Origin of the sequence: Aeromonas sp. R6-1 (assembly GCF_040908165.1) — a bacterium.
GTDB lineage: Bacteria > Pseudomonadota > Gammaproteobacteria > Enterobacterales > Aeromonadaceae > Aeromonas > Aeromonas caviae.
Window position 1 is genome coordinate 55,876 of record NZ_JBFODF010000026.1, and the last position, 54,276, is coordinate 110,151.

The window sequence follows — 54,276 nt, forward strand, 5'->3', positions numbered from 1 at the left end:
CCTGCCAGCCACATGGCGAAGGCAAAACCGAACAGGTACATGAGACCATACCAGCGTACCGATAATGGTCCCAAACTGAATGCTACGGGATCAATCTGCGAGAAAACCCAATATCCGTCGTGCTGCATAGGCGGCCCCAATCATAAGAAAAGCCGCATTCTCCGATCATTCTTACGCAGTAACAAGGTGGAATATCAATCGGGCAGCCTGACCTTGTGCCCAGCCCGCAGCAATCCGCCCAGACCGTGCTCTTCCAGATATCGGGCAAACAGGCCGCGCAGCACGTGAGGATTGTCATGCTTGAGACCATCCGCCATCAGCGCCTTCAACTCGCCAAGGTCGGATTGCCGCAGCACGTATTTGATACGGGAGATGTTGTGGGTATTCATGCTGAAACGACGATAGCCCATGGCCAGCAGCAGCAGCACTCCGACCGGATCGCCAGCCAGCTCGCCACAAACAGAGACCGGCTTGTGATAGCGCCGGGAGGCATCGACCAACAGTTGCAAAGCGCGGATCACCGCGGGATGGAAGGCATCGTAGATGCTGGCGACACGGGCATTGTTGCGATCCACCGCCAGCAGGTACTGGGTCAGGTCGTTGCTGCCCACCGACCAGAAGTCGATGAGCGGCGCCATCTCCGGCAGGATGTACAGCGCGGAGGGGACTTCGATCATCACCCCGAGACTGGGGTAGCGGATCACCGCATCGCGGCTGGCCGCTTCTTCCGACACCTCGCGCCACGCCTGATCCAGCAGACGACGGGAGGCCTTGATTTCACTGACACTGCTGATCATCGGCAGCATGATGGCCAGATTGTCCAGCCCTTCGCTGGCCCGCAACATGGCCTTGAGCTGCACCAAGAAGAGTTCGGGGTGATCCAGGGTGAGCCGGATCCCCCGCCAACCAAGGAAGGGATTTTCCTCCACGATGGGGAAATAGGGCAGTTGCTTGTCCCCCCCCACGTCCAGAGTCCGCATGCAAACCGGGCGATCCCGATAGGTTTCCAGGATCCCGCGATAGCGGGCAGTCTGCTCCCACTCCGAAGGGAAGCTGTCCTGCAGCATGAAGGGGATCTCGGTGCGATAGAGCCCGACCCCGTCCGCCAGATGATTGAGGGAGATCTCGGTATCCGCACTCAGCCCTGCGTTGAGCAGCAGAGAGACCTTGGTGCCGTCGGCGGTCTCGGAGGGCTGGTTGTCGACGCTGCGCACCAGGGTGTCGAGTGCCCGCTCCTCACTCAGCAGTTGCCGGTACTCGGTCAGGATCACCTGGTTGGGTTCGATGAAGAGATCGCCGCTGTAGCCATCGATGACCAGAGTGCGACCGCCGATGTCACCGAGGGGCAGATCCACCCCCATGATGGCCGCCACCCCCATGGCACGGGCCAGGATGGCGGCATGGGAGTTGGTCCCGCCCTTGAGCGACACCACACCGCTCAGAAATTCCCTCGGGATCTCCGCAAGGATGGTGGCCGTCACTTCATCGGCGACCAGCACCACGGGTTCGCCGATGGTGAGCTGCTCGGGTTCGTCCTGCACCAGCCGGCTGATGAGCCGCTGGGCGATGTCTTTCACATCGGTGGAGCGTTCCCGCAGATAGGGATCCTTCATCCCCTTGAACTGCTCTATCAGCCGATCGCTGATGAGTTTGACCGCCGAGATCGCCGTCCAGTGTTCCTTGCTGACCTTGTTGCGGATGGGCTTGATGTAGCCGGGATCGTTCAACAGGTGCAGATAGATGTCGAAGATGGCGACCGAGTCCTGGCTGTAGCTCTCGCGAAAGCGCAGTGCCAAGCTCTCCAGATCATGGCGCACTTCCTCCACCGCCAGCTCGAGACGGGCAAGCTGCTTGGCATGATCCTCGTCCTTGCGCGGCGTGATGGTATTGAGCGCCTTGCGCGGACGCCACACCCAGGCCTTGGCGATGGCGATGCCACTCGCCCCGGCAATACCGCGCAGCGGCTTGCTCCAGTCGGTCTTCTGCAGCCACCCCTTGGCCTGGGCCTGGGCGATGCGGGCAGCCAGCTGAGCCGCCAGGGTGACCATGAAGGACTCCTCCCCCTCATCGAAGAGGCGGCTCTCCTTCTGCTGCACGACCAGAATCCCCACCACCTGACGCTGATGCATGATGGGAGCGCCGAGGAAGGAGCGAAACGCCTCTTCCGCCACATCGGGCAGAAACTTGAAACTGGGGTGAGAGGGGGCATCGGCCAGGTTGATCAGCTCTTCACGCTGACCCACCAGGCCGACGATACCCTGCTCGAACGGCAGGGTGGCCTTGCCCACGGCCGATTCGGCCAGACCATCGGTCGCAGCCAGTCGATAGCGGCGCATGTCCGGCTCGGCCACATAGACGGAGCAGCAGTCCACCGTCATGGCGAGCCGGGTCTGGCTCACCAATGCTTGCAAGGCCTGTTCGAGGGTGTTGGCCTCGGCCATGCTTTCCACGATGCGTCTGAGTTCCGTCAGCAACTAGTTGTGCTCCTTAACGCGAGCGGTTGCGCCGCCCATCTTTTCGGTTAGCCTGCACCACGGGGACTGGCATGGCCAGCGGGGCAAACTCCTTCATCACCCGGCGGTAAACCTCCCGCTTGAAGGAGACGACCTGACGAACCGGGTACCAGAAGCTGACCCAACGCCAATCATCAAATTCCGGGTGACCATGACAGCCAAACTGGATCCTGGACTCTTTGCCAGGATCGAGCTGCAACAAAAACCATTTCTGCTTCTGGCCAATACAGACCGGTGAACTGTCCCAGCGGACGAGTCGTTTGGGTAAGCGATACTTCAGCCAGTTGCGACTGGTCGCCAGTATGGTCACATCGTCCTGCTTGAGGCCTATCTCCTCATACAGCTCACGATACATGGCCTGTTCCGGCGATTCACCATCATCAACCCCCCCCTGCGGAAACTGCCAGGAGTGCTGCCCATAGCGCTTAGCCCACAATACTTGTCCGTCACGGTTACAGATCACGATGCCGACATTGGGACGAAATCCGTCACCATCTATCACGTGATCACCTTATAAAGGCTGAATCTATAACGAGATTGTTCCACATTCACCCCGTGGCGGCAAACAGGGACTGTCATCTTCCATTCATGAATAACTTGGCATTTCAAGCAAAGTTATAAACAAATTGAAGGTTCATGCTAGGCAAGTTGCCCACCCAGACTGTGCATAAACCTGTGATCAAGCAGGTATATACAGTAGTTTTATACTGTGGCATTGCACGGAAGCATATCATACCCGATTCACTTAAAAACAAAATATACATTTAAATACATAAGGTTATAGTTTGATTGCTGGATCAAGATCCATGTCTTTTGCCTAAGAGGATCCAGCCTGTCAATTGTGAACAAGTTCGACTGCTCAAAGATCCACCAAGACGGATTTATCCACAGATATGGCGCATTATCTGCACCGAAATGGCGCTGAAAATCGGCGTACTCTCACATTTATTTCTGGTGCCACGCTTCCTTTCACCACTTTACGCCAGTTATCCAAGATTTCTGTGGATAACTGTGTGCAACAGCTCGCACAAACCCTTGGACAACTCGTTTATGCGGGGATCCGGCGTGCCGATATACTGGATAAAGAAAGTAAATCCCTTTAAAATCATTTGGATATATTGAATTTGGCCATCCATGTCTCCCTGTGTATAGTCGGGCGAGGATCGGTTATAAAATCAGCGATACCATGCAAGGATCCGTATTGCGATGTCTATTATCTCCAGAGGAGCCCTCATGCCCGCCAATCCCCAGTCAGAACAAGAGCTGCTCAGTCGAGCCTACGCCATGGCGGGCTTCACTCTGGCCCAGCTTGCCGCAACGGCGGGCATCCCCGTACCGCGGGATCTCAGACGTGACAAGGGCTGGACAGGGCAGTTGATCGAGTGGCAGCTGGGTGCCAGTGCAGGTAGCCGTCCCGAGCAGGATTTTCCGGATCTCGGTATCGAGCTCAAGACGATCCCCGTCGATCCTCAAGGGCGCCCGCTGGAAACCACCTTTGTCTGCGTGGCCCCCCTCATCGGGGTCAGCGGCCAGCGCTGGGAGGAGTCGAACGTGCGCAACAAGCTGTCGCGGGTGCTCTGGATCCCGGTGGAGGGCAGCCGCGACATCCCTGTCGGCGACCGTCGCGTCGGCATGCCGCTGCTGTGGAGCCCGAATGAAAAGGAAGAAGGGCTGCTGCGCCAGGACTGGGAAGAGCTGATGGACATGATAGTGCTGGGGGAAGTGGAGCAGATCAGTGCCCGCCACGGCCAGGTATTGCAGCTGCGCCCCAAGGCGGCCAACAGCAAGGCGCTGACCCGCGCCATCGGCCGCAATGGCCAACCCATCATGACGCTACCACGAGGCTTCTACCTCAAGATCGAGTTCACCCATCAGCTCCTGCAGCGCCATTTTGCCCTCCCCCTTTGATCCTGTTTATCAACATCCTTGTCATAAAGTGATATAAAAATAACCAGCACTACTTTCTTCGCAGCCAGTGACAAGGAGTCCATATGCCGATCAACAAGCAATTCCTCAAATCCCGTCCCGAGGTCAAGGTGACCTTTGCCGTCGAAAAGGAGGCCGCCGGTGATGCCGAGCAGGTCTTGCTGCTGGGTGAATTCAGCCAGTGGCAGCCCATTGAACTGAAGAGGATGAAAAACGGGGAGTTCAAGGCGACACTCAACCTGCCGACCGATGGCCCCAGCCATTTCGAGTATTGCTATCAGCTAGTGCAACCCGATGGTGAAACCCTTTATGACAACGACTGGGAGGCGGACGACTATGTGCCTGGCCCCTTCGGGCGTGACAACTCTGTGGTGCGGGTCAGCCAGCCCGGTTGAGCCAATACCCAGCACACGGATACAAAAAAGGCTCGCCATTGGCGAGCCTTTTCACTACCTGTCGAGCTTTTCGCCGACATACCGACACCAATTCGAATCGAATTAGTTGAGCTTCTCTTTGATACGAGCAGCTTTGCCGGACAGGTTGCGCAGGTAGTACAGTTTGGCGCGGCGAACATCACCACGACGCTTCAGTTCTACACTGTGGATCAGCGGAGAGTGAGTCTGGAATACACGCTCAACACCTTCGCCGTTGGAGATCTTGCGAACGGTGAAAGCAGAGTGCAGACCGCGGTTACGCTTGGCAATCACGATGCCTTCGAAAGCCTGCAGACGCTCTTTACCACCTTCTTTAACACGAACTTGAACACGTACGGTGTCGCCCTGGGCAAAAGCCGGGATGTCGGTACGCAGTTGCTCTTGTTCAAGCTGCTGAATAATCTTGCTCATTGTCTTTCCTTACCTAGGATAAACTGAAAACTCTACTTAACGCTGTCACGCACTTCGCGGACATACTCGGCAAGAAGTGATTCTTGCTCGTCAGTCAGAGCTAGGTTGTTAATAAGTTCCGGCCTTCTCTGCCAGGTTCGTCCGAGCGATTGCTTGAGTCGCCAGCGCCGAATCACTTCGTGATTGCCGCTTGTCAGCGCCTCGGGCACCGTCAGCCCATCCAACACCTCCGGCCGAGTATAGTGGGGATGATCCAGCAGCCCATCCGTGAAGGAGTCCTGCTCGGCACTGGCCTGATCACCCAAGACCCCCGGGACCAGACGCGAAACCGCATCGATCAGGGTCATGGCAGGCAACTCGCCACCACTTAACACGTAATCCCCGATAGACCACTCTTCGTCGACTTCGGTTTGTATCACGCGCTCATCGATACCTTCGTATCGACCGGCGACCAGAATCAGTTTCTGATTCGTCGCCAACTCGGTCACGCCCGCTTGAGTCAGCTTGCGTCCCTGAGGAGAGAGATAGATGACTTTCGCCCCGTCTCCCGCCGCTTGCTTGGCTGCATGAATGGCATCACGCAGCGGCTGAACCATCATCAACATCCCGGGCCCACCACCATAAGGACGATCATCGACCGTACGGTGTTTGTCGTGGGTGAAGTCCCGAGGGTTCCAGCACTCAATCTGCAGCAGGCCACTCTTGACGGCCCGACCCGTTACCCCGTGCTCGGTAATGGCTCGGAACATTTCCGGGAAGAGGCTAATCACCCCAATCCACATAAGAAACCTCCGGCACCCGTGTTAGCGCGGGAAACTAGAAACCAGGATCCCAATCAACTTCGATTGTTCGAGCAGTCAGATCAATATTCTTGATCACCTGCTCTTCCAGGAACGGTATCAACCGCTCCTTTGCACCAAAGGCATCTTTTACATTGGCCTCAACCACCAACACATCGTTGGAGCCGGTTTCCATCAATTCGGTCACCTTGCCCAGGTCGTATCCCTTAGTGGTTACCACGGTGCAACCAATGAGGTCACGCCAGTAGAACTCCCCTTCGGGCAACGCAGGCAACAGATCGGCGGGGACGCCAATCTCGACGTTGGTCAATGCCAGGGCATCCTCACGCACATCGATACCATCGAGTTTGCAGATCAGACCCTTGTTGTGACGCTTCCAGGATGACACCCGGATTTCACGCCACGCCCCGTTCTGATTGATCAGCCAGGGGTTGTAATCGAAAATCGCTTCGGCAACATCGGTGAAGGAGTTCACTTTAAGCCAGCCCTTGATCCCGTAAACGGTCCCCAGGGTGCCCAGAACTACAGGTTTTTCCACCTTAACTCCCTACCGTTTGGCTGATTAAGCAGCTTTGGCAGCGTCTTTGATCAGCTTGGCAACGCGGTCAGAAACAGCGGCACCAGTAGCAACCCAATGCTCGATACGAGCCAGGTCCAGGTTCAGCTTTTCAGCGTTACCAGCAGCAACCGGGTTGAAGAAACCGACGCGCTCGATGAAACGACCGTCACGGGCGTTACGGCTGTCAGCAACTACTACCTGGTAGAACGGACGCTTTTTCGCGCCACCACGTTGTAAACGAATGGTTACCATATCGTCCTCATAAACATCTAATGAACAAGGCCTGCAAATACGCAGACCCTAGCTTAAAATAAGCCGCGTAATTCTACTTGGATTCGTAATAATTGCAACCAAGCCAGCTATTTTTTGCGCAGGGATTGGCATGAAAAAGGCTCACCAGGGTGAGCCTTTCTGCCTGACCAGCAGGAAAATCAGAACGGACCGCGACCGCCACCACCGAATCCGGGGGGCAGCATGTTCTTCATCTGGCCCATCATCTTGCGCATGCCGCCCTTGCCGGACATCTTCTTCATCATGCGCTGCATCTCGGTGAACTGCTTGAGCAGCTTGTTCACATCCTGGACCTGCATGCCGGAGCCCGCCGCGATACGGCGCTTGCGGGAGCCCTTGATGAGATCGGGATGGGCACGCTCTTTCGGCGTCATGGAGCTGATGATGGCCTCCATCCGCACGGTGAGCTTGTCATCCATCTGATCCTTGATGTTGTCCGGCAGGCCGGACATGCCGGGCAGCTTGTCGAGCATCCCCATCATGCCACCCATGTTGCGCATCTGGGCCAGCTGCTCACGGAAGTCTTCCAGGTCGAAGCCCTTGCCGCTCTTCACCTTGCTGGCCAGCTTGGCCGCCTTCTCTTTATCGACGTTGCGCTCCACCTCTTCGATGAGAGAGAGCACATCCCCCATGCCGAGGATGCGGGAGGCGAGACGATCCGGATGGAACGGCTCCAGCGCGTCAGTCTTCTCACCCATACCGATGAACTTGACCGGCTTGCCGGTGATATGGCGAACCGACAGTGCGGCACCACCGCGGGCATCACCGTCTGCCTTGGTAAGGATCACACCGGTGAGCGGCAGCGCTTCGTTGAAGGCCTTGGCGGTATTGGCAGCATCCTGACCTGTCATGGCATCCACCACGAACAGGGTTTCGACCGGCTTGATGGTGGCGTGCAGATCCTGGATCTCCGCCATCATTTCGCCATCGACGTGCAGACGACCGGCAGTATCGACGATCACCACGTCATAGAACTTCTTGCGCGCCTGATCGATGGCAGCAGTGGCAATGGCGATCGGTTTCTGGCTGGCATCACTCGGGAAGAAGTCGACACCGATGTCGCCCGCAAGGGTCTCAAGCTGCTTGATCGCCGCCGGACGGTAGACGTCCGCACTGACCACCAGCACCTTCTTCTTGCTGCGCTCCTTGAGCAGTTTGGCCAGTTTGCCGACCGTAGTGGTCTTACCGGCCCCCTGAAGACCTGCCATCAGGATGATGGCCGGCGGCTGGGCAGCCAGGTTGAGCTGTTCGTTGGCCTCCCCCATTACGGTGACCAGTTCGCCATGGACGATCTTGATGAAGGCCTGGCCCGGGCTCAGGGATTTGGCCACTTCCTGGCCCACGGCACGTTCCTTAACGCGCGCCACGAAATCGCGCACCACCGGCAGGGCGACGTCCGCCTCGAGCAACGCCATGCGGACTTCGCGCAGGGTATCCTTGATGTTCTCTTCGGTCAGGCGGCCGCGGCCGCTGACATTGCGCAGGGTGCGCGAGAGTCGTTCAGTCAAATTCTCAAACATGACGCTTTCCGGTTCTTGGCGTGACACTGGGGGCATTATACCCCGGTCAGCACTCTAGGGACGATTACTCGCCGCTTGCCGCGGCGGCCTGCCATCGAGCGGGCAGGTCAACGAATGGAGGGCAGTATACCCCAGTCAACGCCGGAGGACGATTATTCGCCGCACGGTGACCATCAACGCCTACTTATATGTGGGCAGTTAGCCTCTGGCACAACTGGCGAGCATATCTTGTGCAAGGTATACTGCCCCTCTTATCCATAAAGCTTGTTTGACAACGACCTGGTTATGATCGTGATCTCTGTTCTGGCCCTGGCGTTTTACCTGCTGGCCATCATCGCCTCACTGCACCTTCTGCTCAGCGCCAAGCCCGTCGGGCAAGTATCGCTGTTCGCCTGTGTCGGCCTGGCCCTGACCGCCCATGGCATGGCGGTGGGCAGCGAAGTGCTGGCCACCCATTCCGGCCAGAATCTCAGCATGTTGAACGTGGCGTCCCTGGTCAGCCTTATCATCAGTTGCTTCATGACCTGCGTCACCCGACGCTTCAACGGCTGGATTCTGCTGCCCGTCGTCTACAGTTTTTCAGCCCTGCTGCTGGCAGCCAGCGCGCTCATTCCCGGGCGCTACATCACCCATCTGGAAGCGCACCCCCAGTTACTGCTGCACATAGGTCTCGCGCTGATGGCCTATTCGGTACTGATGATCGCCTGCTTGTTTGCCCTCCAGCTTGCCTGCCTGGACAGGCAACTGAAATCCAGAAAGATCAGCCACCTGCCAGCCATGCCACCCCTGATGACGGTGGAGAAGCGCCTGTTTCAGCTCATTTCCGCAGGTCTGCTGCTGCTGACCCTCTCCATCGCATCCGGCCTGTTCTTCCTGGAAGACATGTTTGCCCAGGGCAAGTCCCACAAGGCCATCCTCTCTATCCTGGCCTGGTGCGTCTACGCTCTGCTGCTCTGGGGTCACCATACCCGTGGCTGGCGCGGCCGCAAGGTCATCATGCTGAGCCTCATCGGCAGCTTCATCCTGACACTGGCCTATTTTGGCAGCCGTTTCGTCAAGGAAGTGCTGCTTAGCTGACACACGAACATTCCCCAACCATCCTTACAGGAGCCCTTCTTGGACAGTATCTCAACGAGTACATTGCTGATTGTTCTCGTTATCTTGATCCTTTTGTCAGCCTTCTTCTCCAGTTCCGAAACCGGTCTGATGTCGCTCAACCGCTACAAGCTGCGGCATCTGGCCCAGACCAAGCACAAAGCTGCCCGCCGGGTCGAGAAGCTGCTGGCCAGGCCGGACCGCCTGCTTGGCCTCATTCTCATCGGCAACAATCTGGTCAACATCCTGGCCTCCGCCATCGCGACCATCGTCTGCATCCGGCTGTTCGGGGATCTCGGCGTCGCCATTGCCACCTTCGGGCTGACCCTGGTGGTACTGGTATTCGGGGAAGTCACCCCCAAGACACTGGCGGCCATGTTCCCCGAGCGGATAGCCTATCCTGCCTCCTGGATCCTCAAGGGGCTGATGGTGCCGTTCGCCCCCCTTGTCTGGCTCATCAACAGCATCACGAACCTGCTGCTGAAACTCTTGCGTCTCGAGCACAACAAGGATGACTCCCTCAATTCCGAAGAGCTGCGCACCATCGTCAACGAGGCGGGCAATCTCATTCCCAAGCACCACCAGGAGATGCTGATAAGCATCCTGGATCTCGACAAGATGACGGTGGAGAACATCATGGTCCCTCGCAGCGAGATCTCCGCCATCGACATCAATGACGACTGGAAGATCATACTGCGCCAGCTGGCCCACTGCGCCCACACCAAGATCCTGCTCTATCGCGACAACATCGATGACGTCGTCGGCTTCCTGCACTCACGGGATGCCCTGAGACTGGTCGCCCGGGATCAGTTCAGCAAGTCCAGCCTGCTGCGGGAAGTCGACCCCATCTATTTCATCCCCCAGGGGACCCCCCTCAACGTGCAGTTGGCCAAGTTCCAGCGCAACAAGGAGCGAATTGGCCTTATCGTCGACGAATATGGCGATATTCAGGGGCTGATCACCTTGGACGACATCCTGGAAGAGATTGTCGGTGACTTCACCACCTCCATGACACCGACCCCGAGTGACGAGATCCATCCCCAGCCGGACGGCTCCTTCCTGGTCGAAGGCTCCGCCAGCATCCGCGAGCTGAACAAGGAGATGGACTGGCACCTGCCCATGGACGGCCCACGGACCCTCAATGGCGCCATCCTGGAGTACCTTGAGGAGATCCCCCAACCCAACATCAGTGTCAGGCTGGCGGGCTACCCTATCGAGATTCTCGAAGTGGAGAACAACATGGTGAAGATGGCGAGGATCATGCCGCACCTGTACCGGGACGACTCAGGGTACGAGGATTGAAAAAAGGCTGCCAATGGCAGCCTTTTTGTTTCACTCGCTCTCGTCATCCGGCTCCAGCACCAGAGTGGGGATGAGCTCACCGAACACCTGCTGCAACTCGTCACGGTTTGCCAGCAAATCCTGCAGCGTATAGCCATCCATCACCGCGAGGAAGGCGTTCATCGCCTCCTTCAAGGCACTTTTGAGCAGACAGACGGAGACGATATGGCAGACCGGGGAGCTGCAGTCGATCCCGTCCAGATTGCCTTCCAATGCCCGGATCACTTGCCCGATATTGATCTCGTCGGGGGAGCGCGCCATGCGGATGCCACCATTCTTGCCTCGTTGTGACTGCAGATAGCCCAGTTTTACCAACTGGTTCACCACCTTCACCATGTGGTTGCGGGATACGTCGTACAAGGCGGATACCTTGGCCACGCTCGACAGTTCCCCCTCCGGCAAGGTGGCCAGATAGAGCAGGGCTCTCAATCCAAAATCGGTATAGCTCGTTAGTCTCATAGTGCCTGTAGCGCCTAGCGCGAAGAATTGATGATTGATCCAGATCAATTAAACATTTAGGATGCAACTTAATAAGTGACATTCCAGATGTTCAATTAGAAAGGACCTCCTATGTTAGACCAAGCCACCATCGCCGTCATCAAGAGCACCATTCCTTTGCTCGAATCGGCGGGCCCTGACCTCACACGGCACTTTTATCAGCGCATGTTCAGCCACAATCCCGAGTTGAAGGATCTCTTCAACCTGGCTCACCAGCGTAGCGGGGGACAGCCCTTGGCACTGTTCAGTGCGGTGGCGGCCTATGCCAGGAACATTGACAATCTGGGGGCCCTGGCCGGAGCCGTTGAACGCATCGCCCACAAACATACGGGTTTCCTGATCCAGCCGGAACAATATCACATTGTGGGTAGTCATCTCTTGGCCACGCTCAAAGAAATGGGTGGCAACGCTGTCACGGAGGAGGTACTTACCGCCTGGGGCAAGGCTTACGGTGTGCTGGCCGACATCTTTATCGGCCGGGAGAGCGAGCTCTATCGGGAGAAGGCAAGCCAGGACGGTGGTTGGCAGGGAACCCGCCCTTTCATCATCAAGGAGAAGCGTCAGGAGAGTGAACTCATCACCTCTTTCGTCCTGGCCCCCCTCGATGGCAACCCCGTGTTGCGTTTCAAACCGGGGCAATATCTCAGTATCAAGCTGGTTCATCCCGCCCTCGAGCATCAGGAGATCCGCCAGTACTCTCTCTCGGACGCCCCCAATGGCCGCGACTACCGCATCAGCGTCAAGCGCGAACCCAGGGGGCAGGCCTCCAACCTGTTGCATGATCATCTTCACATCGGTGACACGGTCGACATCATGCCGCCGGCCGGCGACTTCTTCCTGCAAGAGGAGACAGACACGCCCGTGGTGCTGATCTCCGCCGGGGTCGGCCTCACCCCCATGCTGAGCATGCTCAACCACTTGCTGGCCGAGGGCCCGGATATGGATATTCGCTGGCTTCACGCCTGCGAACATGGCGCCCACCACGCGTTCAGGGACGAGATCCGGGCAAAGAGCAGGCAATACGGGAAACTGGAGAGCCGGATCTGGTATCGGGAGCCGGGGGAGCAGGATGTCAAAGGAGAGGATTACGACTTCAGCGGCACTCTGGCACTGGAGCAGGTCACCGACCTCATTCCGGCCAACGCCCACTACTATTTCTGCGGCCCTGTCCCGTTCATGAAAGCAGTCAAAGCTCAGCTGGAGAATGTGGGCGTGCCTGCAGGGCGGATGCATTACGAGGTCTTCGGCCCCCATCAGGGCCTCTGATCCCTCCCCTGACCGGGAAAATGCACAAGGCCCACAAGCACAGCTTCGTGGGCCTTGTAATATCAAAGCGGACTATCAGGACTCAGTGCATCGCCTTGGCACGGGCGATGGCATTGGCGGGCATCTGGTTGCCGAGCCGGCTGAGCAGGCTCGCCGCCTTCTGGTGCATGGCCTTGTCACCGATGACGGCGCCGTGCAGCCAGTGATACGCCTCCTCGTAATCCAGCGGACTCCCCATGCCCTGCAGCAACATCTCCACCCACTCCATCTGTGCCCGCAAGAAGCCGAGGCTCGCGGCTTCCCGCATCAGAGTCTCGGCCCTCACCAGATCCTTCTGAACCAGGATCCCCTTCCAGTAATAGCGGCCAAGCTGTTCCAGCGCCGGCGCCAGCCCCTGGTTGGCGGCCTCCCACATGTACTGCACCCCGATCTGGGCATCCGGCTTGGTGCAAATTCCCCAGGCCAGCATGTCTCCCCAGAGGAACTGATAGGCAGGGATCTTCATCACCGAGGCCCGCGCCTCGATATCCTGGGTGAGCTGGCACCTGTCCTGCTTCACCCGGGCCAGATGGCGCCCCTGCTCTATCCAGTTGAGCAGTTCGTCCTGGCGATAAAGCGGCACGGCCTGCAACTCTCCCGCAGCAGCGGATGCCTGCGTCGTCGCCCTGGGCAGCGGCGCAGCTGCTGGTGCGGACGGTACAGGTGCGGATTCGAATGGCGCCTGTGCTGGCGCTGCTGACACAGGGAGGGATGACGTGGCGACAGAAGAGGCTGGCGTCAGGGCTGGCTGGGCCGATGATGAGGCCGGTGACAAGGGGGCAGACGCCGGGGATCGCGGCGCGGCTGCAACCGCCACCGCCTGGGTGGGCACGGCGGCCGAGGTGGGCTCCGCACCCTGCAAGGGTAAGCTGCACACACCGATAATGGCGATGAGGGTTCTTGGTTTCATCATAGGGATCTCCTGCTGCCTTCTGTTATCGGCAGCCAGGGCCATCTCCTTAGCCCACCACATTAGCCCGCTACACCCAACCCCGAAAATGACAAAGGGGAGCCTGGGCTCCCCTTGCGGTCGACGTAGAGACTTACTTGACGAAGTCGACGCCCAGCTGGATGTCAGCCTTCAGGGTGGCCAGCATGCTGTCCATCGCTTCCTGCTCGAAGGCGCTCAGCTTGCCGTAGTCCAGCACGGTTTCGACACCGTTCTTGCCGAGCAGCACCGGCTGCGCGAAGAAGGTGGCGTGCTCACCGTTGCCTTCCACATAGGCACACTCGATGACGTTGGCTTCCCCTTGCAGACCCTTGATGAGCGACAGACCGAAACGGCAGGCTGCCTGACCCATGGAGAGAGTGGCGGAACCGCCACCGGCCTTGGCTTCCACCACTTCGGTACCGGCATTCTGAATGCGCTTGGTCATGGCAGCCACTTCCTCAGCGGTGAAGCTGGCGCCTTCAACCTGGGAGAGCAGCGGCAGAATGGTCACGCCACTGTGACCGCCGATGACGTTGACACGTACCTTGTCAACGTTCAGGCCCTTGGCTTCGGCCACGAAGGTCTCGCCACGGATCACATCCAGGGTGGTCACGCCGAACAGACGACGCTTGTCATAGACACCGGCTTTCTTCAGCACTTCGGCGGCGATGGCGACCGTGGTATTGACCGGGTTGGTGATGATGCCGATCAGTGCTTTCGGGCAGGAAGCGGCGCACTTTTCCACCAGGTTCTTGACGATCCCGGCGTTGATGTTGAACAGGTCGGAACGGTCCATGCCGGGCTTGCGCGCCACGCCGGCAGAGATCAGCACGACATCGGCGCCGACCAGAGCCGGGCTCGGATCTTCACCGCAGAAACCTTTTACTTTCACGTCAGTCGGGATGTGGCTCAGGTCCGCCGCCACGCCCGGAGTGACCGGGGCAATGTCATACAGGCTCAGTTCGGAACCGGCAGGCAGGCGGTTTTTCAACAGCAGAGCGAGGGCTTGGCCGATGCCACCGGCGGCACCCAGAACGGCAACTTTCATGATCAACTCCATGTCTAAGCGTAGGTTTAAGGTTGTTTCTAGTTGGGTTAATGCTGATTCTTATTGTGCGCCTCACCTTAAAGGATCCCCTCCTAAAAAACAATCTGATAACAGTTGTAATCACGGGTTCTGTGAGCCAGGGAACAAGCGGCGATGAAAGCGGAGAGGAATATGCGATAAATGGGAGGAAAGACACAGATTTCCTGTGTCCTCCTCACCATTAAGAGGTAAATGTGACTGCTTCAGGACTGGAAAGCCAGTGCCCGACGCTCACACCAGCGGAAACCAATTGTTAACAATCCATTCATGGTCAGATAGAGCGCTCCGGCCACGGTGAACACCGCCAGAGTGTCATAGGTCTGGGCATTGAGACGCTGGGCCAGCCCCATGATGTCCATGATGGTAATGGTGCTCGCGAGCGAACTCCCCTTGAGCACCAGGATCACCTCGTTGGAATAGGCGGGGACCAGCCGACGGGCGGCATGGCGGGTCTTCATCCACAGGGTCTGTCCGGCCGAGAAGCCGAGCGCACGGCAGGCCTCCACCTCACCGGCGGGGATGGCGTCGAGCGCCCCCTTGAACAGCCGGGTGGAGTAGGCTGCTGTATTGAAACCGAGCGCCAGCACGGCGCAGAACCAGGGCTGCTTGAGCAGCGGCCAGAGCGGCCCCGCCTTGAGCCATTCAAACTGGCCAGGCCCGTAGTAAATGAGAAAGATCTGGATGAGCAGCGGCGTACCGGTAAAGACCAGTACCCAGAGCTGCACCAGCTGGGTCGCCACCGGAATGCGACGCTCCAGCACCCAGGTCATGCCGGCCGCCATCAGCACGCCCAGCAACAAGCTGAACACGGTGAGCTGCAGGGTGATCGCCAACCCTCCCAGCAGGGTCATCAGGTAATCCTGCATGGTCAGCCTCCGTAACGGCGGGTATAGCGGGACGCCTGCTTCAAGCCGAATTCACTCACCAGACTGATGGCCAGATAGATGAGGGCGGCAGCGGCGTACCAGGTGAAGGGTTGATAGGTGCTGGCCGAAGCCATCTGTGCCTGACGCATCATCTCGTTCACCCCGATGAGAGAGACCAGAGCGGTGTCTTTCAACAGCACCAGCCACTGGTTGCCGAGCCCGGGCAAGGCGTGACGCCAGGCCTGGGGCAGCACGATGCGAAAGAAGGTGTGCCCCTTGCCCAGGCCGAGCGCCTGCGCCGCCAGCCGCTGCCCAGGGGGCACCGCATTGAGGGCGGCACGCAGGGTCTGGGTGGCGTAGCTCGCAAACAGCAGGGAGAGCGCCAGCACACCGCAGGCGAACGGGCTGAACTCCACATACTCCCCGGTGATGAGGAACAGCACCTGGGTCGAGCCGAAGTAGATGAAGAGCACCACCAGCAACTCGGGCAGACCACGGATCAAGGTGGTCAGGGTGGCCACGGGCCACACCAGCCAACGCTGCTTGCTCAACTCAGCCGCACTGAATGCCAGTGCCAGCACCATGCCACCGACCAGGGATGCCAGGGCCAGCCCGAGGGTCATCCAGGCTGCATCCAACAACAGGCTTAACATGGCTTACTGCGCGAAGTACTTGTCATAGATCTTCTGATAGGTACCGTTGGCCTTGATCTCGGCCAGCCCCTTGTTCAGCTGGGTCAGCAGTTCCTGGTTGCCCTTGGCCACCGCGATGCCAAAACCGGTGCCGAAGTACTTGGCGTCGGTCACCGGGGTACCCACCACGGCGTATTCCTTGTGCTGCTTGAGCCAGTCGGCGGCCACCGCCGTATCGGCAAACACGCCGTCAGTGCGGCCATTCATCATGTCGAGGAAGGCGCTCTGGTAGCTGGCGTAGGGCACGGTCAACAGACCCTTACTCACCCAGTTGTCCACCAGATAGGACTGGTGAGAGGTGCCGTTCTGCACGCCGACTGTCTTGTCCACCAGATCGTCCGGCCCCTTGAAGGTCTCTTTCTTGGCGACGAACACCGCGGAGTTCTCGTAATAGATGTCGGAGAAGTCGACCTGGGCGGCCCGCTCCGGCGTCACGTCCATGGCGGCGATGACGGCATCATAGCGACGGAACTTGAGGCTGGGGATCAGGCTGTCGAAGGCCTGGTTGTGGAAGCTGCACTCCAGCTTGGCCTGCTCGCAGACAGCGCGGGCCAGATCGATGTCAAACCCCTGGAACTCGTTCTTGTCATCCAGGTATTCGAACGGCGCATAGGTTGCCTCGGTGGCGAACTTGATCTCTTTGGCCAGCACAGAAGTGCTCAGCAGACCCATGGCGGCGATCAGCAACAGACTCTTTTTCATGACAGCTTCCTTATCGACTCAATATCAATGCATCAAGAATTCGGCAAACCGACTGGTTTGCGGGGACTGGAAGATGGCGGCGGTGCCGGATTCGATGATCCGCCCCTTCTCCAGATAGATCACCTGACTGGCCACCTTGCGGGCGAACTCCACCTCGTGGGTCACCACCACCTGGGTGATGCCGGTCTGGCTCAGGGTGCGGATGATCTCCGCCACCTCTTTGGTAATTTCGGGATCCAGGGCAGCCGTCGGTTCGTCAAACAGCAGCACCTGGGGATCCATCATCAGGGTCCGGGCAATGGCGACCCGCTGCTGCTGGCCACCGGAAAGCCGTGCGGGCCAAGCGTCCCGTTTGTCGGCCAGTTGCAGCTGGGCCAGCAGATAGGCCCCTTTATCGATGGCCGCCTCGCGGCTCATGCCGAGCACCTTGACGGGCGCTTCAATCAGATTCTCCATCACGGTGAGGTGCGGCCACAGATTGTACTGCTGGAACACCATGCCCACCTTGCGGCGCAGCGCCTGTGCCTGACGGTTGAATTCGGCAGTAGAGAGGCTGGACGGGAAAGAAAATTCACTGTCTGCGATGCGCAACACACCGGCATCCGGCGTGTCCAGCAAGTTCATCATGCGCAGCAGAGAGCTCTTGCCTGCCCCGCTCGGGCCCAGCAATACCAAGGTCTCGCCGGGAGCAGTCCGAAAGCTCACCTGCTGCAGTACCGGCACCTTGTGCCAGGATTTTTCGATGCCGATTAATTCGATACCCATACAGCCCAATTGAATAAGTTTTCAAAATTTCGTCCTGATTCTAGCGCCAGCATAAGTTGATGCAAGCTATATTTGAATCAATATGCAGAACAAGCGCCGCTTCCTTGCCAAAACAGGCATATGAATGCAAAATAGCAGCGCTGTTCGTATCTGCCGCCTGAGCGTGACAGGCGGTCACTCCCCTCATTCGTGAGTCCAAGATGAAACATAACGACAAGCAAGAAAAACTGGCCAAGGCCTTTAAAGCCTTGCTGAAAGAGGAGCGTTTCGGCTCCCAGGCAGAGATAGTGACTGCCCTGCAAGAGATGGGCTTCGAGAACATCAACCAATCCAAGGTCTCGCGCATGCTGAGCCGCTTCGGCGCCGTTCGCACCCGTAATGCCAAGATGGAGATGGTCTACTGTCTGCCGGTGGAGCTGGGCGTGCCCACCACCTCCAGCCCCCTCAAGAACCTGGTGCTGGATGTCGACCACAACGGCGCTCTGGTGGTGATCCACACCAGCCCCGGCGCAGCCCAGCTGATCGCCCGCCTGCTTGACTCCCTCGGCAAGGCCGAAGGGATCCTCGGCACCATCGCCGGTGATGACACCATCTTCATCACCCCGACCAGCGATACCGACATCGAGGAGCTCTACCTCTCCGCCCTCGAGCTGTTCGAGCAGACGCCCTGATCCGGTCGCCTTGGGCGATCCGCACAAAAATCCCGGCCTTGGCCGGGATTTTTTGTTTTGAGCGGTCGGCAGGCCGGGCTTATTTGCCCTCGGCCACCAGAAAATCGACGGAAGGGGCGAAGAAGGCCGCGCCGGTCACCGCCCGGGTGAAGCGCAGCAGGTGATCGAAGTGGCTGCCTTCCCCTTTGTACATGCTGGCCAGCATGGCGTTGAAGTGCAGCGGCGTGCGGCAGCAGGAGATGAAGTAGAGCCCCTGCTCGCTCATGGTGCCCCAGGGCATGCTCTGACGCAGGATCTCCATGGACTCCCCCTTCGGGGTCTTGAGGTTGACCCGCTTGATGTGGGAAGTGAGCGGCTTGTCGGCGGACTCGTATTCGATGTTGTCGACCTTGGTGCGGCCTATGATGTCTTCCTGCTCCTTCAGGGCCAGCTTCTCCCAGTCGCTCATGGCGTGGACCCAGCGCTGCACGTGGATGTAGGAGCCACCGGCGAACTCGCCGCCGTCCAGCAACGCCACCACGGCGCGGTGCTCATCCTGCGGGTTCTCGGTGCCGTCGACGAAACCGGTCAGATCCCGGCAATCCTGGTTGCGAAAACCGCGGACTTCCTCGGCCAATTCAACAAGCCCGGCCAGCAGGGCCATGACGCGATGACCGGCATGATGCAGCACGTCCACCCGATCAGCACGCAACTGCACGAACAGATCGAACGGGGTATTGGGGGCCTCCTGACCGTTGGCGGATTGCGCCATGAAACCGCGGAACTGGGGCGGCCGGGCGGCAGGATAGAGATCATCCCAGGCGTCGGCCCCGACGGCGACCAGACCGCTGAAGGCCGCATCGGGGAAGTCGGCGCTCACCGCCTCCCAGAGTGCTGGCAGGCTGGCCAGGCGGGAGGTCAGGGCAGCGGCGTCACCGGTGCGATTGAACATCAGATAGAGGGCGTGCAGATTCGGCTCTGCGCAGATCCCGGCTTGGGCTTTCATGTCTCTCTCCAAGTGCGTTGGCTATGGGCGTGGCGCGATTATAAACCAGCGCGCTTCCAGTTCATTGATTTCACGACAATACCACGCACTCAGGGCAAGGGGTCAAACAACACCAGGGCATGAGGCGCCACGGTCACCCGCGCGCTCCCCCCTTCCAGGGGCTCACCGATGCTGGCTTCCAGTTGCTGGCCGCCACACTCCACCAGTACCCGGCAGTGATGGCCCAGGAACTGTTGCTCACGCACCCGGAGCTCACCGTCATCCGCCGCCGTCAGCGCCAGTTGCTGAGGTCTGAGCATGAGCTGCAACCGCTCCCCCACCGCGCGGCCATGGGGCTCCTGACCGCAGATGGTTCCAAGGAGGGTCTGCACGCAGTGGCTGTCCACCACCTCGGCCGCCAGATAATTGACCCCGCCGAGAAACTCCGCCACGAAGCGGTTCCCAGGGCGGCGATAGAGCTGCTCCGGCTCCCCCACCTGCTCGATGCGACCGGCGCGAAACAGGGCAAGCCGATCGGCGAAGGCGAAGGCCTCTTCCTTGCTGTGGCTGACGAAGATGGCGCCAATGCCTTGCTGTTTGAGCAGGGCGCGGATCTCGAGGATCAGCTTCATCCGCACCTGGGTGTCGATGTTGGAGAAGGGCTCGTCCAGCAGCATCAGGCGCGGCTTGCACACCAGGGCGCGGGCGATGGCCACCCGCTGCTGCTGGCCGCCGGAGAGCTGATGGGGATAGCGCTCCCCCAACCCCTGCAGGTTGACCAGCGCCAGCGCCTCGTCCACCTGTTGCTGGCGGCTGCCGCGATCCTGCCCGGTCAGGCCGAAGCCGACGTTCTCGGCCACCGTCAGGTGAGGAAAGAGAGCGTAATCCTGGAAGATCATGCCGATATGGCGGGCCTCCGGCGGCACACTCACGCCGGGGGCATCGAGCAGGGTCTCTCCCAGCCGGATCTCCCCCTGGGCCAGGGGCAGCAGACCGGCCACCGCCTTGAGCAGCGTGGTCTTGCCACAGCCGCTGGCCCCCAGCAGACAGACAATCTCGTTGTCGGCCACCTGCAGGGAGAGCTGCTCCAGCACGGGGCGCCCATTGTAGTGACAGCTGACCTTCTCGATATTCAGGCAGGACAAGGTTCTTTTCCTCTCGCGTAGTGATGCCGGACGGGGCCGCTCAATGGCCTGGACCATCCAGGGTACGGTTGATCCACAGCAGGGGAATCAGCCCCACCAGCACGATGACGATGGCACCGAGCGCCCCCCGCTCCAGCATCTCGTCCGAGACGAACTGATAGACGTGGGTCGCCAGGGTTTCGAAGTTGAACGGCCGCAGCAGCAGGGCGGCGGGCAGCTCCTTCATGGATTCGATGAACACCAGCATGGCGCCGGCAAAGAGGCCGCGCCGTACCAGCGGCAGGTGAATGCGACGCAGCATGCCGCCCGCCCCCTGCCCCAGAGAGCGGGCCGCCATGTCGAGGCTGGGGGAGATCTTGCTCATGCTGCTCTCCACCGACCCGATGGCGATGGCCACGAAGCGCACCAGATAGCCGAACACGATGGCGGTGAGGGTGCCGGTCAGGAGCAGACCGGGGCCCGGCATCCCGAGCCACTCGGCCAGATCGTTGATGCCAAAATCCAGGGCCGTGAGCGGCACCAGCACGCCGATGGCCAGCACGGTCCCCGGCATGGCATAGCCCATGGCGGCGAGGCGCAGGGGCAGCAGGCTGCGAGTCCCCCCATCGAGGCGACGGAAGAAGCCGAGCAGCAGGGCAATGGCCATGGCCAGCAGGGCGGTCAGGGCCGAGATGGCGAGGCTGTTGCCCGCAAAGCGCACGAATTCGGGCGTCCACGACAGCGCGAAGTAACGCACCCCGTAATCGAGCAGGATGACGAACGGCAGGGCGAACCCCGCCAGCACCAGGCCCCAGCACCAGAGCCCGGCCAGCACGCCCCTCAGGCCCCCGAGGGGGTAACGCAGGGGCTGCTCGAAGCCCATGGACTTCTGGAACACCTGCTGGCGCTGGCGGGAGCGGCGCTCCAGCGCGATGAGCAGCACCACCGCCAGCAGCATCAGACAGGAGAGCTTGGCGGCGGTCGCCAGGCTGCCGTAGCCGAGCCAGGTGTCGTAGATGGCAGTGGTCAGGGTGTTGATGGCAAAGAAGTGGACGGTGGCAAAGTCCGCCAGCGTTTCCATCGCGACCAGAGATGCCCCAACCATGATGGCCGGGCGGGCCAGGGGGAGGCTCAGGCGGCGAAAGCTCTGCCAGGGGGTGCAGCCGAGCAGGCGGCTGGAGTGAATGAGGCTGACCGACTGCTCCAGGAAGGAGGCCCGTGCCAGCAGATAGACATAGGGGAAGAGCACCAGCGCCAGCACCCAGGCGGCGCCACCGAGGGAGCGAATGGCCGGGAACCAGTAGTCGGCCGGTCCCTGCCAGCCAAACAGGGCACGCAGCCCCGCCTGCAGCGGGCCCGAGTAGTCGAGCAGGTCGGTATAGACGTAGGCCACGATATAGGAGGGCATCGCCATGGGCAGCATCAGCGCCCATTGCAGGGCGCGGCGCCCCGGCACCTCGCACATGGCCACCAGCCAGGCGGTGGGCACCCCGAACAGCAGGCTGAGGCAGACCACCCCCAGCACCAGGCCGGACGTGTTTCGCAGATAGTCGGGCAGTACGGTATCGGCGAGGTGGGCAAACAGTTCCCCATCAGCCGAGAAGGCGGAGAAGACCAGGGCGAGTACCGGCAAACCCAGCAGCAGAGCGGTGACCCAGCTGCCGGCAATCCATCCAAAATGTTTCATGAGTCCACAGAAGTTGATGGGGCCGTTGGCCCCATCTGATTACAAGTCGAATTTCACTTCATCCAGCAGTTGCAAGGCGTCCTTGCGGTGCTTGGCATAATCGCTGACCGGCATGGGGTCAGACTTGAACGTGCCCCAGGACTTGACCATGGCAGAAGGCTCGACCCCCGCCTTGACCGGGTACTCGGCATTCACATCCGCATACATGTGCTGGGCGGTATCCCCGGAGAGGAACTCCATCAGCTTCTGTGCTGCATCCTTGTTCTTGGCATACTTGGTCATGGCCACGCCGCTCACGTTGACGTGGGCACCGCGATCACCCTGGTTCGGGAAGTTGATTTCCACCGCGTCGGCCCAGGACTTCTGCGCCGGATCCTTCAACATGGCACCCAGGTAGTAGCTGTTGCCCAGGGAGACATCACAGATGCCGTCCTTGATCGCCTTGACCTGATCACGGTCGTTGCCCTGGGGCTTGCGCGCCAGGTTGGCCTTGACCCCTTCCAGCCAGGTCTTGGTATCCGCCATGCCGTGATGGGCAATCATGGACGAAACCAGCGCCACATTGTACTCGTGCTTGCCGCTACGGGTACAAATTTTTCCTTTGAATTCAGGCTTGACCAGATCTTCGTAGCGGATGGTGTCGAGCTTGCCAAGACGCTCCTTGCTGGAGTAGATGGCACGCACCCGGGTGGTCAGGGCGAACCAGCGGTTGTCCGGATCGCGATAGATGGAGGGGATGTTCTCCTGCAGCGTCTTGCTGTCCACAGGCTGCACCAGGTCCTTGTCCACCAGCTCGGTCAGACGGCTGATGTCCACGGTCAGCATCAGATCGGCCGGAGAGAGCTTACCTTCCCGTTCCAGACGCTCGTTCAGCCCCTCTTTGGCAAACACCACATTGACCTTGATCCCGGTCTCCTTCTCGAACTGCTGGATGATGGGCTTGATCAGCTCATCCTGACGGTTCGAATAGACGTTTACCTCCTGGGCGGCGAACGCCGACTGGGCGACAAGCGTGGAGAAAGCCAGTGCCAACATCTTCATTTTCATCATCCGTTCCTTGTCTGCGTAAAGAGTGATAACCATTTTCGTTTGCATTCTGCATGAATCGGGAGGAGAGGATCAAGGCGGTTTGCTGGGTTGGAACGATCTATTTAATCAGCGGCCAAACAAAAAGACCGGATGGAATCCCATCCGGTCTTTCGACGACCACCCATTCACACTGTCGGCAGAACCTGCCCGGACCTTTGCCCGACCCGGCCGGGCAAAGGGGCGTACTCAGAGCGCCTCGTCGTCGCTCTCACCAGTACGAATACGCACCGCTTGCAGCAGGTCATAGACGAAAATCTTGCCGTCACCGATCTTGCCGGTATAGGCCGCCTTGCAGATGGCCTCGATCACCCCTTCGACGTTCTCGTCTGCGGTGGCGATCTCCAGCTTCACCTTCGGCAGAAAGTCGACCTGGTACTCGGCCCCCCGGTATAATTCGGTGTGCCCCTTCTGGCGACCAAAACCCTTCACTTCGGAGACGGTCAGGCCTTCCACCCCCAGGTTGGCGATGGCCTCGCGCACGTCGTCCAACTTGAAAGGTTTGATAATCGCAGTAATCAGCTTCATCTGGTTGCTCCCAATCCATGGTATGTCACGAATGGGTCATCAATTCTTGTGCCAAGTATTTTTATCGTTTATTTTCATATAGATAGATATGACACTCTGAGCCGGAAAGGCTCAGGATCACCAAGGAAGCGCATCTCGCCCCATAATGAGGCACCAAGCTGCACCAGACTCCCTTGATGCACCAAATGAGAGCATCACCCCATGTTAGTCATCTCCAACAGCGTGATCATCCCCTGGCATGAACTGCAATTCCAGACCATGCGGGCCCAGGGCAATGGCGGCCAGCACGTCAACAAGACCGACTCCGCCGTCTGGCTGCGCTTCGATTATCGCGACTCCCCCAGCCTGCCGCCGCTCTACAAGGAGGGACTGGAGCGGCTCAGCGACAGCCGGGTTCACGACGGCTTCATCCAGATCAGGGTCGAGACCCATCGCAGCCAGGACATGAATCGCAAGGAGGCCATGAGCCGCCTGACCGAGCTGCTGAAAAAAGCCGCCTGGCGCCCCAAGGCCCGCCACGCCACCAAGCCGACCCGCAGCTCCCAACGCAAGCGGGTCGATGCCAAGAAACGCAAGGGAGAGATCAAATCCACCCGCGGCAAGCCCGTGCTGGAGTGACCTGCCACAACCCCGAGGACAAGAGAATGCAGTACAGCTTTTGTGAATGTGCCAAGGGGCCCCTACTCATCGCCATCGATGGGGCCGGGCTGCGCCACGTGGAATTCATGCAAGGGGAGCGCCCCGTCCTGCCGCAACCGGAGTGGCAGCGGGATGATGTCGCCCTGGCCCCCTTTGTCGAGCAGTTTGCCGCCTACTTTGCCGGCCGACTGCGGCGCTTCGATCTCCCCCTGGCCGCCACGGGCACACCATTCCAGCAGGCCGTGTGGCAGGCACTGTGCGATATCCCCTACGGCGAGACCGTCAGCTACCTCCAGATTGCAGAGGCCATCGGCAACCCCAGGGCGGTGCGGGCGGTGGGCGCCGCCAACGGCCGCAATCCCCTCAGCATCATAGTGCCCTGCCACAGGGTCATAGGGCGCAGCGGTGAACTGACCGGCTACGGGGGAGGCATCCCCATCAAGCGCTGGTTGCTGGCACTGGAGCAGGAGACCGCAGACCACTTCGCGCTGACCCCATGAAAGGGCGCGCCTCCTGTCAAATGCGGGTTGCGGGTGCAGGCACCACAGACCGCAGGCCACTCGCGCGGATCCTCTGACGAGCGGCATCTCCATCACATACGAGTTGCTGGTCCCAACAGCAGACAGCAGGCGGTATTGCACTATCCATGACGGGCAACACCACAATTACATGCTGGTTGTTTGCCATCTGGCAGCATGGTTACGTGATTCGTTGAGCCGGCACCGGGATAATCTGTCGCCGGATCCGCCCCATGGCAGGAGCGTGCCCACCGCCCCGATTCATCTTTCCTTTGAGCCGCACAACAAAATAAATCACTGATTATTTATTTTATTTCAGCATCAAACATTTAAAAATCACATTGCAGCAGCATTTTGAAAATGAACACAGTATGAAGAATCGCCTCAGAAGCGCTTCAGAGAGCATCAGGCATCATGGCTTCACACTTGGATGGGACGGCTCATCCCTCATTCAGGTGGCACCCATGTGACGCTTCCAATCTGTCTTTTCCCCGCGCCTCCCCAGAGGCGCTTTTTTTGCCTGCAAGCGGGTGCAAAAAAGCCCGCCGAAGCGGGCAATGACCGGAAGGTGCTGACTTCCAGGGTCTATCAGAGGGCGAGGAACAAGCCTGCCAGGGAGGCGCTCATCAGGTTTGCCAGCACCCCCGCCAGGATGGCGCGCATGCCGTAGCGGGCGATGAAGGACTTGCGCTCCGGCACCATGGCCCCCAGGCCGCCGATGAGGATCGCCATGGAAGAGATATTGGCGAAACCGCACAGGGCGAAGGTGACGATGGCCTTGCTCGACTCGTTCAGGGTCTGATCCTGCACCAGGGCAATGAAGGCGACGAACTCGTTGATGACGATCTTGGTGCCGATCAGGGCACCGGCTGCCTGGGCCTGATCCCAGGGCACACCGATCAGCCAGGAGACGGGGGCGAACAGCCAGCCCAGGATGATCTGGAAGCTCAGATCCAGCCCCACCAGGTCGCCGGCCCAGCCCAGCAGGCCGTTGAGCAGGGCGATCACGCCGACGAAGGCCAGCAGGGTCGCCCCCACGGCGACGGCGATGTTGAGACCCGCCATGGCACCATCGGCGGCCGCTTCAATGACGTTGGTGGCGCGGGGGATCTCCACGTCTTCGTGGTGATCTTCCTCTTGCGCGGCGGGCGGCACCAGGATCTTGGCCATGGCAAGCCCGGCAGGGGCGGACATGAAGGCCGCCGCAATCAGGTATTTCAGCTCGACCCCGATGCTGGCGTAGCCCACCAGGGTGCCGCCGGCTACCGAGGCCAGCCCGCAGCTCATCACCGCAAAGAACTGGGAATCGGACATCCTGGAGAGATAGGGTTTGACCACCAGCGGCGCTTCCACCATGCCGACGAAGATGTTGGCGGTGGCAGAGAGGCTCTCGGCGCGGCCGGTGCCCAGCAATTTCTGCAGGCCGCCGCCGAGCAGGGCGATCACTTTGGGCATCAGGCCGATGTGATAGAGGATGGCGATCAGCGCGGAGAAGAAGATGATCACCGGCAGCACGTTGAAGGCGAAGATGAAACCGAGTTTGAACTTGGCCAGATCCCCGAACAGGAAGGCAATCCCCTCCTGGCCGTAGCCGATGACGCTGCTGACGCTCTCGCTGACACCGTTCAAGACCTGCTGACCGGCGGGCAGCCAGAGCACCAGGGCGGCGAAGAGCACTTGCAGGCAGAGGGCAAAGCCCACTGTTCGCAACGGGATACGACGACGATTATCAGAGCAGAGTGCGGCCAGGGCCAGGATGCTCAGGATACCAAGCAGGGCAATCATGGGGATTCCATCCAGTGAGGCTGAAGATGGGCGCGGATTCTGCTCCCCTCCCCTCACCGCCGCAACCCTGCCGGGTTACAACCCTGTTAGCAAAAACGTTTGCACGATATCGGTTGCGCCAACTGACTGATTTGACACAACTTTGAAACCGCACTCACGCCAGTGTTCTTGTATGGAAACGATTATTCCTCGGTGCCGGACAATTTCCCCCCGAGCCAGGGTGCGAGTCGCTGCGCCCAGTAGGGCCCGGGTCCGAAGCTCTCCTTGAGGAAGTCGATGAAGAGGCGGATCTTGGGATCCAGATGCTCTCGCCTGGCATAGACGGCGTGCACCGCCATCTTCTGGTTCGGTTGCCACTGGGGCAGCAGAGGGATGAGCTGACCAGATTGCAGCTCCTTGTCCAGCAGGTAGTTGGCCACATAGGCGATGCCGAGCCCGGCCAGGGCGGCGTCCCGCACCGCTTCCGCCAGATCCACCCGATAGTTGCCCGCCACCTGCACCGTCTGGCGCTCCTTGCCCTGGCGAAATGACCACTCGTGGTAGCGCCGCTCCCGGCTCTGGTAGGTGATGCAATTGTGATGGGCCAGATCCCTGGGGTGCAGTGGCGTGCCGTGACTCAGCAGATAATCCGGCGAGGCCACCAGCACGAAACCAATGTCTGCCAGTCGCTGCCCGACCAGGGACTCGGGTTTGTCCTCGTAGGTGGTGATCCAGAGATCCAGCCCCTCATCCACCAGATTGGTGCGGTGATCGAACAGGGACACCTCCAGCTCCAGATCCGGATAACGTGCCTGAAACGCCTTGAGGCGCGGGATCACGTGCAACCGCCCGAAGGATTGACCAACCCCCAGATGGAGCACACCGCTCACCTTGCCACGGCGCTCCGCCACCATGGATTCCGCCTCCAGCGCCACCGCCACCAGAGCGCGACAGTGGCGGGCATACTCCAGACCCAGCTCGGTGAGCCCGAAACGGCGAGTAGTGCGCTGTACCAGCTGGGCGCCGAGCGCGGTTTCCAGCAGGGCGAGTTGCTTGCTGATGTGGGATTTGGAAACCCCGAGGCGGCGCGCAGCCGCCGAGATGCCCTGTTCACGAACCAGGGCATCGAAGATCACCATTTGGGGAAGACGTTGCAGCACGGTGTCACCGGAGTGGATGGCGGGGCCGCATTATTCCAGAGCGGCCCGCCATGGGGTAGGGTCAGTGCCCCAGGGCATCGATGATCTGCTGTTTGAGAGGATCATCCGACGGATTCTGGTTGGCACCATAGCTCGCAATCAGCTTGCCGTCCCGCCCGACCAGGTACTTGTGGAAGTTCCAGTTGGGCGCATCACCGTCGGCAGCAGCGGCCAGCCCCTTGAACAGCGGCACCGCATCCGAACCCCGCACCGCCACCCGGTTGAACATGGGGAAGGTCACCCCGTAGTCCCGGCGGCACACCTCGGCGGTTTTGTTCTCGTTGCCCGCCTCCTGCCAGAAATCGTTGGAGGGGAAGCCCAGCACCATCAGTCCCTTCTCCTTGTAGCCCTGATAGAGGGCTTCCAGATCCCGGAACTGACCGCTGTAACCGCAGTAGGAGGCGGTGTTGACCACCAGCACCACCTTGCCCTCGGTCAACTGGCAGAGGTTGTGGCGCTGGGTGCTGTTGAGCTCCCGCATCTCCACGTTGAAGTAATCGGGGCAGGCGGCAGAGACCGCGCCCGAGCCGAGCATCAGCAGCAGGGTGAACCATTTCATCGACGTGACTCCCATTGTTTTGTCCATCATACGCAAGACCCCGGAATCTGGTTCAGGGATCAGTGCAGGGGGATCCCGGTCAGCCAGCCGTGTCCCCAGAAGATAAGCAGAGCCGTGAGGGCCAGCCCCGCCCCCAGACTGATCCCCGTCCCCTGCCAGGTGGCGGCGGCACGGGGGTAACGGCCCCACTCCCGCATCGAAATCCAGACGATGCTGATGAGTGCCCAGAGACCGAGCCCGCCAAACAGCACCAGGGAGCGCGCCTCGCTGTTTACCGCCAGATGGGCCCCCGACCAGAGCAGCACCCCGAGCAGCTGGGGATGCACCAGCCAACGGCGGAAATGGTTGGCCCCCTGCCCCGCGCACAGCAGGACAAGGGCGATCGGCATGACCCCCATCACCAGGGTGGGCCCCCAGACAGGCAGAAAATAGAGGGGCATGGGGCTGGCACTGCGCCAGCCTGCGAGGATGCAGCCGATGGCGACGAACACCAGCAGCGAGAAGAGCCCCTTGTAGCGGTTCTCCCCCAGCCGATCCCGCAGACGGGCGCGGTGCTGTGCCGCGAAACAGGGGTAAAGATGGGTCAGGGTGAACAACACCACCCCCAGGGTCAGCAGGATCATGGCTCGCACCTCGCATATTGCCCCCCGGAATGGGAAGCCCTCCCTCAGGCGGGCCTTGTTTCTCGTGGCTCCCTCACTGTCGGGAGATCACTATGCCGCAAAGCCCCTTGTCAGAATACAAAAACCATATGAAAGACAGCAGGATAATAAAAAAAGCCGACCCAAGGATCGGCAAGTGCGTCAGAGGTGCCACGCCGGGCCGCTCACTCTGCTGCACGGGGCAGGGTCAGGCCGATGCACCGCACCGGCCAGGAGAGAGGGTCATTTGCGCAGCAGGTAGAGAGCCGCCACGTTGCGGGCCGTGAGCTGCAGGTTGGTGGTGGCGGTGGCCAGCGCCTCCGGCAGGGACATGGCCCGATTGACCACGGCGAACACCGCATCCAGCCCGTGCTCGTGCACCACGCCGCAGTCATCGGTGAGGCATCCGGCGATGCCGATCACCGGCTTGCCGAACTGCTTGGCACAGCGAGCCACCCCGATGGGCGTCTTGCCGTGGATGGTCTGGCTGTCGATGCGGCCCTCGCCGGTGATGACCAGATCCGCATCGGCCACTTCATCGGCCAATTTCAGCGCCTCGATCACGATCTGGATGCCGGGTTTGAGCTCGGCACCGAGCAGCCCCACCAGGGCTGCCCCCATGCCGCCTGCGGCCCCCGTTCCCGGGATCTCCTTCACCTGCTTGCCAAGCGCCTGCTCGATGCAGTCTGCGTAACGGGCCAGATTGGCATCCAGCTCGGCCACCATCTCGGGAGTTGCCCCCTTCTGCGGACCGAACACGGCGGACGCCCCTTTGGGGCCGCACAGCGGATTGTCCACGTCGCAGGCCACCTCGATGTGGAGCCCGGTCAGACGGGGATCCAACCCGCTCAGGTCGATGGTGGCCAGCTCGGCCAGACCGGCACCGCCCGGCGCGATAGGGGTACCATCTGCTTTCAGGAGCTTGCCGCCGAGTGCCTGGATCATGCCGGCACCGCCGTCATTGGTGGCGCTGCCCCCGATGCCGAGGATGAGGTGGTCCACCCCCATCTCCAGCGCGGCCAGGATCAGCTCCCCGGTGCCGACACTGGAGGTGAGCCGCGGATTGCGCAGCTCGGGCGCCACCAGATGAAGGCCGGAGGCCGCCGCCATCTCGATGACGGCGCGCTTGCCATCCCCCAGCAGGCCCACGAAGCCCTGTACCCTGTTGCCAAGGGGAGCGGTCACCTCGACCGGCAGGATGCGACCACCGGTGGCATCCACCAGAGACTGCACCGTCCCCTCGCCGCCATCGGCCATGGGCAGCTTGACGTAGGTGGCATCCGGCAGCACCTGCTTGAAACCGGCCTCGATGGCATCGGCCACCGCCATGGCGCTCAGGCTCTCCTTGAATGAATCGGGGGCGATCACAATTTTCATATCAGTTCCTTAGGCGAGGCCAAACACGCCAAACATCAGGGTGGAGACAACGGCGATGGTCAGACCGACCGCGGTTTCGTAGGGGATGAGCTTGAGTCGCTCGCCGACGCCCATGTGGACGCTGCCGCCGGTGGCATGGAAGAAGGAGCCGTGGGGCATGTGGTCAAACACGGTGGCGCCTGCGTGGATCATGGCGGCCCCTGCCAGGCTGCTGATCCCCAGTTCAATCAGAGTGGCGCTGAACACGTTGGAGGCCACCACTGTCCCGGCCGTGGTCGAGGCGGTCGCCAGCGACATCAGGGCACCGGAGATGGGGGCCAGCAGATAGGAGGGCAGACCGGAAGCGGTCAGGCCGCTGATGAGCACATCTTTCAGGCCGGAGTTGGCGATGATGCCCGCCAGGGTCCCCGTCCCCAGCAGCATGATGGCCACCGGCGCCATGCGGGCCAGGCCCGAGACGGCAAACTGGTTCACCTTGGTGAACTTGCCCATCATCAGGGCCCCCACCAGGCCGCCGAGGGGCAGCGCAATGAGCGGGTCCACCACGATGCCGGCGATGGGACGCAGGGCCAGCAGCAGGATGGCGACCAGGGGCGCACTGATGGCGGCGGCAAAGCCGGGCAACTTGGCACCGTCAAAGCTCACCACCTCGTCGGCGGCCACCTTGCTGCCCCGGTTGTTGAGGCGCTTGGCGAGCCAGTAGGCCATCACCAGACCGAACAGGCCGGGAATGATGCCCGCCGCCATCACCGAGGTGAGAGGCAGGTGGAAGGCATCGGCTGCCGCAATGGCGTTGGGGTTGGGAGACATGACGTTGCCCGCCTTGCCACCGCCTATCATCGCCAGCAGGATGGCCGCCTTGGAGAGATCAGCCCGGCGGGCGATGGCCAGCGCAATGGGGGCGACCGTGATGACGGCCACGTCCACGAAGACGCCGACCGCTGTCAGGATCAGGGTGGCCAGCGCCAGGGCCAGCAGGGCGCGGGTTTCGCCGAGTTTCTTGACGATGGTCTCGGCGATGGTGGTGGCGGCGCCCGATTCGATGAGCACCCCGGCCAGCACACCCGCCGCCAGGATCCGCATCACCGCCGTGGTGATCCCCTGGGCGCCGCCGATCATCAGGGCGACGGTCTGGGTCAGGTCGGCGCCACCGATCAGGCCACCGGCCAGGGCACCGACAATCATGCCGTAAGCGGGCGGCACCTTCTTCAGGATGAGGAAGATGGCGATGGAAAGCGCGGCGAGCGCGCCGAGCGCGGAGACTGGGATCATGACGGGCACCTTGTTGTTGTAATGAGTGGCGCCATTATGGGGATCCCCGCCTGGAATGCTTTGGCCATAAAACCAAAAAAAGCATTTACCGGCCTTGTGTTTTTGTTGGAAAAGACAAATCAGCTATCGAGACTGAGCCCGAGATAGAGCAGAAATTTGTCATCTAACTTATTGAAATTCAAGCCAGTTATCTGCTCTATCCGGGTCAGTCGATAACGCAGGGTGTTGGGGTGAATGAACAGGGCTTCGGCACAGGGATGCAGATCACAATCCTGCAAGAAATATTGGCGCAGCGTCTTTTGCAGCGTTCCCTTTGTGTCCTCCTGCGCCAGCTTTTGCAGCGGAGCCCGCAGTTGATCCGCCTGCCAGGAGTCCGCCAGGGTGCCGAGCAGCACTGAAAGCCGGTAATCCTCGAAGAAATAGACCTGCTTGCGGGGCGACTGGCGCATGCCACGGCGCAAGGTGTCTCGCGCCGTCTGGTAGGAGAGCGCCAGCCCGGGGATGCCGGCGAAGTAATCACCCACCCCGATGCGAACCTTGAAATGGGGAATACGGGAGAGCAGCTGCCGGATCCGGCTGCGCTCCTGCGCCGACTGCCAGACGCCGTCGCTGAGCTGGGCGGGTTTGAGCACCACTATCTCGTCCAGGCCGTTGATGGCCACCAGGTTGTCCCGCTCCGGGTTTTCCAGCAGGTGAACCAGCTCCCTCACCTGGGCGGGCTCGGCCTCCTCCAGCGCCAGCACGGCCACCACCCGGGGCTGGGCGAGATCCAGCTCGAGGAAACGGGCCACCTGTTGCAGTTGATCGGCCCGCCCTTCGCCGCGAATGAGCTGCAACACCAGCTCCTCCTTGTGGCGCTTGTCCCACTGCAACTGCTCGGTGAGTGCCGCCTGTTCCAGGATGAGCTCGGCGGTCATGCGCACCAGCTCGGCGTAAGCACGCACGATGTCCGGATCCCCCGAGATGCCGATGACGCCGAGCAGCTCCCCCTGATAGGCGATGGGCAGGTTGATGCCGGGCCTCACCCCCTTGAGCTCCCGGGCGGTGGCCTCGCTTATCTCCACCACCCGGTTCTCGGTCAGGGCCAGCACGGCCCCCTCGTGGCGCTGGTGCAGCCGCTCCGGGTTACCGGACGCAATGATGAGTCCCCGCTCATCCATGACGTTGACCGAGAACGAGAGGATCTTCATCGCCCGGCTGACTATCTGATGCGCGAGCGCGTCGTTGAGCTGCATTGCCTCTCCATACCATTTGTTGACAGGGTCCCCGGCGTGCGCCATCACCGGGATCACCCGTTAAAGATCCCACATCATCAAGACAAGCGCGGGGGGGATCGCTAGAATAGGCCACTTTACGCTATCAGTGCCCCACCATGGATCAAGGATCCGGCATCATGCCGCTTTGCGCCGTGGTGGTTTCACCCTCCGATATGGACTCCGCTATGGATTATGAATTTCGCCGCGACCCGTTCGGTGGCTATCGCGCCCGGTTCTCCATGGGCCATGAAGCCATCGGCCAGTGGTTGATCGACGAGGTGGGCAAGGACGAGGAGAAGCTCGACGAGCTGTTCGCCATCATCGACCAGCTCTCCAGCCGGGCCCGCACCGAATACCGGCTGCTGGGGGGCGACTACTCCCTGCTGCTGACCCACGAGGAAGCCGAGGTGAAGGCCAATGTCCTCAATATCGAGCAGGATGAGGATCTCGACGATCTCGCCTACTACGATGATGAACAGCTGGCCATGTGCGGGCTGGAAGATTTTGCCCAGGTACTCGGCTCCTGGCGCGCCTTTATCCGCAACGAGGATATGGGCTGATTACCCCCATTCGGGCGAGCATGCCCCTTGCAACCCAACAGGATTGACTATGTCCATTTACGATTTTGATGACGAACTGCCGGAAGACGAGCTGGATCAACCGAAGAAACCCGCCCAGCCCAAGAAGAAGGGCAAGCAGGTGCTGAACACCCAGGTCAACCTGAGCCCGCGCGATGCCAGCCGCCTGAACGGCATGCACGTCGAGGCCATCACCACCCTGGATGACGTCAGTCTGCCGAAGAACGTCATCTTCAAGGCCGGTCTCATCGCCCTGGGCGAGCTGGAAGCCAGCAAACGTGCCGACATCATCGCCCGGGTCATCGCCGAGTCAGGTCGCTGATACGGGAAGGCCATCGCCTCTCTCGGTGACATCTTGCCGCCGCCCAAGCCGGAGCCCAGCTCCGGCTTTTCATTGCGCGTCTTCTGCCGGCCAGTCCCTTTTCCTTGAACCAGACCATGGGGATCGTTAAGGTGCGCCCTTCATTCATACAAGGAGACTCGATGTTACCACTCCCCGATATCCTCATCTGGCTCGTCCTGGGGCTCGCCGTACTCTGCTGCCTCGCCCGCCGAACCAGGCCCGGCATGCTTCTGTTGGGACTAGCCCTGCTCACCGTCCTCTGGCTTGAGCGACTCGCGCCCCTCGCCGCTCTTGTCAGCCTCGCCGGTCTGCTGCTGGCCTGGCGTACCCCCACCCTGCCCCCACCCTGGCGTGGCGTCGCACTGACGCTGATCCTGCTGTGGTCCCTCGCCCTGACGCTGCATCTGGTGCCCGGCTTTGACAATCTCAGGGTGCTCGACAAGGTACAGGCGGGCCCGGCCAGCGTGCCCTTCACCCTCTACCTCAATCTGGACAAGCCGCTCATTTTCTTCGCCCTGCTGCTGGCCATCCCCGGCCTGCTCGGCCCGGGTGGAACGATGCGCTGGCGGCCGCTGGCCCTGCTCATCCTGCCGCTCGCGGCCCTGCTCATCACCGCCTGGCAACTGGGCGCCCTCAAACCCGAAGCGGGACTGCCCCACTGGTGGTGGCTGTTCGCATTCAACAACCTGCTGTTCACCTGCGTGGCGGAAGAAGCGCTGTTCCGGGGATGCATCCAGCAAGGGGTGGCAAGCCGAAGCACGCCCTGGGCAGGTCTCCTGGTCGCCAGCCTGCTGTTCGGCGCAGCCCATCTTGCCGGTGGCCCGTTGCTGGTGTTGTTCGCCGCGCTGGCGGGGGCCTGCTATGGCCTGGCGTTCCAGCTGAGCGGGCGCCTCAGTGTCGCCATCCTGCTCCACTTCCTGTTCAACTTCGCCCACCTGGCCCTGTTTACCTATCCCCTGGCCAGCCACTGACGTCGAGCACAGGTTCACCGGGCAAAAAAATGCCCCGCCCCCGTGGGGGCAGGGCATCTGCATTCACCCTGCAATCTAGTCGACGTAGAAGGTCTGCTGGAAGGTCAGCGTCTGCTGCTGCCCCTCACCCATGATCTTCAGGGTGAACTGGTAGGTGTCCTCATTGCGATAGGGCAGCACTGCCAGGTAATAGATGGCATTCCCCTCTTTCACCTCCTGAAAATTCAGGGTGCGAAGGGTGCCTGTCAGATTGCGGGCTTCGCCGCTGATCCCCACCGCCTGTGCCACCCCCTGCTTGTTCTGCACCGCGATATTGACGATGCCGTTATAGCGGCTGCGCTCCAGGCCATAGGTCCTGGCTACCTCGGGGGTGAGGAAGCTGGAGTTGAACGCGCTGTAGTGCACTTTCCAGGGGCCCAGCTCCTGCATCTGCTCAGCCCGCAGCGGCAGCGTCATCAGGAGCGCCAGCAGGCAACTCATCCAGGCTGTTTTCATGATGTCATCCCTCTCGTATCAACCCTGATTATCGAGCAGAGCGGCAATCTCGGCGGGGATCTGCTTTGGCGCGTCGATGGCGACCGTCTTGTGCCGACCCAGCTCCCCCCGCAGGATGCGAACCTGCCCCTTGGCCACCTTGCACTGCTTGGCCAGGTACTTGATCAGGTGACTGTTGGCCTGACCATCCACCGGCGGCGCCGTGATGGCCACTTTCAACTCGTCACCGTGCAATCCGATGATCTGATCCCGGCTCGCCTTGGGCTGGATCATCAGATGCAACACCAGCTCGTCCCCTTCCAGCAGGACGGCGGGCATCAGATCATCCACCACAACTGGCCGAACAGATCCCCCATCAGGTAGTTGATGGCCTGCAGCGCGATGAAGGCGACCAGCACGGAGAGATCCAGCCCGCCCAGTGCAGGCAGGATGCGGCGAATGGGGGCCAGGAAGGGTTCAGTGAGCTGGTGCATCACGTATTCAATGGGGTTGCGACCCTGGCTGACCCAGCTCAGGATGGCGCGGATAAGCAGGATCCAGAAGATCATGGAACCCGCCTTCTTCAGCACGGTGAGCGTCGCAAACAGACAGAGAGTGAGCCAGTCCGCCTGCAGCACATTCATGCTCTTGAGCAGGACCAACTTGCCAAAGGCGATCAGCAGCGCCAGCAGCACAGAGGCCATGTCCAGCCCGCCAAAACCCGGGATGACGCGGCGCAGGGGCACCACCAGCGGGTTGGTCAGCTTGACCACCATCTGGCTCATGGGGTTGTAGAAGTCGGCCCGCGCCCACTGCAGCCAGACCCGCAGCAGCACCACCATGAGGTAGAGATCAAAGACAGTGTTAATCAAAAAGTAAGCCGTGTTCATCCGGGCTCCTTGCTAAAAGGGATTCAGAAAAGGGTTTCCATTTCGCCGGCCCGGGTAACGGCCGCCTGCATGGCTCTTGCGGTCAGCGGCATCAGCCCCTGCTCCTGGAATGTCTTGACGGCCTCGGCCGTGGTCCCGCCCTTGCTGGTCACCTGCTCGCGCAGGGTCTGTAGCGACAGATCGGGATTTTGTTCCACCATGGCGGCCGCCCCCAGGGCGGTTTGCTGCACCAGCAGGCGAGCCTGCTCCGGCGTAAAGCCCATGGCCTCGGCCTCCTCGGCAATCGCCTGCATGAACAGGAAGAAGTAGGCCGGGGCACTGCCCGCCGCCGCAATGACGCCGTTGATGCCGGCCTCCTCATCCACCCAGAGGGTCTTGCCCACGGATTGCATCATCTGTTCGGCCACCGCCCTATCAGCCTGCCCGATGGCGGGCGGTGCATAGAGCCCGGTCATCCCCAGCCCCAGCAAGGAGGGGGTGTTGGGCATGGTGCGAATGATGCGATCGTGACCGCCCGCCATCTCCTGCAAGCGCGCGACGCGAATGCCGGCAGCGATGGAGATGAGCAACTTGCCATCCAGCGAGCCAAGCTCGGCCACCAGCGCCGTCAGCATGCCCGCCATCAGCTGGGGCTTGACCGCCAGCACGATCACCTCGGCCTCACGGGCCGCCTCGGCGTTGTCCTGGGTGATACGGATGCCGAACTGGCTGGCCAGTTCGTCCAGCTTGGGGCGGCTCGGATTGGCGGCGATGATACGCTCTGCCGGGTAACCCGCCTGGATGAGGCCGGCAATGATACTGCGGCTCATGTTGCCTGCCCCGATGAAGGCGAGGGTTCTCTGCTGCATCAAACACTCCTGTTACTGACATCGCAGCGGATGCCGACCCAGCCTGTGCGGGCTGACAGCATCACACGCGCCTGTTTACCTGAAAAAAAGCACGACCGGGGTGTTTCTCGCCCCGGCTCTTGCTCATGAATAGTCACGGGCCCCGAAGATGGCGGTCCCGACCCGCACCATGGTGCTGCCATGGGCAATGGCAGGCTCAAGATCCTCGGTCATTCCCATCGAAAGGGTGTCGACGCTCGGGTATTGTTGCGCAAGCTCGGTGAACAGAGCCTGCATGCGCGCCATCTGGGCCGCGAGCACTCCCTCGTCGCGGGTATGCTCGGGGATGGCCATCAGGCCGCGCAACCGCAGCCGCTCGCTTTGGGCCACCAGGGAGGCCAGGTGGAAAATCTCTTGCTCCGACGTACCGGATTTGCTGCTCTCTCCGCTAATATTGATTTGCAGACAGATATTTAGCGGCGCGAGCCCACTCGGTCTCTGGTTGTTGAGGCGTTCGATGAGCTTGTCGCGATCGACACTTTGAACCCAGTCGAACCGCTCCGCCACCAGCTTGGACTTGTTCGATTGCAGCGGGCCGATAAAGTGCCACTCTATGTCTGTACAGGCGTTCTGCTCGCGCAAGGCATCAATCTTGAGCGCGGCCTCCTGGGCGTAGGATTCGCCAAAGCGCCGCTGGCCGGCGGCATAGGCAGCCTGAATGTCCCCCAGCGGCTTGGTTTTGCTGACAGCAAGCAACTGGATGTGATCTGGGCTGCGGCCAACACGCCGGGCAGCCTCTACAATACGTTCCTTTACCTGAAGCAGGTGCTGGGCAATCTGGCTCATATTTCGTTCGTAATCTTGTGATGGGAGAATAACAAATCTATGGATATCACAGAGTTATTGGCATTCAGTGTAAAGCATAAGGCATCGGATCTACACCTCTCGGCCGGGGTCCCCCCGATGATCAGGGTTGATGGGGAGGTTCGCAAGATCAATTTGCCCGCCCTGGATCACCGGGAAGTCCATGCCCTCATTTACGACATCATGAATGACCACCAGCGCAAGGAGCTGGAGGAGAACTTCGAGGTGGACTTCTCCTTCGAAGTGCCCGGCATGGCACGCTTTCGGGTCAACGCCTTCCAGCAGGCGCGCGGCTCGGGCGCGGTGTTTCGTACCATCCCGAGTACCGTTCTGACCCTGGACGATCTGGGGGCGCCGGAGATATTTCGCAAGATAGCGGAGTACCCTCGCGGCCTGGTGCTGGTGACTGGACCCACCGGCTCGGGCAAATCCACCACCCTGGCCGCCATGGTCGATTACATCAATGACAACTTCCACCACCACATCCTCACCATCGAGGACCCCATCGAATTCGTGCACGAGAACAAGCGCTGCCTGGTGAACCAGCGGGAAGTACACCGCGACACCAAGAGCTTCAGCAACGCCCTGCGCTCGGCCCTGCGGGAAGACCCGGATATCATCCTGGTAGGTGAAATGCGGGACCTCGAAACCATCCGTCTCGCCATGACCGCCGCCGAAACCGGTCACCTGGTGTTTGGCACCCTGCACACCTCCTCGGCTGCCAAGACCATCGACCGTATCATCGACGTCTTCCCCGGCTCGGAGAAGGACATGGTACGATCCATGCTCTCCGAATCCCTGCGGGCGGTCATCTCCCAGACCCTGCTCAAGCGTATCGGTGGCGGCCGGGTGGCGGCCCACGAGATCATGCTGGGGATCCCGGCGGTGCGAAACCTCATCCGGGAAGACAAGGTGGCCCAACTCTATTCCGTCATCCAGACCGGGATGACCCACGGCATGCAGACCATGGACCAGAGCCTCAAGCAGCTGGTCAACCGGGGGGTCGTCGCCTCCCTCGATGCCAAGGCCAAGGCGGTCGATCCCAATACCATTTAAGCTTGCACACCCAAGGAGTCGCCATGAACATGGATGTTCTGCTCGCCGCACTGGTTGAACAAAAGGGCTCGGATCTCTTCATCACGGTCGATGCCCCCCCGACCCTCAAGGTCAACGGGCGTCTGGTGTCGCTCAGGCCGGCTCCCCTCGACAAGACGACAGCGCTGGCGCTGATCAGGGAGAGCCTGGACGAGACCCACTTCGAGCGCTTCCTGCACACTCGCGAGGCCAACTACGCCATCCAGCGAGGCTCGCTGGGGCGCTTTCGGGTCAGCGCCTTCTGGCAACAGGATATGCCGGGCATGGTGCTGCGCCGCATCGAGACCCGCATCCCCACCTTTGACGAGCTGGTGCTGCCCCCCATCCTGCAGGAGGTCGCCATGGCCAAACGCGGGCTGGTGCTCTTCGTCGGCGCCACTGGCGCCGGCAAGTCCACCACCCAGGCGGCCATGATAGGCTTTCGCAACCAGCACGGTGACGGCCACATCCTGACGGTGGAGGATCCGGTGGAGTTCGTCCATCAGCACGATCGCTGTCTGGTGACCCAGCGGGAGGTGGGGATCGACACCGCATCCTTCGATGTCGCCCTCAAAAACTCCCTGCGCCAGGCCCCGGATGTCATCCTCATTGGTGAAATCCGCTCCCAGGAGACCATGGAGTTCGCCATCCAGTTCGCCGAGACGGGACACCTCTGCCTCGCCACCTTGCACGCCAACAATGCCAACCAGGCGCTGGATCGCATCCTGCATCTGGTCCCCCAGGAGAAGCACCGCCAGTTCCTGTTCGATCTCTCCTTCAACCTGCGCGCCATCGTCGCCCAGCAGCTGCTCCCCTCCGCTCATGGGCAGCGCCGGGTCGCCGCCTTCGAGATCCTGCTCAACACCCCGCTCGTCACCGACATCATCCGCAAGGGAGAGATGCACAGACTCAAGGAGGTGATGACCAAATCCGGCGAGCTCGGCATGCAGACCTTCGATCAGGCGCTGTTCACCCTGTTCTGCGCCGGCCAAATTGGCTACAGTGAGGCCCTTGCCCATGCCGACTCCGCCAACGACCTGCGACTGCTCATCAAGCTGTCGGGTCGCGAGCAGCTGGGCGCAGGCACTCTCGACAACGTGACCCTGGATGAATGAGGGGCGTGCGTCATCGCTAGTAAAGGACAGTTATGTTGATTGTGGTTTCCCCGGCCAAGACGCTGGATTACGAGTCACCCCTGGTGACCTCCCGTTTCACCCAACCCGAACTGCTGGACCACTCCGCAGCACTGATCACCCGGGCTCGTCAACTGAGCCCGGACCAGATCGCCAGCCTGATGAAGATCAGCGACAAGCTCGCCGGCCTCAACGCCGCCCGCTTTGCCGAGTGGCAGCCTGACTTCACGCCGGCCAACGCCCGCCAGGCGCTGCTGGCCTTCAAGGGGGATGTCTACACCGGTCTGGCCGTAGAAGATTTCAGCGAGGCCGACCTCGACTTCGCCCAGGCCCACCTGCGCATGCTCTCCGGCCTTTATGGCGTACTGCGGCCGCTTGACCTCATGATGCCCTACCGCCTGGAGATGGGGATTAGGCTGGAGAACCCGCGCGGCAAGGACCTCTACCAGTTCTGGGGCGACATCATCACAGCGCACCTGAACAAGGCGCTGGCGGCCCAGGGGGACGACGTGCTGATCAACCTCGCCTCCGACGAGTATTTCAAGTCGGTGCGCCCGAAAGCCCTGCAGGGGCGCATCATCACCCCGGTCTTCAAGGACGAGAAGAACGGCCAGTTCAAGATCATCAGCTTCTACGCCAAGAAGGCCCGCGGCATGATGGCACGCCACATCATCAAGCATCGGCTCACCCGGGTGGAACAGCTGACCGGTTTCAATGCCGACGGCTACTACTTCGTACCGGAAGAGTCCGACGCCAATACCCTGATGTTCAAGCGCGCTGAAAATTAATTACACATTCAAGGGAACCAAGTCGGAGATCCTCGGGTCTGACTCTGTGAATCCTCTGTTGTAAGCACTTTTTGTTGGCCGACGTCCTTGCGTCGGCTTTTTTCTGCGCCTCTCTCAGGCCACTCCCCAGGCAGCAGACAGCAAAACGGCCATCCTGGGATGGCCGTTTCAACTGTGCTCGGGGCATTACTTCTTTTTCTTCTTTGCCGACTTCTTGGCATCCTTCGGTTTTTTCTTCTTCACCGGCACCCGCGCTTCCTTGTGTCTGGGGCGCAGCTCATCGATCACCCGGCGCTTGAGGCGCTCCTCGGTGTAGCGTTCGATCTTGGCGACCATGGCCATGTCGTGAGCTTCCACCAGGCTGATGGCGCAGCCACGGTTGCCGGCTCGACCGGTACGACCGATCCGGTGCACATAGACATCCGCGCCGTAGGGCATGTCGTAGTTGATGACATGGCTGACGTTCGGCAGGTCGATACCGCGGGCGGCCACGTCGGTGGCGATGAGGAAGGGCACCTCCCCTTCGTGGAACTTGCGGATAGACTCGATGCGCTTGGCCTGCTCCATCTCGCCACGGATCCAGGCGCAGGGCACGCCTGCCGCCTGCAACTGGCCGGAAAGCTCCGCCAGTCGCTCACGGGTCTTGACGAAGATGATGGCCTTCTGGGTCTCCGGGTTTTTCAGGATGTGCACCAGCAGAGCCAGCTTGTGGGCGGCATCATCGGCCAGGTGGATCCACTGGGTGATGGGGCGGCGCTCGCTGCGGGGCGGCTCGGCGTGCAGCTCAACCGGGTCTTTGAGGATCTCGCTCGCAAACTTCTCGAGGCCGGCCCCTTCCAGGGTGGCGGAGAAGAGCATGGTGTGCTTGCGGTAACGCGCCTCTTCCACGATGCGGTTCACGTCCTTGATGAAGCCCATGTCCAGCATCCGGTCCGCTTCATCCAGCACCAGCACCTCGATGTCGTGGCTCTCGAACTCCTCTTTCTCGATGTACTCGAGCAGACGGCCAGAGGTGGCCACCACGATGTCGGTGGTCTTGGTCAGGGCAGGCAGCTGCTCTTCATGGCTGACACCACCGATGATGGTCTCGATGCTGAGATGGGTGTGCACCGCCAGGGCCTTGGCGTGAGCACTCACCTGCAGCGCGAGCTCGCGGGTCGGAGTCAGGATCAGCATGCGGCACGGACCCGGCTTGCGGCGCGGGAAGTCCAGCAGGTGCTGCATCGCGGGCAGCAGGAAGGCGGCGGTCTTGCCGGTTCCGGTCGGCGCAGAGGCCAGAATATCGCGGCCGTCCAGGGCTGGCTCCAGCACCATCTGCTGGATGGTGGTGGGGCGGGTGAATCCCATCTCGGCCAAGGCCCGACTGAGGGCTGGATTCAGGTCGAAATCATCAAAGGACTGGCTCATGGCAATACTCGGTCATTAAGGAAGCGGCAGATTATAGGCGATTATGCCGCCGGCTCCTATGGTGACTGTGGCTTAGCCGCTATAATCGCCGGCCATTTTCCGCGGGCAAGTACAGGAGGAGGGCCGAATGGGGCGCAACAACGGTTTCACGTTCAAGCAATTTCACATCGATCACGACCGCTGCGCCATGAAGGTCGGTACGGACGGCATTCTGCTGGGAGCCTGGGCGCCGGTCGACAGCGCCCGCCGGGTGCTGGACATCGGCACCGGCAGCGGCCTCATCGCCCTGATGCTGGCCCAGCGCAGCACGAACGACTGCCACATAGACGGGGTGGAGCTGGATAAGGATGCAGCCATGCAGGCCAAGGAGAATGTGGCGGCCTCCCCCTGGCGTGAGCGGGTCACCATCATAGAGAGCGCCATTCAGGATCACCTCGCCCCCCCTTACGATCTCATCGTCTCCAACCCGCCCTATTTCCCGGCAGGCCAGACACTTCGCGATCCGGCCAGGGCTCTGGCCCGTCATACCGGGGGGCTCGACCCCAGGGGATTGCTGGCCGCCAGTGATCGCCTGCTGAGCCGTGCCGGGCAACTGGCCCTGGTGCTGCCCACGGCGATGGCGGATGAAATTTTATGCATTTCGTCGAGTTATGATCTGTATGAGCGTTGTTATCTGGCTGTTACTACCAGAGAGGGGAAAGAGGCAAATCGTGTTTTATTGCTGCTTGGCAGAGGATTAAACAAGTGTGAGAGGGGTGAAATTGTGATCCATTCTGCCACGGGAGGCTATTCCGACAGATATATCCAACTAACCAGCCCCTTCTATTTGAAGATGTAAATTTTGCCTTGAACTATTTTTTCACATCATTATGCTGACTGCTAAATGAGCGCCCGCTCAAGACCAGTTCAAACCACTGGTCGCGATGAAAAAACCAGCGGGGCTCTTTTTTTTACCCCCGGAAAGTGCCGGTCACTGACAAATAAAAAACTATAACAAGCAATAGTTTACAAGACAGACGAGGTTGAACTTGACGAAATCACTCACATTGTCCGATGTACTCGGATTGGGCTTCATGACCTTTGCGTTCTATCTGGGCGCAGGCAACATCATCTTCCCGCCCCTGGCCGGCTTCATGGCGGGTGAGCACCTCTCTCTCGCCATGCTGGGCTTCCTGGTCACCGCCGTGGGCCTGCCCCTCATCACCATCATCGCCGTCGCCAAGGCTGGCAACGGCTGGGCCGGCATGACCAAGCTGCTGCCGACCGGCGTGGCCACCGCACTGGCCGTCGCCATCTACATCATCATCGGCCCGGCCTTCGCCGCCCCCCGTACCGGCCTGGTGGCCTACGAGATGGGCCTCAAGCCCTTCCTTGGCGACATGGGACCATCCGGTCTGGCTGCCTACACAGTACTGTTCTTCGGCGTGGCCATCCTGGTCTCCCTGAACCAGGGCAAGCTGATGGATGCCATCGGCAAGTACCTGACCCCGCTGCTGATGCTGCTGCTGCTGACCCTGGCCATCGGTGTCTTCGTCGCACCGCAAGGAAGCATGCCTGCCGCATCCGGTGACTACCAGAGCACCCCCTTCGTGAAGGGCATTCTGGAAGGCTACAACACCATGGACACCCTGGCGTCCCTGATGTTCGGCGCCCTGATCGTCGACCTGCTGCGCCAGAAAGGCATCCATGACTACCAGAGCCAGTTCAAGTACCTGGCCATCGCGGGCATCATCTCCGCCATCGGTCTCTCCGTGGTCTATGTCTCCCTGTTCCAGCTGGGCAACACCGCTGCCGGCGTCGCCACAGACGTGAGCAACGGCGGTGCCATCGTCAACGCCTACGTGCTGAGCCTGTTCGGCCAACCGGGTCAGTTCATCCTGGCTGCCATCATCACCCTGGCCTGCTTCACCACGGCCGTCGGCCTCATCTCCGCCTGCTCCGACTTCTTCCACAACCTGACCGGCATGAGCTACAAGAAGCTGGTCGTGCTGCTGGGTGTCATCTGCGGCGTCGTGGCCAACGTGGGCCTGAGCCAGCTCATCAGCCTCTCCATTCCGGTGCTGGTCGCCATCTACCCGGTTGCCGTGGCGCTGGTGCTGGTCACCTTCCTGAAGGGTTACTTCGGTCGCCCCCGCCTGGTGTTCCGCTCCGTGCTGCTGGTCGCCTTCCTGTTCGGCTGCCTGGACGGCCTGGGCGCCGCCGGCATGAAGATGGATGCGTTCGCCTTCCTGCCGCTGTTTGACAAGGGCCTGGCCTGGTTGCTGCCGACCCTGCTGGCCTGTGGCCTCGGTGTCATGGTGCGTGGCAATGGCAAGCTGGCAGCAGAAGCTGCCTGATAACAGATCTTGACCCAATAAAGAGGCCAGCATTCGCTGGCCTCTTTATTGTTGGTGCAATCTGATCCATCCGTTGTGGAGAGCGCTCCTCAGAGGACGGTTGCTGGCTTGGGTTTGCCTGCAAGACCGTACCAGTGATGCTCAAACCGGCCCGCATGCCAGCGCAGGGTGCCCCAGGGCTGGTCAGCCTGCCAGCGCGGGAAGTTGATCTCCACGCGGTTGTCTTCGTACTTGTAGAGAGAGGTGCTGATCTCGATATCCGACAGGATAAGCAGCACCACCCCACCGATGACACTCCATTTCAGCATCTTCCACATGGCGATTACTCGAAGCAGATCTCGATGGTGGCACGGCCATACTCCGATTCGAACGGCATCATGATCTTGGCGCCGTCGGCCCGGTGAGTGATGGTGTGATTGGGACCGGAGACGATGACCGGGGTCGCCATGTCGAACTCATAGCCCTTCTCCCCCAGCATGCGTTTGGCGCCGCCCGTCACCATGTTGGTGATCTCGCCCACCATGTCGGTCACTTCCTCGTTGATGGTGGCCGGCGCCTCCCCCAGCATGCGACGCATGATCTCCAGTGCCAGCCCCTTCTCGAAGCTGATGGAGAGGGAACCCCGGGTCTGCGGACCCACCATGCCAATCAGGCCGGAGACATCTCCCCGAGCCAGCTCGTCCGTCTTGCGCTTGGGCGCGCCCGGTTTGAGTTCCAGCTGTGCCATGGTGGAGAGCACGTTGAGCAGGGAGAGCAGGAACGGGTTTACAAAATCAGCCTTCATCTTGACTTCCTACGGTAGCGGAACAGCGGGCACATTGACCATGGGCTTCTATGGTCTTGTTGGTAATAGTAAAACCATGCTGATGAGCCTGCTCGGAAAAGGCGCCGTCGATGGCGGGATCGTGCAGCTCCACTACCTCACCGCAACGATCGCAGATCAGCAGTTGCATCGGGTGGGCATGGTCGAAGTGGCAGCAGAAGATGAAGGCGTTGAGCGACTCCACCTTGTGGGCAAAGCCCTGTTCGAGCAGGAAGTCGAGCGCCCGATAGACGGTAGGCGGTTTGGCATGAGCCTCGGTCTGCTGCAACTGGGCCAGCAAATCATAGGCACTGATGGCATTGCCGTGGGCGGCAAGCAGCCGGAACACCTGGCGCCGTGTCGGGGTGAAACGGATCCCGCGCTGCTCGCAGAGGCGTTCCGCTCGTTGTAGAAGTTGGTCTTGATTCATGTTCACGCAGATACCCTGTCAATTAGCCGGATACTATCACAGGGCCCCCAGTGCGCGGCGACAAAATTCATTTTCTGGGGCTGTCTCACGTTGTGATAGAATCCCGCCCCTTGTTTGGCCAACCCGGATGATTTTTATGCAGGCGCAGCGCTTTTCCATCGCCCCCATGCTGGACTGGACCGATCGGCATTGCCGTTATTTCCACCGTCTGATGACCCGCCAGACCCTGCTCTATACCGAGATGGTGACCACGGGCGCCATCATCCACGGCAAGGGCGACTATCTGGGCTACAGCGAGCAGGAACACCCTCTCGCCCTGCAACTGGGTGGCAGCAACCCGGCAGACCTGGCCCGCTGCGCCAGGCTCGCCGAGGAGCGCGGCTATGACGAGATCAACCTCAACGTCGGCTGCCCCTCCGATCGGGTGCAAAACGGCCGCTTCGGCGCATGCCTCATGGGTGAACCCGCACTGGTGGCCGATTGCGTCAAGGCGATGCGCGACGTGGTCAACATTCCGGTCACCGTGAAGACCCGTATCGGCATCGACGATCAAGACTCCTACGAGTTCTTGCAGGCCTTCATCGAGCAGGTAAGGGACGCCGGTTGCGATACCTTCATCGTCCATGCCCGCAAGGCCTGGCTGAGCGGTCTGAGTCCGAAAGAGAACCGCGAGATCCCGCCCCTCGATTATCCTCGCGTCTACCGGGTCAAGCAGGATTACCCGGATCTGACCATTGCCATCAACGGCGGGGTGACCAGTCTGGAGCAGACTCTTGAACATCTGCAGCACCTCGACGGGGTCATGATGGGCCGCGAAGCCTACCAGAACCCCTACATTCTGGCCCAGGTGGACAATCTGGTGTTCGGCGAGAACCGTGCCGTGCCGAGCCGCCACGAGGTGGTGCGGATGATGCTGCCTTATATCGAACAAGAGCTGGCCAAGGGCAACTACCTCTCCCACATGACCCGCCACATGCTGGGGTTGTTCCAGAACATGCAGGGGGCGCGCGCCTGGCGTCGCCATCTGAGCGAGAATGCCTGCAAGCCGGGGGCCGACATTCAAGTGGTGCTGGACGCCATGGCCAAGGTGCCGGAGTTCGCGCCAGCCGACGCGGTGGAGTGATCATGTACCGCTTCACCGGATCCTGGCTGCACAAGGCCCTGGTGCGTCTGTGCGCCGGCCTGCTCACCATTCTCGGCATCAAGCTCAGCACCTTCTATTTCATCGGGCTGCTGATCGTGCTGGGGCTGCACCGGGACCAGATCCTGGGCTGAACGCCACCTCTCCCGAACAAGAAAAAGCCGGCGCCCCTGCGCCGGCTTTGTTGTCACCACGGAGGCGACCCGACAGTCTGGCTTACTCCTCCTGAACCATGAACTGGAGTTCAGGGGGAGAAGAGGTCAGCACATCGGCGCAGTAATCCCAGGTCGAGATGCGGTAGTGCTGCAAATCTTCATCCAAGTGCAGTCCATCGGATTCCTGATGGAACCAGCTGGCGAAACGGGACGGGGTGATGAGCTGGATCTGCTCCTCGATGACGTGGCTGTCACGCCCCTCCGCCAGATCACAATCCTCCATCACCCGCACCGCGAAGATGTGGCGAAAACTCACCCGGCACAGGGGCAACGGAGGCAGATCGATGCTGCGAGCACGCCCCAGCATGACGGTCAGGGTGTCGCTCCAGATATCCTGATGCAGTTCGGCCACGACCAGGCCGGGAGGGAGTTGACGAGAGGGAGCCCAGGGGACGGCTACCTGCCGAATGGCATTTTTCTGTTCCATATCCACCTCGCTACAGCGCATGCCATATCCTGAGTGTATCTGAAACAAATTTTGACGAAGATGGCAAGAAAAAACCCGGCACAAGCCGGGCTTCATTTGATTACAAGACGACCTTATTTGACGGCGTCTTTCAGCGCCTTGCCAGCCACGAAGGACGGCACATTGGCAGCTGCAATCTGGATCTCTTTGCCGGTTTGCGGGTTGCGACCGGTACGGCCCGCGCGATGGTTGACCTTGAAGGTACCAAAACCCACCAACTGAACGGCATCGCCCTCTTTCAGGCTCTGGGTAATACCATTGATGATCTCTTCCAGAGCGACTTTGGCCTGAGCTTTGCTCAGGTCTGCTTTGGCGGCAATTGCATCGACAAGTTGAGCTTTGTTCATAACATTTCCTTTATGATCGGGCATTTAGCACCGGGCCACTCTATTCAAAAAAAAACACTCAGGCAAAGGCTTTATCAGCCGGATTGGCTTGAATGCTGGGGTTTTCATCAAGATCTGCGGAAATAGTCACATATATCGCCCCCTTGTCCCCTGGATGGGCGACAGGATGCGAAGTACCGGTGGGGAGAGGCATGCAAATCCCCGCCTGATGTAACAATATCCCTACACTCCTATTGACGGTCAACTGGATTTTCCCTAGTTATAGGAGTGTCGTCAGTCGATGAGAATGACCGGAGGCATGCGACCCGAGAGCCGCATGTCATGCCCATGGAGGGACTATGTTAACTGAACTGGAAAAAACCAAGCGCGCACTGGCAGGCAAGCACAGAGCAATAGATGACTGGCTGGATGCCAGACAGGCGTTGCTGGTCGAGTACATGCGACTGGCAGGCCTCATGCCCGCCAAGTGCAAGCAACGCACCCTCCCAGGCCATGTAGAACTGCAACGTTTTTGCGAACAACTGGTCGACTACGTCAGCGCAGGCCATTTCGAGATCTACAACCACGTCGTCACCGCCTTTGAGCAAGCCAGCGGCGACAAACTGGAGCTGGCCAAGCGCATCTACCCCCATATCCGTGCCTGTACCGAATTCGCGCTGGAGTTCAACGACAAGTACAGCAACGCCGACGAAGCCCAGTTGCTGCAACTGGACGAGGATCTGAACCAACTCGGCCCCGTGCTGGAGGACAGGTTCAAACAGGAGGATCGGCTGGTCAAGGCGCTGCAGGTGGTGGAATCCCTCAGCCATCAGCAGGTCTGATATTCAATATCGGAGCCAGTTCAATATCCTGGCGTGCCAGCTGGATTACACTCTGCAACATGAAGAATGAGCATCTTGCTCGCACGCAGACCGGAGACGACCATGGCCGAGCGCCGCCACTTTACTCGGATTTTCTATTTGACCGCCGCCAAGCTCACCCAGGGTGAACACCAGTGGCGCACCCAGCTGGTCGATGTCTCCCTGCAGGGAGCCCTGCTGCTCAGACCCGAGGCTTGGGTCGCCAGCGAGGACAAGGAGTACGAAATCTGCTTCGTGCTCGGGGGCAGCGACATCGAGATCAAGATGCAAGTCGAGCTGACCCACGAAGCCAGCAAGAAGCTGGGGTTTTACTGCCACCACATCGACATCGACAGCGCCACTCACCTCAAGCGGATGATCGAGCTGAACATCGGAGAGGAGCAACTGCTCCATCGCGAGCTGGAGCAGTTGCTGCAAGAGCACCGAGACCACGTCCCCCCCGAATCCTGAGCGGGCGGTCAGAAAAACAAAGGAGCGTTCATACGCTCCTTTTTCATGGTTGGTTACAGGGCCTCGAGGGCATCGGAGAGTTTCTTCACCGGCACCACCTCCATCCCCTCGATGGGATGTTTGGGCGCATTGGCATGCGGGACGATGGCTCGGCGGAAACCGTGCTTGGCCGCCTCCTGCAGTCGCTCCTGACCCGAGGGCACGGGCCGTATCTCGCCGGAGAGCCCCACCTCACCAAAGACTACCAGATCCTTGGGCAGGGCCTGATCCCGGAAGCTCGACACCATGGCCAGCAGCAGCGCCAGATCCGCGCTGGTCTCCTCGACTTTGACGCCACCCACCACGTTGATGAACACATCCTGATCCGCCATCTGCAACCCGCCGTGACGATGCAGCACCGCCAGCAGCATGGCGAGACGGTTGTGATCCATCCCCACCGCCACCCGGCGCGGATTGGAGAGCTGGGAGTAATCCACCAGCGCCTGCAACTCCACCAGCAGGGGGCGCGTGCCTTCCCAGATCACCATGACGATGGAGCCCGGAGCCTGCTCCTCCCCGCGGCTGAGGAAAATCGCGGAAGGGTTGCTCACTTCCTTCATTCCCTGCCCGGTCATGGCGAAGACCCCCAGTTCGTTGACCGCACCGAACCGGTTCTTGTGGGAGCGCAGGGTGCGAAAACGCGAGTCGTGCCCGCCATCCAGCAGCACGGAGCAGTCGATGCAGTGCTCCAGCACCTTGGGACCCGCCAAAGTGCCGTCCTTGGTGACGTGGCCCACCATGAAGATGGCCACATGATTCTGCTTGGCATAGCGTGTCAGCAGCGCCGCCGACTCCCGCACCTGGGAGACGGACCCCGGCGCAGACTGCACATCCGCCACGTGCATCACCTGGATGGAGTCGATGACCATGATCTGAGGTTGCTCCTGCTGGGCGATGAGGCAGATCTGCTCGACACTGGTCTCGGACAACATGCGTAGCTTGTCCGTGGGCAGACCCAGCCGACCGGCCCGCATCGCCACCTGTTGCAGTGACTCCTCACCGGTCACATAGAGGGTCTTCATGCGCTGCGCCAGGCCGCACATGGTCTGCAGCAACAGGGTCGACTTGCCGGCCCCGGGGTTGCCGCCGATGAGAATGGCCGAACCGGGGACCACACCGCCACCGAGTACGCGGTCCAGCTCCTTGAAGCCCGAGCTGAAACGGGGGATCTCCGTGGTAGCGATCTCCGCGAGGGTCTGCACCTGGCTGCCGACGGCGCCCGCATAACCGGTATAGCGAGCGCTCTTGCCGGGTGTCGTCACCCCCAGTCGCACCTCGGTGATGGTGTTCCACTCCTTGCACTCGCTGCACTGGCCTTGCCAGCGGGTGAAGTCGGCTCCACATTCGGAACAAACATAGGCGGTTTTGTTTTTGGCCATGGATAACTCGGGGACAGGATGAATTCCTGCTTGATATACTTGTTTGCGACCGGCAGATCAAACCCAGAATCGGAAAAGTGACTTTCCGCGGCAGGAATACATGGATTCAGAACAACCACTACATCTGATAGAACAACTTGTCCCCCTGCTCCGGGAAAAGGACTTCGACGAAATCTTCAACCGTCTGACCCAGAACGAAAATACCAACAGCCGGTTCCTGCTGAAGATGGAACTCAAACGCAAGTGCACCCCCTGTCGGCGCGTCATCGACATGCGCAACGAGCTGGGCACCCTCTGTCAGGTGCATGAGTTCGACGGGGTGACCCACTTCATGCCCGCCGAGGCCATCGAGCTGTTTCAATCCCAGTGCTACCTCTACCGGGACAGCTACACCCTGGGGGTCTACGAGGCGCTGCAAGCCTGGTACAAACTCAACCAGGGGCGCAGCGACAATCTGGCGCTGCCCATCAGCCCGTTTCGCCCGTTCGATGTCAGCGCCATCCCCTTCGCCAGCCATTACGGGCGACAGGAAGAGCGCATGCACTTCAGCTCTCCCATGGTGCTCCAGCTCGCCAACGGCGAGAAGATCCTCGCCAAGAGCTCCGACATCTCCCTCGGCGGCATCCGGGTATCCGTGCCCTATCTGCCCGACTACCAGACAGGCGACCTGATAGCCGTCTTCTTCACCGGACTGGAACGCGATCATCCCCATCCCCTGCTGCGTGACCCGGTCAGCTACCAGATCCTGGGGGAGGAGAGAAAAGAGGACAAATTCTGGCTAAGGCTGCTCAAGAACGGCGAACATCCGGTGTTCGACGAGTTCCTGCGCGACTTCATCGAGCGCAACCGCAGCCGCTATCGCGTCAGCGTCGACTACCTGCTCTCCGCCGCCGTCATCAAGGGGTATGAACAGTTCTATCTGCCGCGCATGACCGGCATGCCCCTCTATTTCGGCAAGGGCAGCGTCCCCGCCCTCGAGATCGCCCTGCGCACCGAGAACAACCAGCACATTCTCGAATACTGGCGCGACGCCAAGAACCGCGACATGCTCGCCAGCCTCTTCACCGCTGCCCGCATGCCCTCGTTGCTCCCGGGCAAGGAGGGGCTGCGCGAGACGCTGATCTACAGCTTTACCCATGCGGTACGCAGCCACCTCTACTTCTTCTCCGCGACCCGGGAGGAGCTGGAACAGAGCGGACTGACCGCGCTCTTCTTCCAGATCGGCGCCCGCCGCCCCAGCTGGCGGGTATACAAGTTCAGCATGGAAGCCTGCACCCTGCGGGAGGCCGACCTCGACAACCCCCAGGGCGGGGCGAGCCCGTTGCAGGACAGGCTGCTGCGCGAGCGCCTAGCCCAGCTCGGATACGTAGGCATACTGCAGGAGATAAACCTGGACAACCAGCGCGACGAGTTCCAGCGAGAGACGGGTCAGGATCCGCTCAACGCCAACGCCTTGCAGCGCTTTGGCCATGACATCCATGCCGCCCCCTTCGAGATAGAGACGCTGCACTATGTGCAACTGCGCAAGGAGGCGCGCTACATGCACAAGACGGCCATCGTCTTGCATCACAAGGAGCGATCCTGGGTCGGCTGGACCCGAGACATCTCGGCCCACGGTATGCAAATCGAGCTGGAGGAGCCGTTCGACGGGGAGAAGGGAGACATCATCACGGTGGCTCTGCCCCGTTTGCAGGAGCTCGCCAGAAACATGGACCTGCAACGCCTGCCCTATCGGCTGGTCAGCCTCAACCTGAGCAGAACCGTGCTGCATCTGTGCATCGAGGGGACGGCTGAGCGCCATACCGGCCACCAGTTCTTCAGCCTGCTGATCGAAAGCAACCAGAACAAGCTCAAAACCACCCGGGAGTTCAATCGCTATCGCGGCATGGCCAGGGCGCTGCGCAACCTCTACACCCACCACCTGTTCAACACCCCCGTCTATGTGAACAAACTCAAGGCCGCCCCGAAACTGGCCGCGGCCGGCCTCTCGCCACAGCCACGCAGCCTTTCCCGTCTGCTGCGCATCTGTGCCGAGCAGGATCAGCAGTTGAACCTGTATCCCCTGTTCCAGGGGGCACTGCTCAAGGCCCTGCTGCTCAATCCCCTGCGCGCCATCGAGCGGGAAGACAAGCCGGAAGAGGAGGAGGTCTACATCGCCGCCCTCCACTCCCAGGGGGGAACCCCCCTGTTTCGCAGCCACCTGGCCAGCAGCTTCAGCTCACCGGATCAAAAGCGCCGTTTCATCGAGCTGGCCCGGCAACAGGGAGAGTTCTATTCAGTACTGGTGGGTATTTCGCGCACCGGCCGCCCGGACACCAGCTTCATCGCGGGTGAACTGGACTACATCGCCAAGTTCGCCATTCACAAGGCCAAGAAGCTGGAAGAGGAGCTCTGGAGTGTCGTGGGCGTGGGTGAACTGACCGATACCACCGAGGCGACCCTGTTCCGCCTTGGCATACCATCCGGGCCCCGCTAGCCAGCAGGGCCGGGAGACAACAAAAAACGGGCACGCAAGTGCCCGTTTTTTGTCTATCAGGCAGCCTGGGGGTTACGCAGCCAGGCGAGGATGTCGGGGAAGTGATCCTCCTGTGCCTGGGGGGCCGTCAGCATGTTGATGTGGTCGTAATCGAGGCGGTTGCCGTTGTCCCGCCCAAGGCGGGTGTGGCGGGCGGCCGAGCCCATCTCGTCGCTGAAGCGGCGCACGTCGACGGGGTGGCCAAGTACCTTGTCCGCCTTGGCGGAGATCATCCAGAGCGGGGGCCAGTTGACCCGGCTCGCCGCCTCGTCATAGGCGAAGCCGTCAAAGGGGTCCAACCAGGGCCCGCACTTGACCCAGGGGATGGTCTCCTGCAAGTAGCGCAGGGGCTCATCATCGGCCCCTATCTTCAACCGGCGGGCGGCCAGAAACCCCTGGCGGCTCGCCAGCCAGGGGGCAAGCCGGTTCCAGATCAGATCCACCTTCAACCAACGCTCCGGGTTCTGCACCGAGACCCCCCGCTTGGTGCCGAAGAACACCAGGCTGGCAACCTGCTCCGCCAGCTCGGGGAAGCGCACCAGGGTCGAGGCCATGATGACGCCGCCCCAGGAGTGGGCCATCCAGTGCACCCGGGCACCGGCATGGCGGGTCGATACCCAGCGCTGCAGGGCGGGCAGATCCTCGGTGATCAGCTCATGCTGACCGTGGCCGGCCCGCTCGGCGATGGTCGGTGTGCTCAGACCCCGACCACGCAGATCCGCCACATAGACCTGATACCCGTGGCGAGCCAGAAAGCAGGCCAGCCCCTTGCCCGATTCGGTGTAGAAGATGCGGCCGTTCTCGATGGCCCCGTGCACCATCAGGATGGGGTCGGCATGCACCGCGACACCGGGCTGGATATGGCGCACATGGAGTCGATGCTCACCGCAGGGGACAAACAGGGATTGCTGTAACAGTTCCATCTC

The 54,276-nt window shown here is 60.8% G+C and carries 62 protein-coding genes (1 of these 62 only partly in view); 22 read left to right on the plus strand and 40 right to left on the minus strand.

The features are described 5' to 3' along the window. From lgt to rppH, 3 genes are all read right to left on the minus strand, one after another. A protein-coding gene (gene lgt / locus AB5Y68_RS06600) for a prolipoprotein diacylglyceryl transferase (protein WP_039039982.1) crosses the window boundary here: on the minus strand, positions 1-128 show its 5' end (the start). The gene continues 697 nt to the left of window position 1, outside the view; the window shows 128 of its 825 coding nt (coding positions 1-128); the start codon lies at positions 126-128; its stop codon lies off the left edge, out of view. Between the two features lie 66 nt (positions 129-194). Further along, the gene (ptsP, locus tag AB5Y68_RS06605; RefSeq protein WP_041214477.1) at positions 195-2,474 is read right to left on the minus strand and encodes a phosphoenolpyruvate--protein phosphotransferase; all 2,280 of its coding nucleotides are present in this window, start codon (positions 2,472-2,474) and stop codon (positions 195-197) included. 13 nt (positions 2,475-2,487) lie between these two features. Further along, the gene (gene rppH, locus AB5Y68_RS06610) at positions 2,488-3,015 is read right to left on the minus strand and encodes an RNA pyrophosphohydrolase (RefSeq protein WP_010673089.1); all 528 of its coding nucleotides are present in this window, start codon (positions 3,013-3,015) and stop codon (positions 2,488-2,490) included. Between the two features lie 391 nt (positions 3,016-3,406). On the opposite strand from rppH, the gene AB5Y68_RS06615 reads away from it, so the two are divergent. The 3 genes from AB5Y68_RS06615 to AB5Y68_RS06625 all read left to right on the plus strand — a co-directional run bounded on the left by AB5Y68_RS06615 (position 3,407) and on the right by AB5Y68_RS06625 (position 4,834). Further along, positions 3,407-3,616, plus strand: a complete 210-nt coding sequence (locus AB5Y68_RS06615; RefSeq protein WP_127904546.1) for a hypothetical protein — start codon at positions 3,407-3,409, stop codon at positions 3,614-3,616. Between the two features lie 130 nt (positions 3,617-3,746). After that, complete coding sequence (gene mutH / locus AB5Y68_RS06620) at positions 3,747-4,421, plus strand: DNA mismatch repair endonuclease MutH (RefSeq protein ID WP_039039980.1); 675 nt, start codon at positions 3,747-3,749, stop codon at positions 4,419-4,421. An 83-nt stretch (positions 4,422-4,504) separates the two neighbouring features. Next, complete coding sequence (locus AB5Y68_RS06625) at positions 4,505-4,834, plus strand: isoamylase early set domain-containing protein (protein ID WP_010673087.1); 330 nt, start codon at positions 4,505-4,507, stop codon at positions 4,832-4,834. 102 nt (positions 4,835-4,936) lie between these two features. Here AB5Y68_RS06625 and rplS read toward each other — a convergent pair whose 3' ends face one another. The 5 genes from rplS to ffh form a co-directional block, all read right to left on the minus strand. Continuing rightward, positions 4,937-5,284, minus strand: coding sequence for a 50S ribosomal protein L19 (gene rplS, locus AB5Y68_RS06630; protein ID WP_005313505.1), 348 nt, complete (start codon positions 5,282-5,284; stop codon positions 4,937-4,939). A gap of 32 nt (positions 5,285-5,316) precedes the next feature. Continuing rightward, on the minus strand, positions 5,317-6,066 hold the full coding sequence (gene trmD / locus AB5Y68_RS06635) for a tRNA (guanosine(37)-N1)-methyltransferase TrmD (RefSeq protein WP_010673086.1): 750 nt from the start codon (positions 6,064-6,066) through the stop codon (positions 5,317-5,319). A 34-nt stretch (positions 6,067-6,100) separates the two neighbouring features. Further along, a complete protein-coding gene (gene rimM, locus AB5Y68_RS06640; RefSeq protein ID WP_039039979.1) occupies positions 6,101-6,622 on the minus strand; it encodes a ribosome maturation factor RimM in 522 nt (173 codons plus the stop codon). 24 nt (positions 6,623-6,646) lie between these two features. Beyond that, entirely contained in the window at positions 6,647-6,895 is a 249-nt protein-coding gene (rpsP, locus tag AB5Y68_RS06645; protein WP_010673084.1) for a 30S ribosomal protein S16, read from the minus strand. Positions 6,896-7,074: 179 nt separating this feature from the next. Further along, on the minus strand, positions 7,075-8,454 hold the full coding sequence (gene ffh, locus AB5Y68_RS06650) for a signal recognition particle protein (RefSeq protein ID WP_010673083.1): 1,380 nt from the start codon (positions 8,452-8,454) through the stop codon (positions 7,075-7,077). A gap of 285 nt (positions 8,455-8,739) precedes the next feature. Between ffh and ccsA the strand changes: the two genes are divergently transcribed. Continuing rightward, a complete protein-coding gene (ccsA, locus tag AB5Y68_RS06655; protein WP_039040017.1) occupies positions 8,740-9,531 on the plus strand; it encodes an inner membrane protein YpjD in 792 nt (263 codons plus the stop codon). A gap of 39 nt (positions 9,532-9,570) precedes the next feature. Beyond that, positions 9,571-10,851 (plus strand): HlyC/CorC family transporter, encoded by a 1,281-nt coding sequence (locus tag AB5Y68_RS06660; RefSeq protein ID WP_010673081.1) that lies wholly within the window; start codon positions 9,571-9,573, stop codon positions 10,849-10,851. A 30-nt stretch (positions 10,852-10,881) separates the two neighbouring features. On the opposite strand, the gene AB5Y68_RS06665 is transcribed toward AB5Y68_RS06660, so the two are convergent. Further along, a complete protein-coding gene (locus AB5Y68_RS06665) occupies positions 10,882-11,349 on the minus strand; it encodes an Rrf2 family transcriptional regulator (RefSeq protein WP_039039978.1) in 468 nt (155 codons plus the stop codon). 111 nt (positions 11,350-11,460) lie between these two features. On the opposite strand from AB5Y68_RS06665, the gene hmpA reads away from it, so the two are divergent. Next, positions 11,461-12,654 (plus strand): NO-inducible flavohemoprotein, encoded by a 1,194-nt coding sequence (hmpA, locus tag AB5Y68_RS06670; RefSeq protein WP_039039977.1) that lies wholly within the window; start codon positions 11,461-11,463, stop codon positions 12,652-12,654. Between the two features lie 82 nt (positions 12,655-12,736). On the opposite strand, the gene AB5Y68_RS06675 is transcribed toward hmpA, so the two are convergent. The 6 genes from AB5Y68_RS06675 to AB5Y68_RS06700 form a co-directional block, all read right to left on the minus strand. Next, complete coding sequence (locus AB5Y68_RS06675) at positions 12,737-13,327, minus strand: tetratricopeptide repeat protein (protein ID WP_039040016.1); 591 nt, start codon at positions 13,325-13,327, stop codon at positions 12,737-12,739. Positions 13,328-13,736: 409 nt separating this feature from the next. Next, positions 13,737-14,672, minus strand: coding sequence for a malate dehydrogenase (gene mdh, locus AB5Y68_RS06680; RefSeq protein ID WP_010673076.1), 936 nt, complete (start codon positions 14,670-14,672; stop codon positions 13,737-13,739). Between the two features lie 242 nt (positions 14,673-14,914). Continuing rightward, positions 14,915-15,577, minus strand: coding sequence for an arginine ABC transporter permease ArtM (gene artM, locus AB5Y68_RS06685; protein WP_039039976.1), 663 nt, complete (start codon positions 15,575-15,577; stop codon positions 14,915-14,917). A 2-nt stretch (positions 15,578-15,579) separates the two neighbouring features. Beyond that, positions 15,580-16,230 (minus strand): arginine ABC transporter permease ArtQ, encoded by a 651-nt coding sequence (gene artQ, locus AB5Y68_RS06690; protein ID WP_010673074.1) that lies wholly within the window; start codon positions 16,228-16,230, stop codon positions 15,580-15,582. A 3-nt stretch (positions 16,231-16,233) separates the two neighbouring features. After that, complete coding sequence (locus AB5Y68_RS06695) at positions 16,234-16,971, minus strand: arginine ABC transporter substrate-binding protein (RefSeq protein WP_010673073.1); 738 nt, start codon at positions 16,969-16,971, stop codon at positions 16,234-16,236. Between the two features lie 24 nt (positions 16,972-16,995). Continuing rightward, positions 16,996-17,736: an ATP-binding cassette domain-containing protein gene (locus AB5Y68_RS06700; RefSeq protein WP_039039975.1), complete on the minus strand. Its 741-nt coding sequence runs from the start codon at positions 17,734-17,736 to the stop codon at positions 16,996-16,998. A gap of 200 nt (positions 17,737-17,936) precedes the next feature. Between AB5Y68_RS06700 and argR the strand changes: the two genes are divergently transcribed. After that, complete coding sequence (gene argR, locus AB5Y68_RS06705) at positions 17,937-18,407, plus strand: transcriptional regulator ArgR (protein ID WP_005308670.1); 471 nt, start codon at positions 17,937-17,939, stop codon at positions 18,405-18,407. A gap of 79 nt (positions 18,408-18,486) precedes the next feature. Here the strand turns inward: argR and AB5Y68_RS06710 are convergent, their stop codons facing one another. The 5 genes from AB5Y68_RS06710 to glnK all read right to left on the minus strand — a co-directional run bounded on the left by AB5Y68_RS06710 (position 18,487) and on the right by glnK (position 23,796). Continuing rightward, positions 18,487-19,392, minus strand: coding sequence for a Dyp-type peroxidase (locus tag AB5Y68_RS06710; RefSeq protein ID WP_039039974.1), 906 nt, complete (start codon positions 19,390-19,392; stop codon positions 18,487-18,489). An 89-nt stretch (positions 19,393-19,481) separates the two neighbouring features. Beyond that, a complete protein-coding gene (locus tag AB5Y68_RS06715; RefSeq protein WP_039039973.1) occupies positions 19,482-20,516 on the minus strand; it encodes an ABC transporter ATP-binding protein in 1,035 nt (344 codons plus the stop codon). Positions 20,517-20,556: 40 nt separating this feature from the next. Continuing rightward, positions 20,557-22,182: an iron ABC transporter permease gene (locus AB5Y68_RS06720; protein WP_039039972.1), complete on the minus strand. Its 1,626-nt coding sequence runs from the start codon at positions 22,180-22,182 to the stop codon at positions 20,557-20,559. Positions 22,183-22,221: 39 nt separating this feature from the next. Next, positions 22,222-23,229 carry a Fe(3+) ABC transporter substrate-binding protein gene (locus tag AB5Y68_RS06725; RefSeq protein ID WP_039039971.1) on the minus strand — a complete coding sequence of 336 codons (1,008 nt, stop codon included), beginning with the start codon at positions 23,227-23,229 and terminating at the stop codon, positions 22,222-22,224. A gap of 228 nt (positions 23,230-23,457) precedes the next feature. Next, positions 23,458-23,796, minus strand: a complete 339-nt coding sequence (gene glnK, locus AB5Y68_RS06730; protein WP_005332325.1) for a P-II family nitrogen regulator — start codon at positions 23,794-23,796, stop codon at positions 23,458-23,460. A gap of 201 nt (positions 23,797-23,997) precedes the next feature. Between glnK and arfB the strand changes: the two genes are divergently transcribed. Together arfB and AB5Y68_RS06740 are read left to right on the plus strand one after the other, a co-directional pair. Continuing rightward, positions 23,998-24,414, plus strand: coding sequence for an alternative ribosome rescue aminoacyl-tRNA hydrolase ArfB (arfB, locus tag AB5Y68_RS06735; RefSeq protein ID WP_010673067.1), 417 nt, complete (start codon positions 23,998-24,000; stop codon positions 24,412-24,414). A gap of 26 nt (positions 24,415-24,440) precedes the next feature. Further along, the gene (locus tag AB5Y68_RS06740) at positions 24,441-24,935 is read left to right on the plus strand and encodes a methylated-DNA--[protein]-cysteine S-methyltransferase (RefSeq protein ID WP_010673066.1); all 495 of its coding nucleotides are present in this window, start codon (positions 24,441-24,443) and stop codon (positions 24,933-24,935) included. Positions 24,936-25,541: 606 nt separating this feature from the next. On the opposite strand, the gene AB5Y68_RS06745 is transcribed toward AB5Y68_RS06740, so the two are convergent. The 7 genes from AB5Y68_RS06745 to AB5Y68_RS06775 all read right to left on the minus strand — a co-directional run bounded on the left by AB5Y68_RS06745 (position 25,542) and on the right by AB5Y68_RS06775 (position 33,000). Beyond that, a complete protein-coding gene (locus tag AB5Y68_RS06745) occupies positions 25,542-26,738 on the minus strand; it encodes a NupC/NupG family nucleoside CNT transporter (protein ID WP_039039970.1) in 1,197 nt (398 codons plus the stop codon). A gap of 182 nt (positions 26,739-26,920) precedes the next feature. After that, positions 26,921-27,856: a LysR family transcriptional regulator gene (locus AB5Y68_RS06750; RefSeq protein WP_039039969.1), complete on the minus strand. Its 936-nt coding sequence runs from the start codon at positions 27,854-27,856 to the stop codon at positions 26,921-26,923. An 82-nt stretch (positions 27,857-27,938) separates the two neighbouring features. Further along, positions 27,939-28,475: a glutathione peroxidase gene (locus tag AB5Y68_RS06755; RefSeq protein WP_010673063.1), complete on the minus strand. Its 537-nt coding sequence runs from the start codon at positions 28,473-28,475 to the stop codon at positions 27,939-27,941. 59 nt (positions 28,476-28,534) lie between these two features. After that, entirely contained in the window at positions 28,535-29,098 is a 564-nt protein-coding gene (locus AB5Y68_RS06760; RefSeq protein WP_039039968.1) for an NnrU family protein, read from the minus strand. Positions 29,099-29,359: 261 nt separating this feature from the next. Continuing rightward, the gene (locus tag AB5Y68_RS06765) at positions 29,360-30,493 is read right to left on the minus strand and encodes a glycerate kinase (RefSeq protein ID WP_039039967.1); all 1,134 of its coding nucleotides are present in this window, start codon (positions 30,491-30,493) and stop codon (positions 29,360-29,362) included. A 9-nt stretch (positions 30,494-30,502) separates the two neighbouring features. Further along, on the minus strand, positions 30,503-31,765 hold the full coding sequence (locus tag AB5Y68_RS06770) for a GntP family permease (RefSeq protein WP_039039966.1): 1,263 nt from the start codon (positions 31,763-31,765) through the stop codon (positions 30,503-30,505). Positions 31,766-31,884: 119 nt separating this feature from the next. Continuing rightward, the gene (locus tag AB5Y68_RS06775; RefSeq protein ID WP_039039965.1) at positions 31,885-33,000 is read right to left on the minus strand and encodes a sugar diacid recognition domain-containing protein; all 1,116 of its coding nucleotides are present in this window, start codon (positions 32,998-33,000) and stop codon (positions 31,885-31,887) included. 206 nt (positions 33,001-33,206) lie between these two features. Between AB5Y68_RS06775 and AB5Y68_RS06780 the strand changes: the two genes are divergently transcribed. The 3 genes from AB5Y68_RS06780 to AB5Y68_RS06790 all read left to right on the plus strand — a co-directional run bounded on the left by AB5Y68_RS06780 (position 33,207) and on the right by AB5Y68_RS06790 (position 34,913). Further along, positions 33,207-33,581 carry a YacL family protein gene (locus AB5Y68_RS06780; RefSeq protein ID WP_039039964.1) on the plus strand — a complete coding sequence of 125 codons (375 nt, stop codon included), beginning with the start codon at positions 33,207-33,209 and terminating at the stop codon, positions 33,579-33,581. 49 nt (positions 33,582-33,630) lie between these two features. Next, entirely contained in the window at positions 33,631-33,921 is a 291-nt protein-coding gene (locus AB5Y68_RS06785) for a hypothetical protein (protein ID WP_039039963.1), read from the plus strand. A gap of 161 nt (positions 33,922-34,082) precedes the next feature. Next, positions 34,083-34,913: a CPBP family intramembrane glutamic endopeptidase gene (locus AB5Y68_RS06790; protein WP_039039962.1), complete on the plus strand. Its 831-nt coding sequence runs from the start codon at positions 34,083-34,085 to the stop codon at positions 34,911-34,913. Between the two features lie 75 nt (positions 34,914-34,988). Here the strand turns inward: AB5Y68_RS06790 and AB5Y68_RS06795 are convergent, their stop codons facing one another. The 5 genes from AB5Y68_RS06795 to AB5Y68_RS06815 all read right to left on the minus strand — a co-directional run bounded on the left by AB5Y68_RS06795 (position 34,989) and on the right by AB5Y68_RS06815 (position 37,950). Beyond that, on the minus strand, positions 34,989-35,408 hold the full coding sequence (locus AB5Y68_RS06795) for a DUF4426 domain-containing protein (RefSeq protein ID WP_029313762.1): 420 nt from the start codon (positions 35,406-35,408) through the stop codon (positions 34,989-34,991). Positions 35,409-35,426: 18 nt separating this feature from the next. Further along, positions 35,427-35,726, minus strand: a complete 300-nt coding sequence (gene yggU, locus AB5Y68_RS06800; protein WP_010673054.1) for a DUF167 family protein YggU — start codon at positions 35,724-35,726, stop codon at positions 35,427-35,429. Then, positions 35,726-36,277 (minus strand): YggT family protein, encoded by a 552-nt coding sequence (locus AB5Y68_RS06805; RefSeq protein WP_010673053.1) that lies wholly within the window; start codon positions 36,275-36,277, stop codon positions 35,726-35,728. Before AB5Y68_RS06805 ends, yggU begins: the two co-directional genes overlap by 1 nt. Before the next feature lie 23 nt (positions 36,278-36,300). Further along, complete coding sequence (gene proC, locus AB5Y68_RS06810; RefSeq protein ID WP_039039961.1) at positions 36,301-37,125, minus strand: pyrroline-5-carboxylate reductase; 825 nt, start codon at positions 37,123-37,125, stop codon at positions 36,301-36,303. Between the two features lie 123 nt (positions 37,126-37,248). Further along, a complete protein-coding gene (locus tag AB5Y68_RS06815; RefSeq protein ID WP_039039960.1) occupies positions 37,249-37,950 on the minus strand; it encodes a YggS family pyridoxal phosphate-dependent enzyme in 702 nt (233 codons plus the stop codon). 39 nt (positions 37,951-37,989) lie between these two features. Here AB5Y68_RS06815 and tapT point away from each other — a divergent pair, with 39 nt between their 5' ends. Genes tapT through yaaA form a run of 3 tightly spaced genes read left to right on the plus strand, consistent with a single transcriptional unit; the run spans position 37,990 to position 40,963 of the window. After that, the gene (gene tapT / locus AB5Y68_RS06820; RefSeq protein ID WP_010673050.1) at positions 37,990-39,024 is read left to right on the plus strand and encodes a type IVa pilus ATPase TapT; all 1,035 of its coding nucleotides are present in this window, start codon (positions 37,990-37,992) and stop codon (positions 39,022-39,024) included. Between the two features lie 23 nt (positions 39,025-39,047). Then, positions 39,048-40,157: a PilT/PilU family type 4a pilus ATPase gene (locus tag AB5Y68_RS06825; RefSeq protein WP_010673049.1), complete on the plus strand. Its 1,110-nt coding sequence runs from the start codon at positions 39,048-39,050 to the stop codon at positions 40,155-40,157. 32 nt (positions 40,158-40,189) lie between these two features. Continuing rightward, the gene (gene yaaA, locus AB5Y68_RS06830; protein ID WP_039039959.1) at positions 40,190-40,963 is read left to right on the plus strand and encodes a peroxide stress protein YaaA; all 774 of its coding nucleotides are present in this window, start codon (positions 40,190-40,192) and stop codon (positions 40,961-40,963) included. 186 nt (positions 40,964-41,149) lie between these two features. On the opposite strand, the gene srmB is transcribed toward yaaA, so the two are convergent. Continuing rightward, complete coding sequence (srmB, locus tag AB5Y68_RS06835) at positions 41,150-42,370, minus strand: ATP-dependent RNA helicase SrmB (RefSeq protein WP_039039958.1); 1,221 nt, start codon at positions 42,368-42,370, stop codon at positions 41,150-41,152. Positions 42,371-42,497: 127 nt separating this feature from the next. On the opposite strand from srmB, the gene AB5Y68_RS06840 reads away from it, so the two are divergent. Then, entirely contained in the window at positions 42,498-43,208 is a 711-nt protein-coding gene (locus AB5Y68_RS06840) for a tRNA1(Val) (adenine(37)-N6)-methyltransferase (RefSeq protein WP_039039957.1), read from the plus strand. 190 nt (positions 43,209-43,398) lie between these two features. After that, complete coding sequence (gene brnQ / locus AB5Y68_RS06845; protein WP_039040015.1) at positions 43,399-44,706, plus strand: branched-chain amino acid transport system II carrier protein; 1,308 nt, start codon at positions 43,399-43,401, stop codon at positions 44,704-44,706. Between the two features lie 89 nt (positions 44,707-44,795). Here brnQ and AB5Y68_RS06850 read toward each other — a convergent pair whose 3' ends face one another. From AB5Y68_RS06850 to zur, 3 genes are read right to left on the minus strand one after another with little or no spacing between them, the layout of a single operon-like run. Continuing rightward, positions 44,796-45,023, minus strand: a complete 228-nt coding sequence (locus AB5Y68_RS06850) for a hypothetical protein (protein WP_039039956.1) — start codon at positions 45,021-45,023, stop codon at positions 44,796-44,798. A 5-nt stretch (positions 45,024-45,028) separates the two neighbouring features. Further along, complete coding sequence (locus tag AB5Y68_RS06855) at positions 45,029-45,490, minus strand: chemotaxis protein CheX (RefSeq protein ID WP_010673043.1); 462 nt, start codon at positions 45,488-45,490, stop codon at positions 45,029-45,031. Then, the gene (gene zur / locus AB5Y68_RS06860) at positions 45,480-45,938 is read right to left on the minus strand and encodes a zinc uptake transcriptional repressor Zur (protein WP_039039955.1); all 459 of its coding nucleotides are present in this window, start codon (positions 45,936-45,938) and stop codon (positions 45,480-45,482) included. Before zur ends, AB5Y68_RS06855 begins: the two co-directional genes overlap by 11 nt. A gap of 136 nt (positions 45,939-46,074) precedes the next feature. Here zur and dusA point away from each other — a divergent pair, with 136 nt between their 5' ends. Then, the gene (gene dusA, locus AB5Y68_RS06865) at positions 46,075-47,061 is read left to right on the plus strand and encodes a tRNA dihydrouridine(20/20a) synthase DusA (RefSeq protein WP_039039954.1); all 987 of its coding nucleotides are present in this window, start codon (positions 46,075-46,077) and stop codon (positions 47,059-47,061) included. A 2-nt stretch (positions 47,062-47,063) separates the two neighbouring features. Continuing rightward, on the plus strand, positions 47,064-47,213 hold the full coding sequence (locus AB5Y68_RS06870) for a hypothetical protein (protein WP_080769988.1): 150 nt from the start codon (positions 47,064-47,066) through the stop codon (positions 47,211-47,213). An 82-nt stretch (positions 47,214-47,295) separates the two neighbouring features. On the opposite strand, the gene AB5Y68_RS06875 is transcribed toward AB5Y68_RS06870, so the two are convergent. Both AB5Y68_RS06875 and hupA read right to left on the minus strand, forming a co-directional pair. Then, the gene (locus AB5Y68_RS06875) at positions 47,296-47,721 is read right to left on the minus strand and encodes a hypothetical protein (RefSeq protein ID WP_029313758.1); all 426 of its coding nucleotides are present in this window, start codon (positions 47,719-47,721) and stop codon (positions 47,296-47,298) included. A gap of 113 nt (positions 47,722-47,834) precedes the next feature. After that, positions 47,835-48,107: a nucleoid-associated protein HU-alpha gene (gene hupA / locus AB5Y68_RS06880; RefSeq protein ID WP_005305063.1), complete on the minus strand. Its 273-nt coding sequence runs from the start codon at positions 48,105-48,107 to the stop codon at positions 47,835-47,837. 338 nt (positions 48,108-48,445) lie between these two features. Between hupA and AB5Y68_RS06885 the strand changes: the two genes are divergently transcribed. Together AB5Y68_RS06885 and AB5Y68_RS06890 are read left to right on the plus strand one after the other, a co-directional pair. Continuing rightward, entirely contained in the window at positions 48,446-48,928 is a 483-nt protein-coding gene (locus AB5Y68_RS06885) for an Rsd/AlgQ family anti-sigma factor (RefSeq protein WP_029313757.1), read from the plus strand. A 102-nt stretch (positions 48,929-49,030) separates the two neighbouring features. Further along, positions 49,031-49,417: a PilZ domain-containing protein gene (locus AB5Y68_RS06890; RefSeq protein ID WP_039040014.1), complete on the plus strand. Its 387-nt coding sequence runs from the start codon at positions 49,031-49,033 to the stop codon at positions 49,415-49,417. 53 nt (positions 49,418-49,470) lie between these two features. On the opposite strand, the gene radA is transcribed toward AB5Y68_RS06890, so the two are convergent. Beyond that, entirely contained in the window at positions 49,471-50,835 is a 1,365-nt protein-coding gene (radA, locus tag AB5Y68_RS06895) for a DNA repair protein RadA (protein ID WP_010673036.1), read from the minus strand. A 100-nt stretch (positions 50,836-50,935) separates the two neighbouring features. Here radA and AB5Y68_RS06900 point away from each other — a divergent pair, with 100 nt between their 5' ends. Then, positions 50,936-53,311, plus strand: coding sequence for a PilZ domain-containing protein (locus AB5Y68_RS06900; RefSeq protein ID WP_039039953.1), 2,376 nt, complete (start codon positions 50,936-50,938; stop codon positions 53,309-53,311). A gap of 56 nt (positions 53,312-53,367) precedes the next feature. Here AB5Y68_RS06900 and AB5Y68_RS06905 read toward each other — a convergent pair whose 3' ends face one another. Next, positions 53,368-54,273, minus strand: coding sequence for an alpha/beta fold hydrolase (locus tag AB5Y68_RS06905; protein WP_039039952.1), 906 nt, complete (start codon positions 54,271-54,273; stop codon positions 53,368-53,370). Between the last annotated feature and the right edge of the window lie 3 nt (positions 54,274-54,276).

Excerpts from the sequence above, each read along its gene's own strand:
- yggU (WP_010673054.1), bottom strand. The coding sequence starts at position 35,726 with ATGCCCGCCGTCCTGCTGGAAGGGGACGAGCTGGTGTTGCATCTGATG.
- AB5Y68_RS06890 (WP_039040014.1), top strand. The coding sequence starts at position 49,031 with ATGGCCGAGCGCCGCCACTTTACTCGGATTTTCTATTTGACCGCCGCC.
- AB5Y68_RS06815 (WP_039039960.1), bottom strand. The coding sequence starts at position 37,950 with ATGAGCCAGATTGCCCAGCACCTGCTTCAGGTAAAGGAACGTATTGTA.
- AB5Y68_RS06885 (WP_029313757.1), top strand. The coding sequence starts at position 48,446 with ATGTTAACTGAACTGGAAAAAACCAAGCGCGCACTGGCAGGCAAGCAC.
- AB5Y68_RS06695 (WP_010673073.1), bottom strand. The coding sequence starts at position 16,971 with ATGAAAAAGAGTCTGTTGCTGATCGCCGCCATGGGTCTGCTGAGCACT.
- AB5Y68_RS06875 (WP_029313758.1), bottom strand. The coding sequence starts at position 47,721 with ATGGAACAGAAAAATGCCATTCGGCAGGTAGCCGTCCCCTGGGCTCCC.
- mdh (WP_010673076.1), bottom strand. The coding sequence starts at position 14,672 with ATGAAAGTTGCCGTTCTGGGTGCCGCCGGTGGCATCGGCCAAGCCCTC.
- AB5Y68_RS06745 (WP_039039970.1), bottom strand. The coding sequence starts at position 26,738 with ATGATTGCCCTGCTTGGTATCCTGAGCATCCTGGCCCTGGCCGCACTC.
- ffh (WP_010673083.1), bottom strand. The coding sequence starts at position 8,454 with ATGTTTGAGAATTTGACTGAACGACTCTCGCGCACCCTGCGCAATGTC.
- AB5Y68_RS06725 (WP_039039971.1), bottom strand. The coding sequence starts at position 23,229 with ATGAAAATGAAGATGTTGGCACTGGCTTTCTCCACGCTTGTCGCCCAG.
- AB5Y68_RS06615 (WP_127904546.1), top strand. The coding sequence starts at position 3,407 with ATGGCGCATTATCTGCACCGAAATGGCGCTGAAAATCGGCGTACTCTC.
- ccsA (WP_039040017.1), top strand. The coding sequence starts at position 8,740 with ATGATCGTGATCTCTGTTCTGGCCCTGGCGTTTTACCTGCTGGCCATC.
- AB5Y68_RS06750 (WP_039039969.1), bottom strand. The coding sequence starts at position 27,856 with ATGGTGATCTTCGATGCCCTGGTTCGTGAACAGGGCATCTCGGCGGCT.
- AB5Y68_RS06755 (WP_010673063.1), bottom strand. The coding sequence starts at position 28,475 with ATGAAATGGTTCACCCTGCTGCTGATGCTCGGCTCGGGCGCGGTCTCT.
- argR (WP_005308670.1), top strand. The coding sequence starts at position 17,937 with ATGAAACATAACGACAAGCAAGAAAAACTGGCCAAGGCCTTTAAAGCC.
- AB5Y68_RS06870 (WP_080769988.1), top strand. The coding sequence starts at position 47,064 with ATGTACCGCTTCACCGGATCCTGGCTGCACAAGGCCCTGGTGCGTCTG.
- dusA (WP_039039954.1), top strand. The coding sequence starts at position 46,075 with ATGCAGGCGCAGCGCTTTTCCATCGCCCCCATGCTGGACTGGACCGAT.
- mutH (WP_039039980.1), top strand. The coding sequence starts at position 3,747 with ATGCCCGCCAATCCCCAGTCAGAACAAGAGCTGCTCAGTCGAGCCTAC.
- proC (WP_039039961.1), bottom strand. The coding sequence starts at position 37,125 with ATGCAGCAGAGAACCCTCGCCTTCATCGGGGCAGGCAACATGAGCCGC.
- zur (WP_039039955.1), bottom strand. The coding sequence starts at position 45,938 with ATGAATCAAGACCAACTTCTACAACGAGCGGAACGCCTCTGCGAGCAG.
- AB5Y68_RS06625 (WP_010673087.1), top strand. The coding sequence starts at position 4,505 with ATGCCGATCAACAAGCAATTCCTCAAATCCCGTCCCGAGGTCAAGGTG.
- AB5Y68_RS06840 (WP_039039957.1), top strand. The coding sequence starts at position 42,498 with ATGGGGCGCAACAACGGTTTCACGTTCAAGCAATTTCACATCGATCAC.
- artQ (WP_010673074.1), bottom strand. The coding sequence starts at position 16,230 with ATGTTAAGCCTGTTGTTGGATGCAGCCTGGATGACCCTCGGGCTGGCC.
- AB5Y68_RS06765 (WP_039039967.1), bottom strand. The coding sequence starts at position 30,493 with ATGAAAATTGTGATCGCCCCCGATTCATTCAAGGAGAGCCTGAGCGCC.
- srmB (WP_039039958.1), bottom strand. The coding sequence starts at position 42,370 with ATGAGCCAGTCCTTTGATGATTTCGACCTGAATCCAGCCCTCAGTCGG.
- AB5Y68_RS06825 (WP_010673049.1), top strand. The coding sequence starts at position 39,048 with ATGAACATGGATGTTCTGCTCGCCGCACTGGTTGAACAAAAGGGCTCG.
- AB5Y68_RS06905 (WP_039039952.1), bottom strand. The coding sequence starts at position 54,273 with ATGGAACTGTTACAGCAATCCCTGTTTGTCCCCTGCGGTGAGCATCGA.
- AB5Y68_RS06855 (WP_010673043.1), bottom strand. The coding sequence starts at position 45,490 with ATGAAGGCTGATTTTGTAAACCCGTTCCTGCTCTCCCTGCTCAACGTG.
- radA (WP_010673036.1), bottom strand. The coding sequence starts at position 50,835 with ATGGCCAAAAACAAAACCGCCTATGTTTGTTCCGAATGTGGAGCCGAC.
- AB5Y68_RS06775 (WP_039039965.1), bottom strand. The coding sequence starts at position 33,000 with ATGCAGCTCAACGACGCGCTCGCGCATCAGATAGTCAGCCGGGCGATG.
- AB5Y68_RS06805 (WP_010673053.1), bottom strand. The coding sequence starts at position 36,277 with ATGAACACGGCTTACTTTTTGATTAACACTGTCTTTGATCTCTACCTC.
- AB5Y68_RS06710 (WP_039039974.1), bottom strand. The coding sequence starts at position 19,392 with ATGAAAGCCCAAGCCGGGATCTGCGCAGAGCCGAATCTGCACGCCCTC.
- AB5Y68_RS06795 (WP_029313762.1), bottom strand. The coding sequence starts at position 35,408 with ATGAAAACAGCCTGGATGAGTTGCCTGCTGGCGCTCCTGATGACGCTG.
- AB5Y68_RS06720 (WP_039039972.1), bottom strand. The coding sequence starts at position 22,182 with ATGAAACATTTTGGATGGATTGCCGGCAGCTGGGTCACCGCTCTGCTG.
- glnK (WP_005332325.1), bottom strand. The coding sequence starts at position 23,796 with ATGAAGCTGATTACTGCGATTATCAAACCTTTCAAGTTGGACGACGTG.
- arfB (WP_010673067.1), top strand. The coding sequence starts at position 23,998 with ATGTTAGTCATCTCCAACAGCGTGATCATCCCCTGGCATGAACTGCAA.
- artM (WP_039039976.1), bottom strand. The coding sequence starts at position 15,577 with ATGCAGGATTACCTGATGACCCTGCTGGGAGGGTTGGCGATCACCCTG.
- AB5Y68_RS06900 (WP_039039953.1), top strand. The coding sequence starts at position 50,936 with ATGGATTCAGAACAACCACTACATCTGATAGAACAACTTGTCCCCCTG.
- AB5Y68_RS06740 (WP_010673066.1), top strand. The coding sequence starts at position 24,441 with ATGCAGTACAGCTTTTGTGAATGTGCCAAGGGGCCCCTACTCATCGCC.
- AB5Y68_RS06790 (WP_039039962.1), top strand. The coding sequence starts at position 34,083 with ATGTTACCACTCCCCGATATCCTCATCTGGCTCGTCCTGGGGCTCGCC.
- rpsP (WP_010673084.1), bottom strand. The coding sequence starts at position 6,895 with ATGGTAACCATTCGTTTACAACGTGGTGGCGCGAAAAAGCGTCCGTTC.
- yaaA (WP_039039959.1), top strand. The coding sequence starts at position 40,190 with ATGTTGATTGTGGTTTCCCCGGCCAAGACGCTGGATTACGAGTCACCC.
- tapT (WP_010673050.1), top strand. The coding sequence starts at position 37,990 with ATGGATATCACAGAGTTATTGGCATTCAGTGTAAAGCATAAGGCATCG.
- AB5Y68_RS06850 (WP_039039956.1), bottom strand. The coding sequence starts at position 45,023 with ATGTGGAAGATGCTGAAATGGAGTGTCATCGGTGGGGTGGTGCTGCTT.
- AB5Y68_RS06770 (WP_039039966.1), bottom strand. The coding sequence starts at position 31,765 with ATGATCCCAGTCTCCGCGCTCGGCGCGCTCGCCGCGCTTTCCATCGCC.
- hmpA (WP_039039977.1), top strand. The coding sequence starts at position 11,461 with ATGTTAGACCAAGCCACCATCGCCGTCATCAAGAGCACCATTCCTTTG.
- AB5Y68_RS06700 (WP_039039975.1), bottom strand. The coding sequence starts at position 17,736 with ATGGGTATCGAATTAATCGGCATCGAAAAATCCTGGCACAAGGTGCCG.
- hupA (WP_005305063.1), bottom strand. The coding sequence starts at position 48,107 with ATGAACAAAGCTCAACTTGTCGATGCAATTGCCGCCAAAGCAGACCTG.
- AB5Y68_RS06665 (WP_039039978.1), bottom strand. The coding sequence starts at position 11,349 with ATGAGACTAACGAGCTATACCGATTTTGGATTGAGAGCCCTGCTCTAT.
- AB5Y68_RS06785 (WP_039039963.1), top strand. The coding sequence starts at position 33,631 with ATGTCCATTTACGATTTTGATGACGAACTGCCGGAAGACGAGCTGGAT.
- AB5Y68_RS06760 (WP_039039968.1), bottom strand. The coding sequence starts at position 29,098 with ATGATCCTGCTGACCCTGGGGGTGGTGTTGTTCACCCTGACCCATCTT.
- AB5Y68_RS06780 (WP_039039964.1), top strand. The coding sequence starts at position 33,207 with ATGGATTATGAATTTCGCCGCGACCCGTTCGGTGGCTATCGCGCCCGG.
- rplS (WP_005313505.1), bottom strand. The coding sequence starts at position 5,284 with ATGAGCAAGATTATTCAGCAGCTTGAACAAGAGCAACTGCGTACCGAC.
- trmD (WP_010673086.1), bottom strand. The coding sequence starts at position 6,066 with ATGTGGATTGGGGTGATTAGCCTCTTCCCGGAAATGTTCCGAGCCATT.